Below are 55,198 nucleotides of genomic sequence, written 5' to 3' on the forward strand. Positions count from 1 at the left end.
TTCAGCGTCTACGTCGGTGCCTTGGCGGAGAACACGCGCGAAGACGCCTTCCGCCTGCACGACGAGCTGCCCGACCCAGCCAAGTCGGTCCTCATCGCCATCTCACCCGACCAGCAGAAGGTCGAAATCGTCACCGGCTCCGGCGCCGCCCTCCGTATTCCCGACCGGATCTGCGCACTGGCCGCCCTGTCGATGACCGCCGCCTTCGCCGGCGGAGACTTGACCGCCGGGATCGTGACCGGCTTGCGGATGTTGGCTGACCACACCAAAGGCAGCTAAGGGCCGAGGCTCTTTCCACGCGGCGCCGGGTTCCTGGCGCCGCGTTTTGGTGTGGGGTGGGGTTTCTGGTGGGGCGGTTGGGGTGGTTGGGTTTTCTGGTTGTTGCGTTGGGTGGGTGGTTGGGTTTTCTTGGTTGTTGCGTTTTGGGGGGTGGTTGGTTTTTCGCCTGCGCGGCGGGCGCTCCTGCGCGGAGGGCGACCTCAAGGGGAGGGGCGCGCGGGGTTTCGCTGTTGGTTGGGTTGGGTGCGGCGGGTGCGGTTGGTTTGTGGGTGGGTCCGGTTTGTCCGTTCTCCTCCGACGGGGGAGAACGGACAAACCGGACCAGGAGTGTGGCTGGGGCGCCGGAGCTGCGGTGGCGTCTCGGTGGGTGGCGTGAGGGTCCAGTATGTGGGACGCGACGGCGTGTGGAGCGCTAAATGTCCGGCTTGTAAGGGTCGTGGATGGCATGAGTGTCGAGTTACTTGCGCTGGACGCAAGAAACAAGGCTTTCACGCCGTCGCGATCCCCTGGAGGCTGTGGCGGGTGTGACTATTGAGGCTGATAATGCTGTTGTGGCTGCTGGGCTGCAACAGATGTCCGTTTTGATGTCTTGTTAAACAAGTATTACGCAGTCGAGCCGCCTCACCTGCATTATCAGCCACAGTAGCCACACCAGCACCACTCCGGACGCTGTGATGGCGTCCATGCCGACGGGTTGCTTCCCATACGTGACCGAGCAAGCCCAGAAAACCCAGCCAGCCCGCCCGCAAACGCGCAGCCGCACCCCTATGCACACCGATTGGCGTTCCCGCGCCCCCTCCCATGAGGTCGCCCTCCGCGCAGGAGCGCTCGCCGCGCAGGCGAAAACCCAACCACCCACCCAACGCAACAACAGAAAACGCACGATCTCACCACACAGCGAAAGTGCCGCACCCACAACAAAAATGGCGCCAGGGCAGGTACGCCCCGGCGCCATTCAAAAATCACCCCGCCTTGCCGTCCCGCTCCCGAGCCGCCAGCGCTCGCCTGACCCCATCCCGCTGCTCCGCTACCAACCGCCGCAACGCTGGCGGCAGTTCGGGATCAGCCAAAAACGCATCCGCGGCGTCCAATGTGGACTGTTCGACCAGTAGACGCGGGAACATGCCGATGACGACGTTCTGCGCGGTCTCGGACGTACGGCGCCGCCAGACGTCGGCGACTTCGGCGAAGTACCTGTCGGCGTAGGGGCGGAGGAGTTCGAGCTGGCCGGGGTGCCAGAATCCCATGATCGTCGCCTCGATGATGGCGTTGGGAGCGCCGTCCTCCTCGACGGCGAGCCGCCAGGCGGCGGCCTTGGCCTCGGCGGTGGGGATCGACGCGCGGGCGTTGGCGGCCTTGCGTTGGCCGGTGGCGGTGGCGTCGCGTTCCAGCTCGGCGGCGATCTCCGCCTCGCCGACCGCGCCGGCGCTGGCCAGGCCCTGCAGCAGGTGCCACCGCAGATCGGGGTCGACCTTGAGGCCTTCAACGGTGACCGTGCCGTCGAGCAGGCCGCGGATCTCGGCGATCGACTCCTCGCCGCCGGCCCATGACGTGTCGTCGGCGACCCGGGTCCACTGCAGCTGAGCGTCGCTGCCCGGCTCGACCGACCGCATGGTGGCCAGGGCCGTACGGTTGAGCGCCTTCCAGCCCTGCAGCGACCAGGCGGGCTCGCAGTATTGGCCGAGCACCAGGTTGATGTTGCGGATGCCGTCCAGGATCAGCGACGACACCGTCTCGGTCGGCATGCCGCGCAGCACCATCGTGGCATAGTCGCGTGCCGGCATCTCGGCGTCGCGGACCATGTCCCAGGCGGCCTGCCAGCACAGCGACCTGGCCAGCGGGTCGCTCATCTCGGCGATGTGCTCCACGACGGTACGCAGCGACCGCTCGTCGAGCCGGATCTTGGTGTAGGTGAGGCCGCCGTCGTTGACCAGCAACAGGTCCGGCTGCGTCTTGCCGGCCAGCTGCGGCACCGGCGTCAGCTCGCCGTCCACGTCCAGCTCCACCTGCTCGCGCAGCTGGAAGTCGCCGTCGGCGAAGTCGTAGAGGCCCAGCGCCAGCCGGTGCGGCCGCAGCGTCGGATGGTCGGCCGGCGCCTCCTGCCGCAGCGACACGGCGCGATACGTCCCGTCGGCCTCCAGCTCGATCTCCGGCCGGATGATGTTGACCTGGCTGGTCTGCAGCCACTTCTGCGACCAGGTGTCCAGCTCCCGGCCGGACACCTCGGACAACACGCCGAGCAGGTCGGCCAGCGTCGCGTTGCCGAAGGCGTGCCGCTCGAAGTACGTGCGCATGCCGCGCATGAACTCCTCACGTCCCACGTACGCCATCAGCTGCCGCAACACCGCGGCACCCTTCGCGTAGGTGATGCCGTCGAAGTTGACCTCGACGGCTTGCACGTCCGGGATGTCGCTGGCGATCGGATGCGTCGAGGGCAGCTGGTCCTGCCGGTAACCCCACGACTTCTCGATGTTCTCGAACGAGGTCCAGGCGACCTCGGCGAACGGCGAGTCGATCTCCGACTGGCACAGCGCCGAGGCCAGCTCCGCGAACGACTCGTTCAGCCACAGGTCGTCCCACCAGCGCATGGTGACCAGGTCGCCGAACCACATGTGCGCCATCTCGTGCAGCACGGTCGTGCAGCGGCGCTCGAGCGTGTACTCGACCGGTTTCGACCGGAAGACGTAGTCCTCCAGGATCGTCACGCAGCCGGCGTTTTCCATCGCGCCGGCGTTGTATTCCGGGCAGAAGATCTGGTCGTACTTTCCAAACGGATAACGGAAACCGAACTGCTCGTGATACCAGTCGAAGCCCTTGCGGGTGAGGTCGAGCAGGTTGTCGCCGTCCAGATACTGCACCAGCGATGCGCGGCAGAAGATGCCCAGGTCGATGCCGTCGTGCGTGTCGGTGACACCTTCGTACGGTCCGGCAACGATCGCCGTGATGTACGGCGAGATCCGTTTGGTGGTCGCGAAATGCACGGTCTGCGCGCCTTCGGCCGTCGGCTCGGAGCTTTCCGGCGCGGCGTTGGAGAAGACCCGCCAGTGCGCCGGCGCGGTGACGTGGAAGCTGAAGGTCGCCTTCAGGTCGGGCTGGTCGAAGCAGGTGTAGACCCGCTTGGCGTCCGCGGTCTCGAACTGGCTGTAGAGATAGACCTCGTCGTCGACCGGATCGACGAACCGGTGCAGGCCCTCGCCGGTGTTGGTGTAGAGGCCGTCGGCGTCCACCACGAGGACGTTGTCGGCCCGCAGACCGGTCAGCTGGATGCCGTCCTGCGGGTCGTACGCCGACACGTCCACCGGCTGGCCGTTGAGAGTGGCCGAGTGGATCTTGTCGGCGAGCAGGTCGACGAAGGTCGATGCACCTGAGGTCCGTGCGGTGAACCGAACCTCGGTGCGAGTCCGGAACGTCCGCTGGCCGGGATTGCCGGCGCCGTCGGTCAGATCCAGCCACACCTGATAGGAATCGACCGCAAGCAGATCGGCGCGCTCACGGGCCTCCACGCGGGTGAGGTTGCTTCCTGGCACGGCGTCGCACTCCTTCTACCTGGGGTAGTTGCTGCACGGGTACGCAGCGGTCGTAAGCCATGATGCCAGCCTGGCGGGAATATGCCGGTCGAGGAGGGTGCTGATAGCCAAAAACGCATGTGTCAGCGCCTGTTCGTACGAGGTCGCTGAGGCATCTTTTGCCGCAGAAAGGAACATCCGTGTCGACACCGACAACAGAGGCTCCGGTCATCGCAGACTTCTGGTTCGACCCGCTTTGTCCATGGGCCTGGATGACGTCCCGGTGGATGCTGGAGGTGGAGAAGGTCCGTCCGGTGACGACCAGGTTCCACGTGATGAGCCTGTCCGTGCTCAACGAGGGCCGCGATGACCTGCCGGAGCAGTACCGGGACGGCATCGCGAAGGGGTGGGGGCCGGTACGCGTCGGCATCGCGGTCGAGCAGCGGCTCGGGTCGGACGCGCTGCGCGACTATTACACCGCCATCGGCACGCGCATCCACCCGGGCGGCCAGAACCTGTTCGCCGAAGGCACCGATGTCTCCGTCAAGGACGTGATCGCCAGCGCGCTGGCCGATGCCGGACTTCCGGCGGATCTGGTCGACGCGGCCGACGACACGGGCCTGGACGAGGCCGTACGCAAGTCGCACCACGAAGGCATGGACCCGGTCGGCATGGACGTCGGCACGCCGGTCATCCACGTGCCGGGATCCGACGGCAAGACGATCGCCTTCTTCGGACCGGTGGTGACGCCGGCGCCCAAGGGCGAGCTGGCCGCGCAGCTGTGGGACGGCACGCTGATGGTCGCCGGAGTGCCTGGCTTCTACGAGATCAAGCGCACTCGTACGATCGGTCCTATCTTCGACTAACGTTCGGCGAGTGAGCACTCAGCGGCCGGTCGCGGCGATCAGTCAGGGGTGGGTGTCGGCGGGCGGCACAGGTGCGCCCAACTACGACGAGTTCGCCACCGATTCCGAGATCACCACGATCGTCCGCGACAATCCGCGCTCGGCGCTGGCCGTCGAGATGCCGCACCGCGCGCCGGAGGCGGTGCGGGACGGCCTGGACTTCGCCGCATCGCTGGAGGCCGCAGCGCAGCGGCTGGCGGCGCAGAAGGCGGACGGCACGTACGAGCGCGTCGAGGACTTCGTCGCGCCTTATCGGATCACCGACGGCGACGAGGTCTCCTATGGCGTCTTCGCCGCCGTCGCGACCGACCAGATCTCGACCCGCGCCGACGAGCCGGGTTTGGTGGTACGCAACGAGGACGTGTTTCCGGCGAAGGTCGTGGAGCGTACGCAGCTGACGCGGCGGCTCGGCACGCTGCTGTCGCCGGTGCTGCTGATCCAGACCGCGCAGGGTGACCAGCTCAAAGGCGCGCTGATCGAGGCGATGCAGAGCGATCCGGTGGTGTCCGACGTCGACGCGGCCGGCCGGCGGCACGAGATCTGGGTGACCGGTGACGAGCGACTGCTCGCCTTCGCCGGTGCCGGCGAGCTGGTCGTCGCCGACGGCAACCACCGGAGCCTGTCCGCGCAGCAGGCCGGCCTGGAGCGCTTCCTGGCCGTCATCACGACGCCCGACTCGGTGCGGATCGCGCCATACGACCGGCTGATTCGCGAGTGGGACACCGACCTGCCGTCCGTGCTGGAGAGGCTGGCCGACAACGGCGTCGGCGTACGCGAGTCGGCGAGCGGACCCGTCGTGCCGCCCGCCGGTGTCGCGATCCTTTACGCGGCGGGGAAAACGTACGAGCTGACGCTGCCGGCGAGCGGCGGCGGCGTCGCCGACCGGCTGGACCACGCCGTCATCGAGCGGGTGTTTTTCGGCCAGGTGCTTGGCATGTCCGCGGACGACAAGCGGATCAGCTATGTCGGTGGGGACTACGGCCCGTCGTGGCTGGCGGCCGAGGTGGACACCGGCTCCGGGGTCGCCGCGGTCCTGGTGTCGCCGGTCTCGGTCGACGACTTCGTGTCGGTCAACCTGGCCCGCGAGAAGATGCCGCGCAAGAGCACCTGGTTTGTCCCGAAGGCCCGGGCCGGGCTCGTGTTGGCGGACGTACGCTGACGGTTTTGCGGCTGCAGGTGCGCCGGCAGTGGCGAGGGTGCCAGCATCGACAGCGCGATGCCGATCAGCCAGCCGGCCACGATGTCGGTGACCCAGTGCTGGTTGAGGCCGACCAGTGAGCCGCCGAAGACCACCGCGAGCGTCGCCACCACGGCGAAGCGCCGCATCGGCGTACGCAGGAACGGCATCTTGTGACCCCACAGGCCGATCACGATGCGCAGCAGCAGCGTCCAGATGATGATCGTGTTGGCCGAGTGACCCGACGGATATGACAGCGCGCCGCCGCCGAAGAAGTCCTCACCGGTGTCCGGTGCGGTGCGGCCGAACGCGAACTTGGTCACCTCGATGACCACGAAGTTGGCCGCCATGGTGCCGACCACGGTCAGGCCGGGACGCAGGCTGCGGGTCGTCACCGTCGCGATGACCAGGATCGCCGCGATGAACGCGACCGCCGAGCGATCCTCGCCGATGAACGCGATCGGGATCAGGATCGTCCGCAGCGATACGCCGGTGCGTGTGTCGAAGATCTCAGCGATCGTGCCGTCGAACGCGCGCAGCGAGCCCTCGACCAGAATGTCGGCGGTCATCACCACGAAGACGAGGATCGCGCCGAGCGCCACCAGCAGCCGCCAGTGCCGGACGAGGTCGGCCTTCACCACCTCGATGGCCCTCTGCTGTGAGGGTTCCACGGCCGCCACTGTTGTTTCACCACCCTGGTTGCGCCTGATCACCGTATGAACAACGGCGCCCCCGCCGCACAACATCAATCAACGGACAGCCTACCGAATGCGTGCCGGCCGATTTCCGGCCGCTGCCGCCAAGCGGGTGAGCTTGACCACGTAGCCAATTATCCTAGTGCTAGGATAATCGACATGCCGTCAGATCTGACGCCGGCCGAGCTGACCCTCCTCGGTCTGCTTGTGGAGAAGCCGCGGCACGGTTACGAGCTGGAGGAGGTCATCGCCGAGCGCGGCATGCGCGAGTGGACCGAGATCGGCTTCAGCTCGATCTACTACCTGCTGGCGAAACTACGGTCCAAAGGGTTGATCGCCGACGTGCCGGGACACGGCCGCCGCCGGGTGTACGAGCCGACCGCTGACGGAGTCAGTGCCTGCGCCGCTGCCGCCGAGGCGGCGGTCGCCGAGCTTCGTCCGCTGTTTCCGCCGCTGCTGGTCGGCCTGGCCAGCCAGCCGGTCGTGCCGCCCGAGCGGTTCGCCGCGGCCCTCGACCAACGTGCCACGGCGTTGGCCGACCGCATCGCGGCGGTCAGCAAGGCCGCCAAAGGTGACGTGCCGCAGTTCGTACGCGCGATCTTCGACTACGCGCTCGGCCAGCTGCGCGCCGAGCAGAGGTGGCTTTCCGACTATCGTCAGGAGATCCGATGACCTACGACATCAAGCGTGAGCTGAAAGCCTTCTACGCGCCGAAAAACACCGACTGGCAGTTGGTGGACGTGCCGGACCAGCAGTTCATCGGCATTGACGGCAAAGGCAATCCGAACACCGCCGAGGCTTATGCGCGCGCTGTGCAGGCGCTTTACACCGTCGCGTACACGCTGAAATTCGCGAGCAAACGCGGCCTCGGCCGCGATTTCGTCGTAGGACCACTGGAAGGCCTCTGGTATTCCGACGATCCTTCGGTCTTCACCGTCGGCGCCAAGGACCTGTGGAGCTGGACGATGCTGATCAGCCAGCCGGCCTGGATCACCGCGGACCTCATCAAGGATGCGGTGGAAACGGCTCTGGCAAAGAAAAAGGCGCCGACGATCGGAGGCGTACGACGCGTGGAGCTGCGCGAGGGTCGGTGCGCGCAGCTCATGCACGTCGGTTCGTACGACGACGAGGCGCCGGCGCTGGCGCGGCTACATTCGGAGTTCATTCCGGCGAACGGCCTGCGCGAGGCGGGTGAGCATCACGAGATCTACCTGAGCGATCCACGTAAAATCGACGCCGCCAAGCTCAGGACCGTCCTGCGGCAACCGGTTTCTCAGACCGGCCGCAGATAGTCGGTCGGGATCCAGCCGTAGGCGACAATGCTTCCGCCGCGCCACAGGCTTCCATACGACCAGCTGTTGCCGTCGGTGGTCGCCGAACGCGTGATGACGAATGGATCGTCGCGATAGGCGGTCGCGACGTACTTGCCGTAGTCGAAGCTCGCCCCGTCACGCACCCACGCGGAGTCGACGACGACCTTGGTTGGCACCGGATAAGGCGGATCCTGGGCGAGTCTCGCCTGTGCCGGAGTCGCGACGGACAGTATGGCGGCGCAGAGCACCGCGGCCATCAGGAACAAAGAAATCTTCTTCATTCCTTCATTTTGTTTTTCCGGCCGCCCACATGCCGGCAAAGATCCGGATGCGGCCAGGTTTTGGTGACATCTAGCTATTTTCCGGCGGCGTCCAATGCCGGCGCACGATGACCAGGTCACGCTCCGCGGTGGCGATGTCGTCGTCGGTCGGCCGCGACGCGTCGCGCGCACGCATGGCGATCGCCGGCGGCAGCTGCGTCGGTCCGGCACCGACCAGGCCACGCAGGCCGCCGGTCGCCTCACGGATCGGCGCCGGCGCCGGTGCTCCACCCGAACGCGGCCGGCGGGCCGGCGGTCGGGCCGGCTGCGGCGGCGATGGCGATGGCGGTGGGGCGGGCACCGGCTCGGTCGGCTTCGGTGCCTCGGCGACTGGTGGCGGCGCCGTGACCACTTCTTCTGTGACCACGTCTTCTGGGACCGCTTCGGTGACCGCTTCCTCCGGCTGGCTGGCCTGCTGCGCGGCGCGCGCGTCCGGACCGCGGCCCGGCCGTAACCGCCGCCGGCGCCGCGCAGCATCATGTGAGTGCCGCTTCTGACCCACCGTCACCTCCTAGAAGGTCCATCTTGCCTGAAGGCCACACGATTCACCGGCTCGCCGCCGAACACCGCAAGCGCTATGCCGGCACCGCCGTACGGCTGTCCAGCCCGCAGGGCCGCTTCGCCGCCGGCGCCGCGCGCTGCGACGGCCGGGTGCTGGAGCGGACCGACGCGTACGGCAAGCACCTCTTCCACGCGTACGGCGACGACTGGATCCACGTCCACCTCGGTCTCTACGGCACGTTCGTGACCACCGAGCTGGCCAACGGCGACGGTCCGCCGGAGCCGGTCGGCCAGGTGCGGCTGCGGATGGTTGGCGCCGACGCGTACTCGGACCTGCGTGGACCGGCGGCCTGCACGCTGCTCACCGCCGCGGAGAAGACGGCGATCACCGCGCGGCTCGGTCCCGATCCGCTGCGCCGTGACGCCGATCCGGCGCGCGCGTACAAGCGGCTCACGCGCAGCCGCGCGCCGATCGCGCAGCTGCTGATGGACCAGAGCGTGCTGGCCGGCGTCGGCAACGTCTATCGCGCGGAGGTGCTCTATCGGGCCGGCATGGATCCGTACCGGCCAGGCCGCGACCTCTCCGAAGCCGAGTGGCTGGAGCTGTGGAGCGACCTGGTCGGGCTGATGAAGGCGGGCGTACGCACCGGCCGGATCACCACGCTGCGACCCGAGCACCGCAAGCGGCTGCCGACGAAACCGCAGCCGGGCGACGGCCGCTATGTCTATCGCCGCACCGGCGAGCCGTGCCGGATCTGCGGCACGCCGGTACGTACGGCGGAGCTGGCGGCACGCAACCTCTATTGGTGTCCGACCTGCCAGCCGGGTTAGTCCTCCGGCATCCGGGCCCTGAGCACGTCGAACTCGCATCCCGGCGCGTCCGGATCGAAGCCGTGCTCGATCAGCCAGCGCGACGCCACCAGGCTGCGCAGTGACCACCAGGCGCGGATCACCTCGCGGTCCGCGCCGTCGCCGTAGCCGGCGAGCAGGTCGTCCAGCCGTTCCTCGTGTCCGAGCGTCAGGATGGCCAGGTCGTACATGGCGTCGCCGGGGGCCGCCTCGGACCAGTCGATGACACCGGTGACCTCGTCACCGTCGACGAACACGTGAGTGATCTGCAGGTCGCCGTGGATGAACGCCGGTTTCCACGGCCGCAGCGCCGCCTCGGCGATCTCGCGGTTGTGCCGGACAACCTCGGCCGGCAGTACGCCGCTGCCGAGCAGCCACGCGCACTCACTGTCGAGCTCCGTCACGACCTCGTCGAGCCGAGGACCCGGCCACGGCGGCAACGGCGCGTCGTGCAGCCGCCGTACGGCCGCGCCGGCAGCGGCCCACGCCGCCGGCGACGCGTCCGACGGCTCGCCGAGCACACCGAGCGCCTTGCCGCGTACGGCGGCGATCGCGAGCACGGGTGGCTCGCGCCACAGGATCGCCGGGGTTGGTATCGGTGCCATGGCCATCGCTCGGACCTCGACGTCGGCGTGCGCCGGGTCGACGTCGACCTTCAGGAACACGTCGCCGACGCGCAGCGTCGCGCGCTGGCTGTGCGCGACGACGACTTCGACCGCTGCCATCCAGCCGGCCTAGAAGAAGTCGTTGCAGAAAGGCGGGTTTGGCTCCAGGAAGGCGATCGACGCCTCGCGAAGCGCACCTGGCCGCTGCTCGACGACCCGGCCGGCGGCGGCGAGCGTGGCCAGTGAGGTGCCGCCGAGGTAGGCGGCGCCGAGCTCGCCGACCGACAGGCTCAGGTCGGCGGCCGCGTCCGTACGCTCGCAGGTCGCCGGCTTGCCGGCTTCGGCCCGCAGCCGCCAGGAACCCACGTTCCACGGGCACACCGGATCGGTCACGTCCAGGACCACGTCCACCGGCGCCGAGTACGTACGTGCCGTCAGCGCGCGGTCGAGGTCGACGAGCCGCACCCAGATCGTGTCGCCGGTCCCGATCGACACGCGCCGCGCGTCGGTCACCGCGTGCATGACCGGAAAGTCCAGCGGCGCGTTGGTCATCTCGACGTGCCGGACCAGGTCGAGGCTGGTCATGAAGTCCCACATCGCCAGTTCGGCCGCGGCGGAGACGCCGATCAGCTCCTCGATCCGCAGGATTCCCTCCGGACCGACCCGCGTCTCGTCGTCCTTGACGCGATAGAGCGCGTACGCCTGAGGCCGCTTGCCGACGCTCCACACCGCGACCCGGAACGGCGAGGCGCCACCGCGTTCCCACTCCGGGTCCCAGATCTTGACCTTCCACCAGTTGCCCGGCCGGTCCAGAAACCCGACCCGCGTCCCGCGTGCCTGCTCGTACACCGCGGCCATGTCGGCGACCGCGTCGGCCGGGTCGAGCCGGCGAAACCGGCCGGCCGGCTCGGGCCGCAGGTCCGCGCGCAGCGGGATGTCGCGTACCGCCGCCTTGACCAGGCTGCGCCGGATCGCCATGCCATAACCAAACCGGCCATAGATCACCGACTCCGCGGCCCACAGCGCCGCGAGCGGCTCACGGCCGCGATCGTGCACGTCGTGCAGCTGATGGGTCATCATCCGGCGCAACAGTCCACGCCGGCGATGCGTCGGCGAGACGCCGACACCGGTCACCGCCGCGACCGGCACGCCGGCGCCGCCCGGCACGGTCACCTCGCGGCTGTACGCACCCGCCGTACCGACGATGTCGTCGCCGTCGGCCATCACGATGAACCGCTCGGACTCGAACACCAGCTGTTCGAGTCCGACGCTCTCGTCGTGCCAGGTCCCCAGGAACTGATCGGTCAGGAAGCGCAGGCCGGCCTCGATCTCGTCCTCACGCCACTGCCGGAGCACTATCTCGTCGTTATCGCTCACCAGCCTGGTGTATCCGACGGCAGGCGATTTGACCACTTCTTTAGGACACGTCCGAGAGCTCGAACCAGACCCGCTTGCCGGTCGAGGTCGGCTGCACACCCCACCGGTCGGCGACCGCGTCGACGATGGCGAGGCCACGGCCGGAGAGCGCGTCGGCCGGCACCACCTGCGCCGCAGGCACCCCGGCACCGTGGTCGACGACCTCGACCCGCAGCACCGCGTGATGCTGCGTGCGGTCGACGGACAGCTGGATCGGTCCGTCGCCGTGCACGATCGCGTTGGTGACCAGCTCGCTGACCAGCAGCGCGGCGGCCTCGACCCGCTGGTGGTCGTCCCAGCCGGACAGCACTTCGGCGACGAACGTACGCGCCGCTCGCGCGCTCTGAGGCGACGCGGCGAGATCCACTTCCGCTCGGATGCCGCACCTCCCCAGTACGCCGTTGTACCTGTCTACCTCGCTGGCGCGGCGACCGCTGGTATCGGAGGGACCGTACCGGTATGGCGCGCGTTGCACCAGCGCTATCGATTATGGGTGTCGCGAGGGGTTTCGCAGCCGGATGCCGGAAAATCGGCGAGCGGCTGGCGGCGGCGCGTCCGACAGCGGCCATCCGGCCGTCGGGGAAGCCCGGTCGGCACGGTCAGGCAGCCAGCCGTGCCTGGACGTCTGGCCGTACGACAGCGAGGCGACAGCGAACTGACAGCGATCGGCTCGCCGGCGCCGTTAGATTCAGTGCCTGTTCAGGCCAAATGTCACATCAGTTGGGGTGGGACCAGCTATGACCATGCCGTTTGAGACCCTGTTGGGCCGGTTCAACGGCTTGCGGCGGTGGCGCGGTTTCGCGCACCTGGAGTCGGCGCTGACTCCGCGCGGCCACATCAGCGTCGGCCGCCGCGGCACCGCGACACCGAAGGACATCGTCTTCTACATCGAGCTGCAGCGCGGCAAGCACGGCTGGGACGTGACCGCCGACCTGAGCAGGGGAGACGGCCACGTCATCGCCGAGACCGCGTGGCGCGTACCCGGCCTTCGCGGCGGCTCGGCCGACGGTGAGGAGCCGGTGCTGGCACTGTCCACCGGCGGCGGCTTCGGCGAACCAGCGGACTTCTACGACCGCGGTCTGTAGAGACCCGAAAGGCCAGGTCGCGATGACCTGGCCCTTCTGTTGGTCGGGGTGGCGGGATTTGAACCCACGGCCCCTCGCTCCCAAAGCGAGTGCGCTACCAAACTGCGCTACACCCCGGTGCGGTCAGTCTACGATGTGGCGCGATGGCGGTTGTGAGGCAGCCGGTCACTGCGGGCCGGTGGTGGCTTCGGTAGGCTGTCGAGGCAGTCGTGCGGGTGTAGCTCAATGGCAGAGCCCTAGCCTTCCAAGCTAGTCATGCGGGTTCGATTCCCGTCACCCGCTCCACGCCGAGGTCCGCGCCTCGGCCAACCCGGCCCTGACTGTCTGTCTTGCCGGGTTGTGTTGGTAGTAGGGACGCCTTACGTGCGTCTGGCGCAGGCAGCACCCACCTGGTCGACCAAACAGTCACAGCAGCATTACCAGCCTCAGCAGTCACAGGCATCACAACCTCCGACGAACCTGCGGTGCCAAGGCCTCGTTTCCTACATCCAGCGCTAGTAGCTCGACATTCACACCATCCGCGAATTTCACAAGACAGACATTTGGCGCTACATACACCTTCCGATCCCACGTACTGGACCTTTTCGCCACCCACCGGGACGCCATGACCTCCGGCGCCCCAGCCACAAACCGAACCCGGGCCGACTATTCCATCGGTTCGGGGCGTTGGCTCTGCGGTTGGTCGACCGATCTGGACCAAGGATGCCGGCGAGATCGGAACGCGTGCTCACGCCGAGTTTCGTGTACGTGGTGTAGGGGTGGTTTTCCACCGTACGGCGGGAAAGTCCAAGGCGTTCGGCGATCAGCTGGTTGCTGAGGCCACCGGCCGCGAGCTCGGCGATCTGGCGTTCTCGGGAGGTGAGCTCCGGGGTGACCAGTCCGGCTAGCGCCGGGGTACGAACGCCAGGACAGTGGCGCAGCCGCTCAGCGGCCTGAGCGCTCGCCACGCGCGATCTCACGGCGGCTCCGGCGGCCTTGAATGCCAACGCGCCCTGCGTTGCGGCTTCCGCCGAGTAGAGCCACATATGCAGCTCGGCGAAATCATCGGCGACCGCGGTGAGGGCCGTGCCGTCGGCGTCAGCCAACGCCTGTGCGTGCCGCGCGTACAACGACGCGCATTGTCCGCTCGTCGTGGATGCCAGTTCGGTGAGACGGCGGCGGGGCGTGTCCGGTCGGCCGAGGCGGACGATGTCGTGCAGGCCGATCAGCTCGAAGGCGACCGCACCAAGATCGCGGATTCTGTCGGCGTTTTCACGGCATTGCCGTACGGCCGCGTCGATGTCGCCAGCTGCGGCCGATATCCAAGGATGGGCGATGTCGAGCCAAAACCGTGCGCTACCCCAGGCGTCTGGGGCGTGCTGGCCGGCCTCGGCGGTGAAGCTCCGGGCGCTGTCCACGTCGCCGAGCAGCGCGGCGGAATGTGCGGCCTCGGCGAAGCAGAACAACGAGGACGTGAACGGCCCGCCCGCACGACAGATTCGCAGGGCTGGTCCAAGGATCTCCAACGCCTGCTCGGCGCGGCCGCACATTCTGTGGCCCATCGCCGATGTGGCGGTCATCGAGACGACGCCCATGTTCCAGCCGTCCAGCCGCGCGATCTCAGCGGCCGAGATCCGTACGACCTCCTCAGGTCGACCCAGACGCAGCAACGTGAAGCAACGAGCCAGGTTGATCGCCAACGACCACGGCATCGCCAATCCGCGTTCGGCAAGCACTTCTTCCACGGTGTGCAGCATCTGCAGCGCGCGCTCAGGATCACCGCCGAGCGACACCACGTCGGGGTAGACGACCTGCACCTGGGTGCGCATCGGATCACGGTCGATGGTCTCGACGGATCGCTGTCCCGATTCGACTGCCGCGGTGACTCGGCCAGATGCTCGCGAACAGTTCCTCGGCGGAGTCCGTACGCAGGTTGAAACCCAGGCTGTTGGCGACGACCGCGACCGCTGTCGCGCCACCTCCAGTGGTCAGCGCGTGCCGGCCGATCCGGTACGCCAGCGCCGGATCGAAGGCACGATAGGCGTGGTTCGCAGCCTCGGCCAGCAACTCCGCAGGCGCATCGGCATTGCCGTCCAACAGCCACACGGCGACTCGAAGCACGTCACCGGAGCGCCTCGCGCCAGCAGCCTGGACCGCGTCGGCAAGTGCGCGACGATGTCTGTCGACACGTATCCGGGACGCGCGCGTCCTGATTTGTTCGCCATAGAGCGGATGTCCGAGCCGCACTTCGATGCGTCGGCGATTTGCCGCTACGGCGATGAGGCCGCGCTCCTCCAAACTTTCCAGATCCCCGCCAGGCGCGATTTTCGACAGCATCGACATGCCGACCGGCTCTCCGTATGCCAGCACCTCCAGGACGTCACGGTCGGAGGATGAGAGCTCGCCAATCCTGGCAGCGACGATCTCCGCCAGCCCAGGTGTGACGGTCAGCGGACCGCACCAGCGCCATCTGCCGGAATCATGGCGCAGCGAACCAGCAGCCAGACCGGATCGCAGGACTTCGCGTACGAACAGCGGATTGCCCCCGGTGACCGACAGGACAAAGGCCGCGGCGGCCGGATCCACCGGCCCGTCGAGCCGCCGCCGCATCAACTCGAGCACGTCGGCCTCGGCCAGCGGCGCCAGGTCGATCCTGCTGAGCTCGTCGCGCCACAAGAGGTTTTCCAGGTGACCGGAGGGTTCGCTCTCGCGGACACCGAGCAGGACGCCGCCCTGGCCATGCAGGACGATGTTTTCCACCACTGCCGCGGAAGTCTCGTCCAGCAGCGGCGCGTCGTCGACCGCGACCACGAGCCGCCGTGGCCCGGCCACCCGCCGCAACGCCTCGGCGGCCAGTTGCAATGCCTGTCCGCTCTGGTCACCGAGTACGTCGTGCGGCAGCACCGAGGCGAACGCACCGAGCGGGACTTCCGCGGCCGCTCGTGTCCCGTACACCGCAACGGGCGCATAGCCGACGCGTCGGCAGTGGCGCACCGCCTCCGCGATCAGCCGGCTCTTGCCGATGCCGGCCGGACCGAAGACGACCGCACCACCGCCGCGGAGGCTGCCAATCGCGGCAGAGATCTCCCGATCCCTGCCGACAAAAGGAAAAGACTTCCCCGTCATGCGACGAGAATAGAGCAGCGGCTGCGGTTCGGGGTGTCAGACGCCGATCCGGCGGGTGGTGACGTGGGCGGCGAAGAGTGCGAAAGCGACCACCAACGGCGTTGTGGCCGGCAGGACGCTGCCGAGGAAGACCGCCATCACCACGAGAACGCAGAGGATCGCGGTGGCGGCGGCCGTACGTCGTTCCAACCGGACGGCGGTGCGAAGGCCGGCGATCCAGTGGCGGCCGTCGGTGCGGCCGACCTGGACGACCGTAAGTGCGGCGATTCCGATGACGTACGCGGTCGCCAGGACGGTCACGGCGAGCGCGACCATGCCGCCGGGGACGATGCCGGCGGCGACGGCGCGTACGTCCAGAAACAGTGCAGTGGCGACGACAAAAGCGGCGACGGTGGCGCCGAGGCCGGGCAGCAGGCCGCGGCCGAACCAGCCGGCGATGGCGCGCGCCGACGGGAGCGAACGATGGTCGCACCAGTGTCGTACGGCCGCCGATCCGGCGCCGAGTGCGGCGCCGGCGGTCAGGATCGGCAACGACAGCAGCAAAACGACGAAGCCGATGATCGCCAGGTCACTGCCGGCGCGTACGACCTCTCGCCAGTCGGTCCGCATGCAGGTCACCCCTTCAGGCCGCTGGTGTTGATGCCTTCCACCAACAATCGTTGGAAGGCCAGGAAAAACAGGAAGACCGGCAGCAGTGACAGCACGGCCATCGCGAACATCGGACCGATCTGGTTGGAGCCGGACGAGTCGAGGAACGTCCGCAATGCCACCGGGATCGTGTACGTCGTCGGATCGTTCAGATAGACGAGCTGTGTGAAGAAGTCGTTCCACGTCCAGATGAACGAGAAGATCGCCGTGGTGACCAGCGCTGGCCGGGACAGTGGCAGGATGACGTGCCGGAACACGCCGTAGGGACTGCAGCCGTCGATTTTCGCCGCGTCGTCGAGCTCACGCGGGATGCCGCGCATGAACTGCACCATCAGGAACACGAAAAACGCCTCGGTGGCGAGCAGTTTCGGGATGACCAACGGCAACGGCGTGTTGATCCAGCCGAACGTGCGGAACAGCACGTATTGCGGCACGATCAGCACGTGCTGCGGCAACAGCAGCGTGCCGATCATGATCGCGAACCACAGTCGCCGCAACGGAAACCGCAGCCGTGCCAGCGCGTACGCGGTGACCAGGCAGGACGCCATGTTGGCGACCACCACGAGTGCCGCGATGAGCGTGCTGTTCACGAAAAACCGGTCGAAGGTGATGCCGGGCAGGCCGTTCCAGCCGTCCGCGAAGTTCTGCCAGGTGACCTGCTGCGGAAAGATCGACAGGTTGCTGCCGATCTCCTGCGGGGATTTCAGTGTGGTGCCGACCATCCACAGCAGCGGATAGAGCACGATCGCCAGAATCACCAGCAGGACGACGACACCGGCGATCCGGCGGACGCGCACGGCGGGACTCGCGGTCACGGCGGCCATCACTGCTCACCCGCGTCGCTGTAGTGGACCCACATCCGGCCGGTGGAGAAGATGATCGCGGTGAGCAGGCCGATGGCGAGTACGAAGACCCAGGCCATCGCGGACGCGTATCCCATCTGGAAGTCACCGAATCCGCGCAGGTAAAGATAAAGCGTGTAGAGCATGGTCGAGTCGGTCGGTCCGCCGGTGCCGTTGCTGATCACGAACGCGGCGGTGAACCCCTGGAAACCGTGGATGAGTTCCAGCACCAGGTTGAAGAAAATCACCGGTGACAGGATCGGCAACGTGATGTTGACCAGCTGCCGCAGTCTGCCGGCGCCGTCCACGTCGGCGGCCTCGTAGAGGTCCTGCGGGATCTGTTTGAGACCTGCCAGGAAAATCACCATCGGCGCGCCGAACTGCCAGACCGCCAGCAGGACCAGCGTGCCGAGCGCGGTGTTCGGGTCGTTGACCCACGGCTCGCCGTGGATGCCGAAAATCCGCAGAAAAGCATTGAAAGCGCCACTGCCGCCAAACATCGCCTGCCAGACGATCGCCAGCGCGACGCTGCTGCCGAGCAGCGACGGCAGATAGAACAAGGCGCGGAAAATGCCGGTTCCGCGCCGTTTTCGGTTCAGCAACAACGCGACGCCGAGCGCGGCCGCGAGCTTGAGCGGCACCGAGATCACCGCGAAGAGTACGGTGACCACGACGGCGTGCCAGTATTGCGGGTCGCCGGTGAACATCCGTTTGTAGTTGGCGAAACCGACCCAGTCCGGGCTGCCGAGCAGGTCGAAGTCGGTGAAGCTGAGATAGAGCGAGTAGAGCATCGGGATCGCAGTGATAGCAAGCAAACCGAGCAGCCACGGCGACATGAAGACATAGCCGGCGATGGCCTCGCGGCGCGGCGGTTTCCGGCGCTTGGGCGGCGTACGCGGCGGCGCCGTCGGTGCGGGTGAGGTGGTGACAGCCATGGTCAGGTGCCGCCCAACGCCGCGGTCGCCTGTGGCACGAAGGCTTTCGCGGCCGCGGCCGGTGTCGCCTTGCCAAACTGGACGCTTTCGGCCGCCGTGGTGAGAAGCTTGCGCACCTGCACGTGACCTTTCGGCGGCGGTGGCGGAGTCGCGCTGAACTTCGAGGAAAGCGCTGTCTCGTATGCCACCGAGGTCTGCATCGCCTTGGTCAGCGACGGCGTGACGGCGGCGCGTACGCTCAGATTCGGCGCGAGGCCGCGCTCGGCGCCGAGGATCTTTCCGGCCTCCGGGTCGTTCACCAGGAAGTTGATGACGTCCAGCGCCTGCTCCTGGTATTTCGATCCACTGTAGACAGACCAGTACATCGACGACCTGGCCCACGCCGCGGTGAGCGGACCGGCCACCGGCACCAGTCCCAGCTCGTGGTCGGTCGACTTGCTGACCTCCTCCAGCTGGTTGGACCACAGATACATGACCGCGCCCTGTTTGGTGGAGATCAGCGACTTGCTGATGTCGCCCGCGTTGCCGACGTGCGTGATGTCGGCGGTCGGCGTGGCTTTCTTGGCGTTGACCCAAAACTGGAACCACTCGGTCAGATCGTCGGCGGTGTAGCCGAGTTTCGTGCCGTTGTAGGTGTCCTTTCCGCGCTGGCGCAGCCACATCTGCAGCGCCGGATACTGCGCGGCCATGTCCTGCAGGCCATAGACCTTGCCGCCGCTCTTGGCGGTGACCTGCGTCCCCCAGGCGACCAGGTCCTCCCAGCTCATGCCCTCCTTGAGATCGGGCATGCCGTATTGCTTGGCGACCGTCTTGTCCCAGCACAGCGCGGCGGTGTTCTCGGCCGCCGGCAACGCCGGCAGCTTGCCGTCGATCCGGCCGGCCTGCTTGAGACCCGGGGAGAAACCGTCCAGCTTGACGCGCTTGCCGACGTACGAGTCCAGGCCGAGCGTCACGTGCCGGGTCGCGTACTGCGCGAGGCCGTCGTCGTCGATCTGGAAGATGTCCGGCGCGGTGTTTCCGGCCGCCATGGTGGAAAGCTTGTCGTAATAGCCGCTGTATCCCTGCCACTGCCGCTTGAACGTGACGTTGGGATGTTTCTTCGTGTAGAGATCGAGTACGGCGTTGGTGATCTTGGCGCGGGCAGCGCCGCCCCACCAGTAGAAGGTCAGCGTGGCCTTTCCGTTTGACGAACCGGATCCGCAACCGGCGAGCACGGCCGGCAGTGCCGCGGCCGCGACGAGCAGTGATCTCCTGGCCACCCCGTGAGTCGTCGGCCGCGTGGTGCTTTCCGGTGACATGTGGGTCACTCCTTCGGTTCGGCGGACGTGAGTGTCCGCGGAATGCGGGTCGGCCGGACGACGCGGGGCGGGGCGGCCCGGCCGGTGGAATCACGGATCATCAACGTGGTCGGCAGCATCAGCTCGGCGGCGCCGAGCGCGCCGTCGGCCTCCTGCAACAAAAGATCGACCGCGGCCCGGCCGGCCGACGCGGTCGGGTTGGCGACGGTGGTGAGTTTCGGCCGGATCAAACGACTTGCCGGAATGTCGTCGAAGCCGACGACGCTCACGTCGGCCGGCACGCGTACGCCGAGATGGTCCAGGCCCTCGATCAGGCCGATCGCCATCACGTCGTTGTACGCGAGGACCGCGGTCGCGCCGTCCTCGCACACCTGCCGCGCTCGGGTCGCGCCGCTGTCCGCGATCGGCGCGTTGGGGCCGAAAACCACGAGCCGCGCGCCGTTGCGGTCGGCGGTGGCGGCCGCGGCGCGGCGGATCTGGCCGCTGGTCCACGAGCCGCGCGGCCCGGTGAGCAACGCGAGCCGCCGGTGGCCGAGGCCGACCAGGTGCTCGACCGCCGCCTTCGCGCCGGCCGCCTCGTCCATCACCACCGCACGCAGGCCCGGCACCCGCCGGTTGATCGTCACCATCGGCACGTCCGCGCGCAGCCGGTCGATCTGCGCGTTGCTCATCCGCGGACTGCACAGCAGGATGCCGTCGACCTGTTTTGCCAGTGCCTGCACCAGTTCCGCCTCGATCAGCGGGTCCTCGTCGGTGTCGGCGACGAAAAGATGGTGGTCGCGAGCCATCGCCTGCTGCTCGGCGGCCTTGACCAGCGGCGGGAAGAACGGGTTGGCGATGTCCGCGACGATCAGGCCGAGATTGTGCGTACGGCCGGTGACCAGGGCGCGCGCAGCGCGGTTGGGTCGATAGCCGAGTTGCTCGGCCATCGCCAGCACGCGCCGTCGAGTATCGGAATTGACCAGGTGTGGCGCGGAAAAAGTCCGCGAAACCGTGGACATGTGCAGACCGAGAGCGCGCGCGACATCACGGATCGTCGCGGACATCCAAGCCTTCCTACGTGGCGTGGTTCACAGTGCCTCCATTAGTGCAAGCGCTTTCTATGAAGTCAAACCGGCCGTCCGCATGCGGTCACAGGCCGCGAGTTTTGGCCGTTTTTCAACGCTTACGAAGGTAAGCCACGCGGCTGTCGACGGCGCCGCGGCGGCCGCGCAAACGTGGGATGACAGCAAACCTTTGCAATGGCCAGTCCGGCAGGAATGCCGGAATGGTCGTCGAAACGGTCGAAAAGCAGGGGCCGCGGCAATCCGGTTGCCGAGTCGGCCGGCCGTACGGCAGGTTGGGCGCCATGATGATCAGGGTGGCCACACCGCGGGACTGGCCGGCGATCTGGACGTTCATGCGCGAGATCGCGGCGGCCGGCGAGACGTTTTCCTGGGACCGGGACATTTCCGAGGAACGGGCGCGAGAGCGCTGGATGGGTGAGCTGCCACGCCGCACGGTCGTGGCCGTCGACGACGACGGCGCGGTCGTCGGGTCGGCAGTTTCCGGACCCAACCACGAAGGGCCGGCCGCGCACATCGCGACGGCCAGTTTCATGGTGGATCCTGGCAAATCCGGCCGCGGCGCCGGCCGTGCGCTCGGTGAGCACGTGCTCGCGCAGGCCAGGGCCGATGGTTTTCGTGGCATGCAGTTCAACGCGGTGGTCGACAGCAACACCAGGGCGGTGAACCTCTGGCATTCACTGGGTTTCACCACGATGACGGTGATCCCGGAGGCCTTCCACCATCCGGCCAAAGGTTATGTCGGCCTGCACATCATGTTTCAGGCTTTCTAGGTGATGTGTTCCAGGGATGGTTCAGCGGGCCGGGGGTAACGAGCAAGCCTAGGCCTACCTGAGTTACGACAGCATGCTTGCTCAGTCGCCCCGTTGCGGGGAATGGCGGTCATGTGGGTGCGTCGTCATGTTTGTTGCGTTGGGTGGTTGGTTTTTTCGCCTGCGCGGCGGGCGCTCCTGCGCGGAGGGCGACCTCAAGGGAGGGGCGCGTGGATGCCAATCGGTGTGCATGGGGGTGGGGGTTTGTGGGCGGGGCTGGGTTTTCCGGGCAAGCCAGGTCACGTATGGGAAGCAACCCGTCGGTCTGGACGCCATCACAGCGTCCGTGGTGGTGCTGGTGTGGCTACTGTGGCTGGCGATGCCCGTGAGGCGGCTCGGCTGCGTAATACTTGTTAAACAAGACATCAAAACGGGCATCTAGGCCGGGCCGGCAGCCACATCAGCATTACTGGCCTCAGCAGTCACAACCGTCACAGCGACTGGTGGTCGCGCAGGCGTGAAAGCCTTGTTTCTTGCATCTAACGCCAGTAGATCGACATTCATGCCATCCGAAAACCCTGCAAGGCAGACATTTAGCGATACACGGGCAGGTGGGTCTCGCGTAGTGGTACTTCCCGCCGCCTACCAGGGCGCCGTGGAACGCCAATAGATCATCTGGTCTGCAGCGGCATCAGCTCGGCGACGAAGGCGTCCAGGAATTCGCCGTACGATCCGCTGACGGAGGCCGGGCGTACGACGAATTTCGTCAGTCCGGCCTCGACGTATGCGTCGATCATCCGGCGCGCGTCCGACCAGCCGTCGGCGACCAGCTCGGCCGGGTCGACAGTGGGACGGCGTTCGCGTGCGAGCGCCACCAACTCCGGTGGCAGGCCGTCGGTCGCGACCGCCAGGCTGATGCCGTAATGATCGTCCTCGATCTTGCGGTCGGCCTCGGCCGCCGCGGCGGCGATCGTCTCGCGACCGTGCCGAGCCTCGGCCGGAGTGATGAAGCTGGCCAGCCAGCCGTCGGCGTAACGACCGGCGCGGCGCAGCCCGGCCGGCGCGAAGCCGGACAGCCAGATGTCGAGTGGTTTGGTGGGCTTTGGGCCGATTGTCAGGTTGGCGAACCGGAAGAACTCGCCGTCGAAACTGACGTCGTCCTCGCGGAGCAGCAGCCGCAACGCGCGCAGTGCCTCGTCGAAGACGGCGGCGCGCGGTCCCGGCACTGGAAACAGGTCACGCTCCTGCGGCCGGCCGGGCCGCAGTCCGAACGCCGGCAGTACGCGACCGGGTGCCAGGCCGGCGAGCGACACCAACTCCTTGGCGACCAGTGCCGGATGCCGGCCGGGCAGGATCGCCACGCCGGTGCCGACCTTCAGATGACTGGTGCGCGCGAGCGCGTACGTCATGCCGACGACCGGGTCGACCTGTGGCGCGGAAACGACCTCGGACAGCCACAGTGAGTCGACGCCGGCCTTCTCCAAGCTGTCGACGACATCGGCGTACTCGGCGGGACCGACCGCGGCGCCGAGTCCGACACCAATTCGAATCTTCATAGTGAGCACAAACACGGTCGCCGGCGCGGATATGCCGCACGCGGGGCACCGCGTGCTTTGTCCGGTTCATCGATGGAATCGCGGTCATGCATCGGACGATTTCTGCTACGGAAAGCACATTGACGCGGATAGGATCGGGCCATGACGGCGGCTGAGACGGTACGGGTCGTCTTTGTCGACGCCGATGGCGGCCAGGAGATCGCGCGCAGCGATATGGCGGTGGCCGCGCTTCCGGAAAGTTTCGAACCAGATACGACCGTGCAGCTGGGGGAGGAGACCTGGCTGGTCCGCCAGGCCGACCCGCCGACGGCGGCGCTGGCGACGGCGTTCGGCGAACTGGTTTTGACCTTGCGGCGCATCGAAATGGTGCCCGCGCGCGACGTTCTCTACAGCCTGCCGACGATCTGCGATCCGCTGCCGGCCTTTGACGAGACGCTGGTCAACGGCGGTCGAGTGGAGATTCACGAGGACGACTGGCGGCAGGTCGAGCTGGTGCACGACCAGCTGCTCGACGTGGTCGGCGCGGAGTTACGGGAAATTCGCCGTGTGCAGCTGGAACACGCGCACCGCGGCGAGGACGGCGCAGTATACGGTTTCGAATCGATTTACGTACGCACAAACCCAAATATTCCTCTCCCGCATGACGTTTCCTATCGCCGGCTGCTGGAGACGCTGCCGGCGATCGACAACCGTGGCGTGGTCGGAATTCGCGGCTGCACCGGCGCCGTCGTCGGTTCGTTTGCGATCACCACCGGTTCGCTTGCGTTGTACGGGACAGCGAGTGACGATCGCATTACCACTTTGTGCTTGTTGATGCGGCCGGCGGCCAGGCCGGCGCCGGAGGTTGTCGCCGGATTGCGAGCCTTCATGGAAAGTTTTGACCTCGTGCTGGTCGACTGGTGTCATTCGCAGACGTACGACCCGGCCGCCGTTGGGGACTTCTTCACTTCGTGACGACTATTTCCGCCACCTCGCGGCGAAAACGTTCACGGGGTGAGACAGGTGGCGCCTGGCGGTGGCAATGTGCCGTCCAGCAGATAGGCGTGGACGTACGCGCGCAGGCACGGGTCGCCGCGCAGATAGCCGGCGTGTCCGGAGTCCGACGGCACGAACCGCGATCCCGGCAGCTGAGCCGAAACGTGCTGCCCCATCGAGATCGGTGTCGCGTTGTCGCGGGTGCCGGCGCTCAACAGGATCGGCGGCACGTCCCGGACGCGCAGTGGATGCGGCCGCCACGTCTCGGTGCGCCGCAGGCCCGAGCACATGCCGAAGTTGGATTTCACCTGTGTCCAGCCGACCCGGGGCGCCTCTCGGCGGATCCGGTTTTCCGCGCTCGTCACGTAGTCGTAGTCGGTGTTCACCGGATAGTCCGCACAGACCATCTGCTTGTGGACCGAAGTCCCATCGGGCGGCTGGCTGTGGTCCGGCAGGAACGCGGCGGCGTTTCCTTTCACCGCCTGGTCGATGTCCTTGCCAAGCTCGACCCACAGGCTGGTCGCGCTCGGCGTGCCGGTGACGTAGAGAGCGCTCCTGAGCCGGACGTTGGTGGCCGTGACGGTCTTTCCGGGACCGGCCGGCAGCGGCGTTTTCTCCGCCTTGGCAACCAGATCGTCCCACGCCTTGACGACATCCTGGCCATGCAGCGCGCACTGTGCGTTCTTGCCGCACCAGTCCGCGAAAAGGTGAAAGTTTTGCTCGGTCACTCGCGCGTCCGGCGCGACCAGCCGATAGAGGTCGCCATAGCTGTGGTCCAAGACGCTGTCCAGGAACATCCGGTTGATACGGCCCGGAAACAGCTCCGCGTACGCCTGCGCGTAGACCGTGCCGTATGAGTTTCCGAAGTAGGTCAGCTTGTCCTCGCCGAGCGCGGCGCGTACGGCGTCCAGGTCGTGCGCGACCTGCCAGGTCGACAGGTGGTTCACCAGCGCTGCGCCGGCCTGGTGGCAGGTGGCGTCGAACGCGGCGTTCTGCCGGCGATACGCCAGCCAGCCGGCGCGGCTCGGATCCTCGCCGGAACCGACCTCGGTGGCGCGGCCGCAGGCGACGTGGTTGTCCCACCCCATGCCGCGCGGATCCATGCCGACGATGTCATACCACTGGCGCAGATCGTCGAATCCCTGCGGAAACGCGTCCATGACCGCGGCGGTGGTGGTCGGACCGCCGGTGGCGACGACCAGAGAGCCGCGCTTGTGTGCCGGGTCCTTCGCCGGCAACAGGCCGAGCTCGATCTGGGTTGTCGGTCCGTCCGGCCGGTTCCAGTCGACCGGTACGGTCAGGTAGGCGCACTTGATGTTGGTGTGGCAGGCAGTCCACTGTGGACCGGTCGTCGGTGCGGTCATTCCGGCGGCGAGTGCGACGGTCGCCATCGCGGACGCGATTATTCGCATGCTCTCCTCCTTGTCGGTGTCACCGGAGGAAGATATGTGGGCCGGAGGCGGGACACATCTGCCCGCGGACATATCTCTACGGCTGGCTGGCCCAGGTGACCAGGCCGTGCCGGTGCGCGTAGATGACCGCCTGCACGCGGGTTTCCACATTGAGCTTGGCGAGAATGCGAGCGACGTGGATCTTCACCGTGCCGTAGGTGATGGTCAGCTCCTCGGCGATCTCCGCGTTGCCGAGGCCGCGCGCGACCAGCCGCAGCACGTCTTTCTCGCGTGCTGTCAGCGTTTCGGCGGCCGGTGTCGGCGGTCGTGGTGAGGTGTCCGCGAACCGGTGGACGAGCCGCCTGGTGACCTGCGGATCGATCAGACCCTGCCCGCGCGCCGCCACCCGTACGGCGTTGACGAGCAGGTCGGGATCGCTGTCTTTCAACAGAAAACCGACCGCGCCGGCTTGAAGCGCGCCATAGAGGTATTCGTCGGTGTCGAAGGTCGTCAGCGCGACGATCGCCGGCACCGGATCGAGCGTGGTCAGCTCGCGGATCGCCGCGATGCCGTCCATCCGCGGCATTCGCAGATCGGTGAGTACGACGCACGGCCGGTGCCGGCGGGCGATCGCCAGCAGGTCGCGACCGTCTGTCGCCAAGCCGGTCACCGTGATGTCGGCCTCAGCACTCAGAAGTTGCCGCAGACCGTCACGCGTCGGCTGCTGGTCGTCGGCGATCACGACCTCGATCACGGCGTCACCGGAATCGTCGCGCGCACCCGCCAACCGGTCGGTTTCTTCGGACCCGCACGGAAAGTGCCGCCATATGCGCGTACGCGCGCAGCCATGCCGCTGAGGCCGTTGCCCGGCTCGCCGTCGCCAGCCTCACCATCGTCGTCGACGGTGATCGTCAACGTGGCCGGATCCTGGTCGATGCGTACGGACGCGTGCTTCGCGCCGGAGTGGCGGACCGTGTTTGTCAGCGATTCCTGCACGATGCGATACGCCGTGAGCTCGATGTCCGGTGGCAGCTCGTCGGTCACGATGCTGACCGCTATGTCGAGCGTGCCCGTCAGCCGCGCTGCCATCGCCGGAATGTCGCCGATTGTCGGGTCCTCGCGGAGATGGTCGAGCAATTGGCGGACTTCTTTCAGTGCGTGCTGCGAAATGTCGGCGATGGTGCCAAGAGCGCGTCTGCCGTCCGCACTGCCGCCGCGTTGGGCGCCGATGGCCTGGACGCGGATGGCGCTGAGATGATGGCCGAGAGTGTCGTGCATGTCGCGTGCGAGCTGTTCGCGTTCTTCGGCTTTTCGCTGGCGTTCCTGCGCGCGGTGCAGCCGTAGCACCTGCTCGGCACGGTCGCGGTGCAGCCGGAACGCATAGCCGATCGCGACCGGAAACAGGCCGACGCCGACCATCATCGCGATGTCCGCGGCGCGCACCGGATTTCCGTTGGGATGCAGGAGAAAGCTCGCGGTCGTCCAGGCGGCGGCGCCGGCCGCCAACAGGATCCGCCCGTTTTCCAGGTAATACGCGGCGGAGGCGATCGTCAGGCCGACGACCAGCACGAGCACGCCGCCCTGGAAGACCGGCCAGCGCAGCCAGTCGGCGACCGTCACCATCGCCGCGCATCCGACGGCCGCGACCAACGGCAGTCTTCGCCGTACGGCCAGCGGCGCGCAGACGGCCAGTACATACGCGTACGACAGCGGACCGGCCGGCACGCGGTCGTCGAGTGCGATGAGGAGCGCCACCGCGGCCGCCGCGGCGGCCGCGATCAGCAGGTCCTGCGCCGGCGCCGGCAGCCGCCGCCATGCCGCGGGGAAGGTGCGGCGCGGCGGGAGAGCGGTCAGATCGGCCACGGATCGAGGATGCCAGCCGCCGGTTCGCCGCGCGTCAGTCTCCGGTCGGCCGCCACGTCGTCCGGCGTGCGTACGGAACTCGGCCGGCGTATCGTTCGTTCGAACGAACGACTGCGGAGGTGACACCTATGCAACCGGTCGTGACAACGGGGATGCCGACGCTCGTGGAGCTGGTCCGGCAGCTGGCCGATGGACGTACGACGTCGAAAGCGCTGGTCACGGCCGCGCTGACGAAGATCGACGCGACGCAGTCCACGCTGAACGCCTTCCGGGTCGTACGCCATGCGGCCGCGCTGCGAGAGGCCGAGGCCGCGGACCGGCGGCTGGCCGGCGGCGAGCGGTTGCCGCTGCTCGGCGTGCCGATCGCGATCAAGGACGACGTCGACATGGCCGGAGAGCCGACCGCTTTTGGCTGTGCCGGTGAGTTTCCGCCGGCCGAGGCGGACTGCGAGGCCGTACGGCGACTGCGCGAGGCCGGTGCGGTGATCGTCGGCAAGACCAACTCGTCTGAGCTGGGACAGTGGCCGTTCACCGAGGGCCCGGCCTTCGGCGCCACCCGCAATCCGTGGCATCTGGACCACAGCGCCGGCGGCTCCAGCGGCGGCTCGGCGGCGGCTGTCGCAGCTGGTCTGGTGCCGGTGGCGGTGGGGTCCGACGGCGCCGGGTCGATCCGCATCCCGGCCGCCTGGAACCACCTGGTCGGGGTGAAACCGCAGACCGGACGGGTGCCGACCTGGCCGCAGAAGGAGCCGTTCAACGGCCTCACCGTGATCGGTCCGATCGCGCGTACGGTCGAGGACGCGGCGGTGCTGTTCGACGTGCTGGCCGGCACCGGCGACACCTACGCGGCGGCCGCGGCGACGACGCCGGACCGGCTGCGGATCGGCCTGTCCTTCCGCATCCCGTACAGCATCGCGCCGGCTCGCCTGCATCCGCAGATCCGGGCCGCGGTGAGTGGCCTCGCCGGTGCGCTGACCGCGCTCGGCCACCGCGTCGTGACGGCAGACCCGCGCTATGGCGTGATGGGATTGGCGTTTCTGCCTCGGTCGCTGACCGGTGTCTACGAGTGGAGCCAGCGCGTGCCGGAGCGGCGGCTGCTCGACAAGCGCACCAGGGAGAACGGCCGGACCGGGTGGCTGCTCAGCGGACCGGCGTTGAAGATGGCGCGTGCCGCCGACGCGCCGCTTCGCAAGCAGCTCGGCTCGGTTTTCCGGGACGTCGACGTGGTGCTGACGCCGACGACCGCGCTGCCGCCGACCCGGATCGGCCTGTTCGACGGCCTGAACAACTTCCACACCGACCGGCTGATGGTCGGCGCCTGCCCGTACACCTGGCCGTGGAACGTGCTCGGCTGGCCGGGTGTCAACGTGCCCGCGGGTCGTACGGACGGCGGCCTGCCAATCGGCGCGCAGCTGCTCGGCCCGGCCGACAGTGAGCCGCTGTTGCTGTCGGTCGCCGCCGAACTGCAGCGCGCACGCCGCTGGGATGCGGAGAAACCGCCAGAGTGACCGCACGAGAAGCCATCCTCCGCGCGACGCTGCGGATCATCGGCGAGCACGGCGTGCCGGCGCTGACCAACCGCCGGATCGCCGCCGAGGCCGGTGTCTCGCTCGGCTCGCTGACCTACCATTTTCCCAGCCAGACCGACGTTTTACGGGAGAGCATGCTGCTGTTCGCGCACGAGGAGACGGCGCGGCTGGCGGCGATCGCGGACCGCGCCGCCGGTGGCGCGCCGAGCCTGGCGGAGGCGGCGGCGACGGTCGAGCAGGTGCTGGAGTCGATGACCTTCGGACGCGAGGACATCGCGCCGCTGGAGCTTTTCCTGCAGGCCGGCCGAGATCACGACCTGCGCGGCGCCGCGGCGCGGTGTTTCGAGGCGTACGAACGGCTTGCCGTCACCGTGCTGACCGCCTTGGACATGCCGGATCCGGAAAGGCTGGCCGGTCCGGTCGTCGCGCTGATCGCCGGCCTGCAGCTGCGCCGGCTGGCAACAGGCGAGGTCGGGCGTACGTCTCCGGCGGTCGCCCTGACGATGCTGGCGGCCGGCGCCGGTCTATGACGCAAGTCACTTTTTAGCGCTGCAACCGAGCACCGCTCTCAGCCGTGATTGCCGCAGCGAGCCAATGGGGCCTCGCCTTTTCACGGGAGCGAACATGAACAAGACCATGCGCCGGCTGGCCACGACGATGATCGCCGCTGCCGCGGTCGGCACCGTTTTCGCATCTGCGCCGGCCGCTGCCGCCGAGCACTTCGACTGGCGAAACGCCGACATCGTGTTGCCGCAGCTGGGCAACTGCGCGGCCGGCACGTACACCTTCCACAACGGCGTCGCGGACGAAAACCGTGACCTGGGTGTCGTCGAGGACCTGGACGAGAAGACCGGCGATTTTCTCGGCGGTAACTACCAGAACGACCTCGTGCTGTTCCAGTGCGGCTATTACGGCAACGGCAGTGTCAGCGCGCATGCCGTCGTCTCGGTCGGCCAGCTCGGCTCCGGCAACGGCCGGCTGGCCGGCGCCGGCGTGCTGGTCGTCAACGGCGTCGGCCACGGCAGCACGGCGGTGCGGTCGTACGACGCCATCCAGAAGGCCGGCCAGGACGATGTCGCCGTGACGCTGTCCGACGGCACGGCCGAGGGACGCTCGGCGGTGTACCACTGGAACGGCCGCGCCTTCGTGAGTCGCTGATCTCCGGCGCCGCTGGCGCGGCGCGCTGACATCGCGGCTCCGACATGTCAATATTGGCATGTTAGGTTCGGTGGCCCTAGGAGGTGCGTATGTCGTTGCGGCACGCGCTGCTCGGCCTGCTGCACGGCGCGCCGGCCAGCGGTTACGACCTGACCAAGCAGTTCGGGGAGCGGCTGGAGCGCTTCGCCTGGCACGCCCGGCACAGCCAGATCTATCCCGAGCTCGGCAAGATGCTCGCCGACGACCTGATCGAGGTCGTCGAGGAGGGACCGCGCGGCCGGCGGACGTACGCGATCACCGACGCCGGCCGGGCGGAGCTGCGCGAGTGGATGATGCGTCCGCCGGCCAACCCGCAGGTGCGCCGCGAGAGCCTGCTGCGGATGTTCTTGCTGTCCACATTGGACAGCGAGGACGCGCGGCAGCTGTTGGCGCGGCACGCCGAGGCCGTACGCGCGGAGTCCGAGCGGCTGCGCGAGGTCATCGCCACGCGCTTCGACGGCGCCGACGATCCGGATGATCCGCGGTGGGCCGACCGGCTGATCGTCGAGGCCGGCCTGCGCCACGCCGAAGCGTCGTACGCCTGGACCAAGTGGGCAATGAGGCTGTTGGAAACCTGTGGCACGCGATAGCGCACTACCGGGACGCCACGACACCTTCCGAGCCGGTCCGCAGCCGAGCTCGACAGCCTGCCTACTTGAGCAGATAGCCGGCGTCGACCGGAAGCGTCACGCCGGTGACGTATCGCGCCTCGTCGGAGACCAGCCAGAGGATCGCGTTGCTGATGTCGACCGGCTCGGTCAGCTGCACCGGCAGCGCGTTGGGCTGCGCGTTGATGGCGTCGGGATGCTGCGACAGGATCTCGGCCATCGTGTCGTTGACGATCATCGGCGTGTTGACGCCGGTCGGATGCACGCTGTTGACCCGGATGCTGTGCGGCGCCAGGAACTTGGCATAGCTGCGCATCAGTCCGACGATGCCGTGCTTGGCCGCCGTGTAGCCGTCGCCTCCGGCGTTGCCGCCGCCGAGGCCGCTGAGTCCGGCGACCGAGCTGGTCAGCACGATCGAGCCGCCGCGGCCCTGCTCGACCAGCGTTGGATAGCTGACCTGGATGGTGTTCCAGACGCCGGTCAGGTTGACGTCGATGACGTCCCGCCAGGCGTCGGGGCCGCCGTCCTGGAGGCCGACCGGCGCGATGCCGGCGTTGGCGACCACGATGTCGACGCCGCCGAGCTTTCGTACGCCGTCGTCGAAGGCGGCCCGCAGGCCGTCGCGGTCGCGTACGTCCGCCTTCGCCGTGACGATCCGCCGGCCGAGGCCCTCCACCTCCTTCGCGGTCTGCGCCAGCTCGTCGGCGGTGGCCAGCGGATACGGCACGGTCGCGATCTGTTCGCAGATGTCGACCGCGATGATGTCGGCGCCTTCCTCGGCGAACCGGATGGCGTGGGCACGGCCCTGGCCGCGACCGGCGCCGGTGATGAATGCGATCTTTCCCTCAAGCCTGCTCATGACTGCAGACTATCCACGCTGGCGGCGACTTTCTTCGGTACGCACATCCGCCAGGCGTCGGTGACCAGCTCGGCCATCTCGTCCTGATCCAGCGCGGCCAGCCAGGACTCGACCCACCGCAACCTCAGCTCCGACGGCTTGGGCAGGAAGAACTTCGCCGGCTCGGCGGCCACCAACGCGGCACGCTCCTCTTTGGGGAAGCCGAAACCCATCGTCGTCTCGTCACGCGAGAACGCCACGTAGACGATCTGGCCGACCCGGAACTTGATCCGGTCGTGGATCACGTGCTCGGTGGTGCGGGGCAGCGCCAGCGCGACCCGGCGTACGTCCTCGACGGTCACCATCCTTCCACCGTACGGCGAGGGTCTGACAGTTTCTCAGCGCAACGGGATGCGCGACGGCGGCGTTTGGACGATGCCGCCGGACGGCTGCGCCTGCGGCGCGATTTCGTGGCCGCGCCACGGCATCGCGGTGCCGGCCGGCGCGTGCGCGGCGACGTACGCGGCATAGATGTCAAACCACTGCTGCGTGGTGTACGGCGACCAGCCGTGCGGTTTGGCGCGGCCGTAGACGAAGGTCGCGTCGGCCGGCGGTGAGGTTTCCGACTGCAGCTGCTGCTGCAGCAGCTCGACGGCGTCGTTCAGGTAATACGTGTCGGTGTCGCCGACGTACACGTAGATCTTGCCGCGCAGCTGTGGCCCCAGCGTCGACCAATGCGAGGCGAGATAGGCGCGGATGTCCTTCGACTGCCACTGCGCGGCGACGGTGTGGTCGATCTGGCCGGTCTTCTTGTCCCACACCTGCGCCGGATAGCCGTCGGCGCCGCGCGGGCCGAACACCGCCTCCCAGACCGCCCAGGCGCCTTCGGATCGGTCGCGGTTGCCGCGCGCCAGCTCGTAGTGGTTCTCGTCGGCGTTGGTGTACTGGATGTCGCCGGCCGGCGTACGCGAATCCGGCTTGGCCACCTGATCCCATTCGTGCTGCACGAAATAACCGTTGGCGTCGTTGTAGATGTCGACGATCTGATAGCGGTGGAAGTCGACCGGATCGGGATATCCGGTGAAGGCGCCGCCGTACACGTCGGGATAGGAAACCAGGCTGGCCAACGATTCCCAGCCACCGGTGGATCCGCCGGAGGTGACCCTGGCCCAGGGTTGGGCGATGGTGCGGAATTCCTTGTCGATCTCCGGCAACAGCTCACGGTTGGTGGCCGTGCCGTACGGTCCGACGTTGGGGGAGTCGACCATGTAGGACGAGTCGTAGAACGGGTTCTCCTCGCGGAAAGTCACCGAGATGAAGCGTGGCGCCGACGCCGACAGCCACCACTTCGAAAACGCGTTGCCGCCGTCCTCCCGGAATCCGTGCGGCGCGGCCGTGCTGAAATGGCCGAACGCGTATTCCACCGGATAGCGTACGCCCGGGTTTTCGTCGTAACCGGCCGGAAGCAGCACGTTGGCGCCGATGTAGATCGGCCGCCCCCAGAACGTCGACAACGAGCGGCTGAGGATCTTGACGTGCTTCACGTGCGCCGAGTCGGCTGGATTGCCTTGCTGGCAGGTGCCACCCGGCGGCACCGGGCTGGCCGGTGTGATGATGTGGTCGAGCCGCAGCGGCACCGGACCCGAGCGGCGCGGGTCCAGGTGGAGGAGTTTCGGTGTGCTGTAAAGGTTTCCCGGTGAGGAGAACATGTCCTGGCCGTCGCCGCACGGCATGTGCAGCTTGACCGCCGGGCCATCGGCGCGGTGGAAGGTGTCGTAGGTGTTCAGGAACGCCTGCACGTGATAGTCGCCGGCCGGCAGCTTGTCCAAAGTGGACAGCGGGTGGCCGTACACGTCGGCCTGCATGCCGATCGACACCGGCCGGCCGGGCCGCAGACCGTCGACGTCCCGTCCCCAGAACGGGACGCCGCCGACGATGTCGGTCTGGGTGATCGGATCGGTGGACCCGTCCTTCGTCACCACGACGAGGACGCGGCCGTCGACCGGCGCCGTACGCGCCTGCGGCGAGACCGACACGTCGAACTCCAGCGGCCGGTGTCCGTACGCGGAGCCGCTCAGGCCGGCCGTGGCGACGACCGCGGCGGCGGCCGCGATCGCCGTTCTTTTCCAGAGATTCATGGCCACAGTGTGTCCGCCGCCAGCGGGTCTGTCCTCGTACTGGCCGCAGCCGGTCGCCATCGTAAAAACTCGTTTGCGCTTCCTTCGTCGAAACCGACATCGTGAGGCGTTGTGACGTTCATTCCGGGTTTGCAGCTCTCGCGTCTGTTCTACGCCGAGGCCGTACGTCCGCTGCTGGACCGGCATTTCCCCGGCCTGCCACACGCGGCGGCGCGGATCGGCTCGGGTTCGGAGGTGCTCGGCTTCGACACCGCGCGCTCGGCCGACCACGAGTGGGGGCCGCGGCTGCAGGTGTTCGTCGCCGACCCCGCGCCGGAGATCGGCGAGCTGCTCTCGCGTGAGCTGCCGAAAGAGTTTCGCGGCTATCCAACGCATTTCGTACCAGCCGACAACGAGCACATCCGCAAGATGGCACCGACCGACGGGCCGGTGTTTCATCGTGTCGACATCGCTCGGTTGACGGACTGGATGACCGGCGCGCTCGGGTTCGACCCCACGGCCGGCATTGGCGCGCGCGACTGGCTTGCCACACCGACCCAGCGGCTCGCCGAGGTGACCGGTGGGGCGGTGTTTCACGACGATACCGGCGAGCTGACCGCCGTACGGTCGGCGCTTTCCTGGTATCCGGACGAAATCTGGCGCTACGTGCTGGCGTGCGGCTGGCAGCGGATCGGTCAGGAGGAGGCGTTCGTCGGCCGCGCCGGTGAGGTCGGCGACGAGCTGGGGTCGGCGGTCGTGGCGGCCAGGCTGGCGCGCGAGCTGATGCGGCTGTGCCTGCTGATGGCGCGGGTTTATCCGCCATACAGCAAATGGCTCGGCAGTGCCTTCGCGAGTTTGCCTGGCATCGAGCCGATTCGGCTGGCTCTGACCGGCGCGCTGGCGGCGACCGAGTGGCGCGTCCGTGAGCGGTTTCTCGGTGAGGCGTACGAAATGGTGGCCGCCAGGCACAACGAGCTGCGGCTGACCGAGCCGCTGGATCCGCGTACGCGGCCATACTTCAGCCGGCCGTTCCGGGTGATCGGCGCCGGGCGCTTTGTGGCCGCGTTGCACGCCACCGGCTCGCTGGCTGGCGCTGTCGACCAGTTCGTGGACAGCACGGACGTGCTCGGCCGGTCCGAAAACACCCGCGGAATCGTAGATGTCGTGCACGGTGCATGATGTCGTACGGAGGTGACGCGATGGTGAACGACGCGGCCCGCGGGGCGGCCATGCGCAACGGCATCCTGTTCAGCTGCCTCGCGGTGCTCTGGCTGGGGCTCGCGCTGCTGGTGCTCGACAAGGTGATCGGGATCGTCGTCACGCTGGTCGCGGCCGCGCTGTGTGCCGTCATGGCCGCGGTCTCCTGGATCCGGTTCCTCAACCGCTGAACTTCTACGGCTTGTAGTAGATTGCCGTCATGGACGTCCTTTACCAGGTCTTGGTCGCGTTGCATCTGGTCGGCATGGCCGGCATCGTCGGTGGCTGGCTGTTCCAGCTGCGTTCCACGCAGCCGCGGATCGCGGCACTGATGTCACACGGCTCGATCCTGCAGGTGATCACCGGCGTCGCGCTGGTCGGCATCGCGTCGGCGGGACTGGTCGACAAACACCCCAACAACACCAAGATCGCCGTGAAACTGGTCATCGCGGTGGTGGTGATGGTCGTGGCGTTGCTCAACTTCCGTAAGCAGAAGGCCTCGAAAGCCGTCTTCCACACCGTCGGCGGCCTGGCCCTGCTGAACGTACTCGTCGCCACCCTCTGGACCGCCTGACAGTTCGCATGGCCCCCATGCTTGCGTCCAGTGCACGCATGGGGGCCATGCGGTCACAGCACGACGGGGAATGACTCCAGGTCGTTCTGGGTCATCACCGGCAGGTTGCGGATCTCCTCGACCGGTACGGCCAGCCGCAGGCCGGGGAAGCGCCCGAACAGGGCCGGCAGGGCGACGCCGGCCTCCAGCCGGGACAGCGCCGCACCGGGACAGATGTGCGGCCCGTGGCCGAAAGTCATGTGCTTGATCGGCAGCTGGCGTCGTACGTCGAAGGAGTCGGCGTCCGGACCGTGCTGGTCGGTGTCACGGCCGATGGCACGGTAGGACATGACGACGCCTTCGCCTTCTTCTATGACGAAACCGTCGACGTCGATGTCCTCGGTCGCAAACCGCATCAACAGATGTGTCGTCGGCGGATCCCACCGCAGCGCCTCCTCGACGACCGCGGTCCACGGCACTTTTCCGTCCAGCACGAGGCGAAGCTGGTCCGGATGGGTCAGCAGGCCGCGTACGGCGTTGAGGATCAGGCCAATCGTGGTCTCGTGGCCGGCGGCCACCATCGACTTGAGGTTGCCGACGACCTCCTCCTCGGTCAGTGGCGCTCCGCCGTCATCGGCCAGAATCAGCGCGCTGGTCAGGTCGTCCTGTGGATCGGCGGTCTTTTTCCTTACCATCTCGGTGAAAATCTCGTCCAGCTCGGCGATCACCGCGAGCCGTTGGTCCTGTGGCGTGAGCATGGAGAAGAATGCCTTCCACAGCCGCATCTGCCGGGGAATCTCCCGCTCGTCCACCCCCATGAGCGCGCACACGACCGCCATCGGCAGCGGTTGCGCGTACGCCGTCTTCAGGTCGACACGGTCAGTGCCGGCCATGTCGTCCAGCAGCGAGGCGACCAAACCCTCGATCGTCGGGCGCAACGCCTCCAGCCGCCGAGGCGTCACCGCCTGCGCGATCTTGAGCCGCAGCCGGCGGTGCTCGGCGCCGTCGACGGTGAACATCGACCGGCCGGGGTCCACCATGCCGATCAGCGGCCACTGGCGGGTGATCTGTCCTGACTGGAAAAGTCCCCACCGGTTGATGTCCTTGACCAGCCGCGGGTCGGTGAGCAGTCGGCGCGCGACCGCGTGCCTGGTGACCGACCAGGCCGGCGCGCCGAGCAGGTCGACGCGTACGAAAGGGCCGGCGTCCCGCAGCTTCGCGGTCTCGCCGGCCAGGTCCCGTACCAGTGGATCGATGACTAACGGCTGGCGCGCCTTGCGGCGCGTCGCCAAGCGGTGCTTGGAAAATCTGCTGGTGGCTAAGTCGGGGTCGTTCATCGGAACTGGTCTCCAACCGTACGTACGGCGGTGAACCGCACCGGCAGCGCGGTCATGCCGCGCAGGAACGCACCGGGCCGTCGCACCAGCGTCTGCGCTGGCACCGACAGGTCGAGGTCGGGCAACCGGTCCAGCAGGACCTCGATGCCGGTACGCGCGATGATCTCGGCGATCTCCTGAGCCGGGAACGGACAGCGGTATTCGCCGTAGCTGAAAGAAAAGTGCGCACTGTTGCCGCCGTGCGCCGGGGTGAGCAGCCGCTGGATCTCCGGGTCGGCGTTGGCGCCGGCGAGCCCGAGCAGCAGCATGTCGCCGGCGCGTACGGAGCGGCCGGCGAGCGTGGTGTCCCTGGCGGCCCACCGGCCGGCCAGGATCTGGGTCGGGGTGTCCTCCCAGAGGACCTCGTTCATCGCCTGCGCGACACTGTGCCGGCCACCGCCGAGCGCGGCGGCGAACCGGTCGTCGGTCAGCATCAGCCGGATCGAGTTGCCGATCCAGTCGGCCGTGGTCAGGTAACCGGCGGCCGTGGTGTCCTTCAGGTCCAGCATCACCTCCTCGTCGCTGTGCCTGGCCGGATCGGCCAGCAGCCGGGAGGCGACATCGGCTCCAGGTCGTGCGCGTTTGTTCTCGACCAGCTGCCGGATCTGGTCGGCATAGCTGGCGTACGCGGCCTGCGCGCCAGGCCCGCCGTCGGCCAGCTCGGTCAGCGCGGCGGCCAGCCGGCGGCCGTCGTCGTCGGAGAAACCGATGATCCGCGCCAGTACGAGCACCGGCAGCTGCGCCGCGTACTCGGCGATCAGCTCCGCCTCGCCACGGCCGCAGAAGCCGTCGATCAGCAGGTCGGCCAGCTGCTCGGCGTGCCGGCGCAGCTCGAAGGCGTCGACCGCGGCCAGCGCCTCGGTCACCATCCGCGCGTGCCGGCGGTGCTCACCGCCGACCGTGTAATAGATCGAGGGCATCCGCTGGCCGACCATCGGCAGCAGCGGCCAGTCCGGCGGGATGTGCGGCCACTGGTTCCACAGGCCGACGTCGCGCGGAAACAGCTCCGGGTCGCTGAGCACCTGGTGCAGCTCGCGATAGCCGATCACCAGCCAGGCCGGGAAACCGCCGGGCAGCTCCACCGGTACGACCTGGCCATGGTCGCGGCGCATGTCCTGGTAGAGGCCGATCGGGTCGGTGTGGAAGCGCGGTCCGCTGAGCGGCACGGCCGACTCCGGATGCACGGGGCAGCCAGCGGTGTCCGGCGTGGTCATAGAGCTGTCTCCGAGGTCAGTGCCTGCAGGTGCTCGATCAGCGTGATCAGCACCTGTTTGCTGGAGGAGCGGGAGCGTACGTCGCAGTCGAGCAGCGGCACGTGCGGGTCGAGGTCGAGCGCGTCGCGTACGTCGGCCAGGCTGTGCGGTGGTCCGCCGAAGTCGTTGCGTGCCACGATAAACGGCGTCTGGTGGTGCTCAAGGCGGTCGATGGCATACCAGGAGTCGGCCAGCCGCCGGTCGTCGACCAGCACGATCGCGCCGAGCGTGCCAGTGAACAGCCGGTCCCACAGAAACCAGAACCGCTCCTGGCCGGGCGCGCCGAACAGATAGAGGACCGTACGCGCGTCGAGGCTGATCCGACCGAAGTCGAAGGCGACCGTGGTGGACGACTTGTGCGGCACCGCGCGCAGGTCGTCGACGCGCAGGCTCGCCTGGGTCATCGTCTCCTCGGTGTTCAGCGGCCGGATGTCGCTCACCGATCGCACCATCGTGGTCTTGCCGACGCCGAAACCACCGACGATGACGATCTTGAGACCGTTCTCGGCGGTGGTGGCAAGGGGCGTACGCGCCCCTTTGTCAACAGCAGCGTCAGAGATCACGGAGTCCAACGAGCACCTTCTCCAGGGTCGACGGGTCGGCCAGTCGGGTGGTGCCGCGCTGCGTACGCGGATGCCGGACACTGATCCACTCGGCGTCGAGCATGTCCGACAGCAGGATCTTGGTGATGGACACCGGCAACCGCAGGTCGGCGGCGATCTCCACGACGGCCACCGGCTGCTGGCACATCCGCAGGATCGCGACGTGCTCGGACTGCATCCCCTGGGCCGGCGCCGCCTCGCTCACCACCAGGGTGACCAGGTCGAAGCAGTCGCGTCCGGGCCGGCTGCGGCCGCCGGTGAGGGTGTACAGCCGCTCCGGATCGTCGTCTCGGCCCGCGAGGCTCATGGCGCGTCACTCATGTCGCTGCCTCGCCGGCGCTGTGCCGAGGTGCCGCGCTCAGATGCTCGCCGAGCTGCTCGACCAGCTCCAGCATGTTGTGGCCGACCAGGCCGGCGTCGGACTCCTCACCGGCGATCACCGCGACGTGGCTGCCTTCGCCGGCCTCGACGATGAACAGCACGCCGCCGTAGAACTCGGTCATCGACTGGCGTACGCCACCGCTGCCGTCGCCGAACTCCACCGACGCGCCGTGCGACAGGCTCTGGATGCCGGCGGCGATCGCGGCCAGCTGGTCGGCCTGGTCCTCGGTGAGGCCGGCGCTGTGGCACATTTTCAAGCCGTCGCGGGAGAGTACGAGCGCGTGGCGAGCGCCGGGCGTACGGCCGACCAACCCCTCCAGCAGCCAGGCCAGCTCGGCCGACACCCCCGTGGACGTGGTCATCTGTTGTCCTCCGCATCCGTGTCCTGGCCGGTGACCGCACGGCGGAAGGCGCCGAACCGGGCCGCGGCGGTGCCGGCCGGTTCGGGTCGGCGCGCCGGCTCGGGCCCGCGCGCTTCGGGGTGAGTGGCGGCGAGCGTACGGCCACGCCGGCGCTTCGGCAGGCCGGCGACGCTCTCGACGGACGGCTCCGCGGCGACCGGACCGCTCGGCAGCGCCGGCCGGTTGACCGCCGGCAGGCTCGGCTGCTCCTCGCGGATCCTGGTGATCAGGTCCTGCGGCACCATCACGACCACGCCGGTGCCGCCGATCGCCGACGGCCGGAAGGACACCGTCAGGCCGTGTTTGCGAGCCAGCCGGCCGACAACGGCCAGACCGAGCCGCGTACCGCTGAGGCTCGACAGGTCGGCGCCGTCACCGGACACCGCCTGCTCCGCGCGGCGCAGGGCGGTCTCGCTCATCACCAGGCCGCTGTCCTCGATGGTGATCACCGCGCCGGCGGTCACCTCGGCGACGTAACCGTGCACCTCGGTGGTCGGCGGCGAAAAGTTGCACGCGTTGTCAAGCAACTCGGCCAGTACGTGCATCACGCCCTCGGCCGCGTGGCCGGCCACCGCGATGTCGGCCACCGAGCGGACGCGTACGCGCTGATAGCCGGCGATCCGTCCCATCGCGCCGCGCAGGATCGACTCCATCGGGATCGGCTTGGCCCAGCGCCGGCCGGACCGAGCGCCGGACAGCACCGCGATGCTGTCGGCCAGCCGGCCGGCCTGCGCCGTGCGGTGGTCGAGGTGCAGCAGGTCGGCCAGCACGTCCTCGTCGGCGTGCCGGTGCTCCATTTCCCGCAGGTCGGCGAGCATCGCGGTGGTCATCGCCTGCATCCGGCCGGCCGCGTTGGCACATGCCGCCATCGCCGCCGCGCGCCGGTTCTCGCTCTGACCGGCCTCGGCCGCGACATGCTGCAGGACGCGTTGATATGCCGGCACTTCCGGCAACTGGACGCTGGCCAGGGCGGTGTTCGTCGACGCTCCGGCACGCAGCATCGCCAACACCGTCGGCACCGTCTCGTCGGCGAACCGGTCGGCCACCGTCGCCAGCTCGGTCGCGTACGCCCTGGCCTGGCCGGCGATCTCGGCCTGGACGCGACCGGCGTCCGCCATCGCGCGCGACGCCTCGGACTGCGCTTTGGCCACGTCTTCCTGCGCTTTCGCGAGTTCGTCTCGCGACCGCAGGACCTCCTCGCGCGCGTGCTTGGCCTCCTGCCGCGCGTCCTCCGCGTCCCGCCGCGCCTTGCGCGCCTGCAGGCCGAACAGCAGGATCGCCGTCACCGCGGCGCAGAGCAGAACGACGACGGCGACGCCGTACAGGGTCATCAAAGGGAAACTCCTCGCCGGCGGCGTGTGCGCAGACTTTGTTCAACCTCGGGACCCTATTGGGTGATCACCGTTCGACGCCAGGGTGGTCGGTTGCATCTTTAGGCCATTTTTCCCCGCTGGCTGACCGTACGGACAGATCGCGACGAACCGTACGCACGACACTGCTTGCAGTCACGGCTGGAGCGGCGTGATTTCCGGTGTCTGGCATGATGTCGAGTCGGGCAGGGTGATTCGGAAGGTTTTCCGTGCTGAAACGACACATTGGGGTCGTCATCGGACTGGCGATCGCCATGCTCCTCGCGACAACGACGGCGGCGACCGCGTCGCCAACCAGGTTTTCACTCAACGTGGCGCACGGCGGCGGCGCCGGCGCACTGGCGGCCGCGACGACCGGGAACCTCGGTTGGGCCAACCGGTCCGTGACGCTGTCGGACGTGCGGGTCTATCTGGCGCCGGGCGAGTGCGGCCACATCGGCGTATGGGGAAGTCAAGGTGACGAGACCATCGACTTTCTGATCCAGATGGAGGAAAAGTACTGCGGCGGCTACGACGGCCGCTGGTTCATCGTCGGCACGATCACGATGGACGGCAGCCAGGTCTCCGGCGGCATCACCCGGATCACCATCAAGGTGTTCGACGACACCCACCGGATCTCCAACAGCACGTACTGCTATCGCTCCAGCTCCGCGACCACCTGCTGATCAACTCGGACACGCCGTGGCGTCCCGGGACGCGGCGAGACGGACCACTGTGTGGGACCGGCAGGTACGTGCAACGTTAAATGTCTGGCTTGCGATGTTTACCGAATGCGTGAAAGCCGATTTACTGGCGCTAGACGCAAGAAAACGGCATTCACGCCCGGATGACCGAGTCCCGCTCCGACGTCGCGACCGGCGCGATGCGCCGAGCAGGCGTACGGTGGATGAGGTGCGTCGACACAGCCTTGGCAGCTACGCGCAGACCGCTGACCGCGGTCACGCCCGGTTCCGGCTCGATGTCGTCTCCGACGATGTTCTCGCCGTCTCCGGCGAGCTGGACGTGTCCAACCGCGAGTTGTTCGAGCGGGCGGTGGAGGACACCGGCCCGCGCGGCCGCGCCGGCCGGTTGGTCGTGGACGCGACCGGTGTCACCTTCATGGATCATCGGTGCCTGATCTCGCTGGCCGACCATGCCGTCATGCAGGGCGCGACGCTGGTCCTGCGTACGCGCTGGCCGGGAGTTGAGCGGATGCTGGAGGCGCTGCGGCTGCCGAACGTACGGGTGGAGGGGCCGGCGTGATCGGTCCCGCCGCCGGGTTCGCCGCGGAAGCCGGTAAGTTCCGCCATCCCGCGTTGTTCTACCGCACGGACCAGGACTATCTGGATGGTCTCCTGCCGTTCGTGACTGACGGCGTCGCCGGTGGTGAACCGGTCGCGGTCGCGGTGCCCGGTCCGCGGCTGCAGTTGTTGGCCGATGCCATGGACAGCGCTGGTCGCGAGGCGGTGACCTTCATCGACATGACAGAGGCCGGCCGTAACCCCGGCCGGATCATCGCCACGGTGTTGCTCCGGTTCGCCGACGCGCATCGCGGCCGCCCCGTACGCATCGTCGGCGAGCCGGTGTGGCCGGGGCGTACGGCGGTGGAACATCCGGCCTGCGCGCAGCACGAGGCGTTGATCAACGCGGCCTTCGCCGGTCGCGACGCCACCATCGTGTGTCCGTACGACGCCGCCAGGCTGGAAAAGCACGCGCTGCGGGACGCGTACGCCACGCATCCGCTCATCTGGGATGGTCAGCGCCGCTACGCGAGCGACCGGTATGCACCCGAGGCTGTCGTGGATCGGTACAACCAGCCGCTGCCCTCACAGGGCGCCACCTATCAGGTCGACTCCGCCGACGACATTCCAGACGCGCGACAGCGGGCCACGGCGTACGCGCGGCAGCTGGGGCTGCCGGTGGCCCGCCTGCCGGAGCTGGGGCTGATCGCCACCGAGCTGGCCACCAACAGCGTCCTGCACGCCAACGGCCGTTGCCGGCTGCGCGTCTGGCGGGAGGAGGACCACCTGGTGTGCGAGGTCGCCGACGCCGGGCAGTTGACCGACCCACTTGCGGGCCGGCGTACGCCGCCGCGCTGGCAACCGCACGGCCGCGGCCTGCTGCTGGTGCACCAGCTCGCCGACCTGGTCCGTACGCACACCTCGCCGGGCGGCACGACCCAACAAGCGCTGCTACGCATAGAAACAACCACATCGCCGCCGGAGGACGTGGGGCACTGAGCAGCTGTGAGCACTAAAGGCCACGAGAACAGCGAAGGCAACGGCGACATCCGGGCCGCTGGCTCGACGACCGGTGGCCGCAACACCGCCGCCGTGACCATCGACGAGGCGGACAGCGGCACACCGGTGCTGCGCGTCAGCGGCGACATCGACATGTTCGCCAACGACAAGCTGCAGACCGCGATCAACGACGCACTCACCGGCGGCCCCGCCGCGGTCATCCTGGATCTCACCGGCGTCACGTTCCTGGACTCGGCCGGTCTGTCCGCGCTGATCACCGCCCAGATCCGCCATCCGGACACCCACGTCCGCGTCGTCGCGGCCAGCGCGTACACGCTGCGACCCATCCAGCTCACCGGGCTGGACCAGGTGCTGGACATTTATCCCACCCTGCAGGCCGCCCGCCAGGCCTAACGCGCCGCCAACGTTGATCCAGCGGTCGCCGTCAGTGCGGAGCGGCGCGGTCGAGCTCGCGGCGCCAGTGTTTGTTGAAGACAGCGTTGATCCGTTCGCTCATCTGGCCGAGCTCACGGCCCGGCAGCTTCACCACGGTGAACTTGTAGGTGAGCGACGGCCCCTCCAACACCAGCCACGGCTCGACGTCGCTGGCCCACCGGCCATCGAAGTAACTGTCGAGTTCGGCGATGGCCGGCTTCATGACGCGTCGGCTCAGCTCCTCGACGTAGGCCGGCGAGCACCGGGTTTTGCTCTGCTCGTTGGAAAGTACGACGAAGACCACCGCCTCCTGCGCGCCGGCCAGCGGTCCGTAGCTCCTGACGCGCAACCGGTTCAGCAGTCGTCTCAGCACCATCGAGCCAGTGTGCACCGACTCGTCCGGGACAGGTCCCCGCGGGTAAAAGCCCCTATTCGTTGCGCTGGTCGAAGACCTCCGCGCGGCGACTACGCATTGACCGGAAGGCCATGCACTTGTCCTGGTCGATGATGACCTTCATGGTGATTTCTCCTTACCAGCTAACCGGAAGCTCGTACACGCCGTAGACGCTGCCGTCATGTTTGAACGGGATGTCGGCCAGACCGGCGGCGAGTTTCAACGGGGACGCAGTGCTGTGGACGACCTCCAGCTCCAGCCGCGGACCAGCGATCGATCGGCGAGCAGCATCGCGACCATTTTGCCGATCACGTTCGTGGTGGTTTCGTGGCCGGCGACCAAAAGTCCCTGTCCGGTGTGGTCATGCATCGATCCGTGGGAGAGGATGACCGCATGTCCGAAGCTGCCGAGCCACGGCCGAACGTCGTCGTGGCGGTGCTGGCACTCGGCGGGATCGTCGTCTCCCTGATGCAGACGCTGGTGATTCCGCTGATCCCGGCGCTGCCGACGTTGCTGCACGCGTCGGCCAATGACGCCGCCTGGGCCATTACGGCCACCTTGCTGGCCGGCGCGATCGCCACCCCGGTGGTAGGTCGTTTGGGTGATATGTATGGAAAACGGCGAATGTTGCTGGTCAGCCTTGTCGTACTCGTCGTCGGATCGACCGTTGCGGCGCTGAGCGATTCGTTGGTGCCGATGGTCATCGGTCGTGCGCTGCAAGGCATGGCCGCCGGCGTGATCGCGCTCGGCATCAGCATCATGCGCGACGAGCTGCCGGCGGAGCGGCTCGGCTCGGCGACCTCGCTGATGAGTGCGTCACTCGGCGTCGGTGGCGCGCTCGGCCTGCCGGCCGCCGCTTTTCTCGCCGAACGCGCCGATTGGCACGTGCTGTTCTGGAGCGCCGCCGTGCTCGGCGTCGTGGTGACCGTGTTGGTTTTCCTGTTGGTGCCGGAATCCCGCGTACGTACGCCGGCGCGCTTCGATCTCGTCGGAGCTTTTGGCCTGTCCGTTGGACTGTTGTGCCTGCTGCTCGGCATTTCCAAAGGTGCGGACTGGGGTTGGGGGAGTGCGACCACGCTGGTTTTGTTTGCCGTGGCCGTCATCGTGCTGGCGCTGTGGGGATGGTGGGAGCTGCGCCGTCCGCAACCGCTGGTCGACCTGCGTACGACCGCGCGCCGGCAGGTGCTGCTGACCAACATCGCCTCGATCGTCTTCGGGTTCGCGATGTTCGCGATATCGCTGGTGATTCCGCAGCTGCTGCAGTTGCCGGTCGCCACCGGCTATGGGATGGGACAGTCGCTGCTCACGGTCGGCCTGGTGATGGCGCCGAGCGGCCTGGTGATGATGTCGATGGCGCCGCTGTCGGCGCAAATAACCCGTTCTCGCGGACCGAAAATCACCCTGATGGTCGGCGCGGTGGTGGTCGCGATCGCGTACGGCCTGGGGATCGTGCTGATGTCGCAGGTCTGGCAGCTGGTGTTGGTGTCCAGCCTGATGGGCGCCGGCGTCGGTCTCGCGTACGGCGCCATGCCGTCGCTGATCATGGCGGCCGTGCCGGTGTCCGAGACCGCCGCCGCCAACAGCCTCAACACGCTGATGCGGTCGATCGGCACGTCCATGTCGAGCGCGGTTTCCGGTGTGGTGCTGGCACATCTGACCGTGTCGTTCGGATCGACCGCGGTGCCGTCGCCGGACGGTTTTCGCCTCATCCTGGCGATCGCGGCCGGCGCTTCGCTGATTGCCTTGGTGGTCGCGGCGTTCCTGCCACCGCGCCGCGCGGTGCCGCCGGCCGGCACGACCTCAACCGTGCCGGCCACCGCCACCGCTCGTTGACCTACGGCGTCACCGGATTGCTTTGCACCGAAGGCGTGCCGGTGCCGACCATGTTCACCGCTGCCACTGTGAAGCGATATGACTGGCCACGGACCAAACCGTCGAGCACAGCGCGCGTCTGGTCCGGCCGTACGGTCACCGGATCCTGCGCCACACCGTCGCGATAAGGCGTGACAACGTACGCGGTCAGCGGCGCGCCGCCGTCGAATGCCGGTGGTTTCCAGGAAACCGTTGCCTTGCCGGCATCCGCACTCGCCGTGATGCCAGCCGGCGCGAGCGGAATGCTCGGCACGGCATGCACTTCCAGCTCGGACAGTCCTTCGTTGGGCCCGGTGCCGCCAGCGACCTGGAAGCGTACCGATTTTATCGTCTTCATGCCGAAAGTGACGACCTTGGGTCCACCATCGGTTGGTACGCCCGTCACCGCCACGGTCGAGCCGTCGCTGAAGGTCAGCGTGCCGCCGTGCACGTCGTCGATGCCCGGGCGGTCATAGAGCACGATCCTGTCGGTCCGGATCGGCCCCGGCCAGCTCAGCTCGATCCACGGGTTCTGCTCGCCCTTGGAGGCCCAGTCACCGGAATCCTGCTCGCCGATGATGCCGTCGTGCACCTTGGCCGCGGCGTACTGCGGGCTGTACTCCGACGACGCGGTCGCGGTGACGCCAGGCCACCTGGCCGCGTTTCCGCGCAACAGCTTGACATCCAGGTCGAGCGACACCTTGCGGCTCGCACTGACCCGGTGGCCGTCCGCCGCGGTCGCGGTGACCAGGACGTTTCCGCTGCGGTGGTTGACGGTGAGCACGCCGTCGCCGTCGATCGTCGCCTTGTCCGTCGGCTTTCCGTCCGGCTCGGTCACCGACCAGAAGGCCTGTTTGAGGGTCGTGTTCGCCGGCGTGTACGTGGCCTGGAACTGCGTTTTTCCGTACGGTTCGCGGACAACGTCGGGCCCGGAGACGGTGACCGCGTTGGCGTAGACCGGTTGCCGGCCTTCGGACCTGGATGCCGACGGCGGAAGGTCGCGCGTCCCCCACTTCTGGTTGGGCCGGTTTCCGAGCCACAGCTCCAAAGTGCCGCCGCGGGCCAGCTGGTCCTGGCCGAACCACGACCGGTCGAGCTGGTGGCCGTTCAGCCGGGCACGCTGGATGTAGAGGTTGGCGGCCGAATTGTCGTGCGTGACAATGCGAAACTCGCGACCGGAGCCGAGCCGGATGGTGGTCTGGTCGAAGACCGGCGAGGTGATGTCATAGACCGGATCGGCCAGGCTGCCGCCGGTCACCTCGAACAGGCCCATGGCCATCAACGCGCTCATCGCACCCATCTGACCCTGGTCCTCGTCGTGGTGGCCATAGCCGTCGACCGTCGACACCGCGCCGTACGTCTTCGCCTGCACCTGGCGGACCCAGTACTGCGTCAACCACGGCTTGCCGACGTAGTTGAACAGGTGCGCCACCTCCAGGCCCGGCTGGTTTCCGTAGCTGACATAGCCTTTGCCGTACGCGCCGATGAAGTTGTCCTTTTCCGCGCGTACGAAGGCATAGTTGAGCTTGTCGGCATAGCCGGCCTCGCCGCCGACCAGGTTGGCCAGACCCATCACGTCGTGCGAGGTGAACCAGGTCGCCTGCCAGGCGTTGGCCTCGACGAAATCGTTGCCACTGAGCGGATCGAAGGGAGTCAGCCAGCTGCCGTCGGCGGCTTTCGGCCGGATGAAACCGGTCGACGGATCGAGCAGGTTGCGCCAGTTGCGCGACCGGTCGATCAGATAGGCGCCGGTGTCGGAGTCGTCCCACGCCTCGAACTCGTTGAGGCCGACATTGGCGCCGGTGCCACCGGTGGCCTCGAATCGCGCCCAGCTCACCGATCGTTTGCCGAACTGTACGGTTTTTTCGGTGCCGTCAGCGGGGATGCCGGACACGTTGACCGACGAGCCGTCGCTGAACCGCAGGACGCCGGAGTTGACGTTGTCGGTCAGGTTGGCGCGGTCGGACAGCACGACCTTCTGGATCGTCCGCGGCTTGTCCCAGCTCAGCGTGATAGCCGGCGTCTTTTCGCCGTTGGAGGCCCATTCCACGTTTTCCTTCGGTGAGACACTCGACCGGATCGGCCGCCCGTCCACCGCGCGTACACCGGCGAAGTTGCTGTCGTTGAGCTGTGACGACACCGAAACCTTCGCGAACTGCGCGACGTTCAGGCCGCGCTTGTGCAGTTGCCTGGCCAGCTGACCCAATGCCCAGTCCTGGTTGGCGTATTCCAGCGTTTCGCCGGCGCCGCCGTCGAGGAAGCCGGCGCTTTGGTCGTGTGGCACATAACCGCGCTCCAGGTACGGCCGGATGCCGCCGGCGCCGGTCCAGGAGCCGTACTCGATGGCGCCTTTGTCGAACAGGCCGCCGACCGACTGCGCGTCCAGCATCGCCTTGAACGCGAGGTCGATGTCGAAGCCGCGGATTCCCTTGTTCCACGCGCCGACGATGAAGGAGGTGATCGGTGAACCGGTCATGATCATGGTGTCGTCACCGGCCGCCGGACCGCGCGGCAGCAGGCCGCCGTCGCGATACATCTGCAGGAACGAGTTGACCATGCTGGCATAGATCTCCGGATAAGCCAGGCCGAGGATCGAATTGACGTTCCACTGCGTGAGCCACAGTGCGTCCGAGTTGTACATGGCAAACTTCGGCCGGCCGTCGCGGCCGAGTGGGATCTGCTTGACCTGGTTGTGATTCCAGGTGTCGTCGATGTATTTTCCGTCCGCGTCACTGTAAACGCCGCGTCCGCACAGCACATGGAACAGGTCGGTGTAGAACTTGACCTGTTGCTGGTGCGTGCCGCCGCGCACGTCGATGCGGCCGAGCAGGTCGTTCCACTGCCGCTGCGCGGCGGCTTTGGTCGCACCGAAACTCCAGCCGGGAAGCTCCGCGGCGAGGTTGCGGCGCGCGCCTTCGGTGCTGGTGTAGGAAAGTGCGACCTTGAGCTGCACAGCGCTGCCGGCGGCCAGCTGGCCGTATCGTACGTAGACGCCCATGTTGTCGCCGGCCAACCGGTCGATTGGAGCGCCGCCGTCGGCGAGCTTGCCGTTTGTCCAGCCATGTAGCGAATCGAACGGCCGGTCGAAGGCGATGTCGAAGAACAGCTTGGTGTTGCCGTCGTGCATGGTGACGAAACCTTCGAGCTCCTGGTTGGAAACCTTCGTCACCTGCGCGCCGTTCATGGTCGCCTCGCCGAGCACTCCGCCGAGGTTGACGATGATCTCGCTCGGGCCGCCGCGGTCGTACGTGTAGCGGTGCATGCCGACCCGCTCGGTGGAGGTCAGCTCCGCGGTCACCCCATAACGATCGAGGTGGAGTTTGTGATAGCCAGGCTCGGCGATCTCGCCGTTGTCATGGTCCACATGAGACTGCCAGCCGGTGTCGCCCTGGGTTTTCGGCACCGGCGCGCCGGTTGTCGGCATCACCTGCACGCCGGACAGCGTCCACTCGTGGACGTGGCTGAATCCCTTGACCTCGTTTTCGTCGTGCTGGTAGCCGGAGTCCCAGGTGGTGCTGGTGCTGGTGTCCGGCCGCAGCTTGACCATGCCGAACGGCTGGCTCGCGGACTGGAAGAAGAAAAACCGGCCGATGTCGGACTCGACCCACGGATTGACCAGCCGTACGTAGTCGCGCGTGCTCGGCGCGGCGGCGACCGGTGGCGCGGCGGTGGCGACGAGTGTCGCCGCCAGGAGGATCACGAACAACGTACGTCTCATCGCTGGCGCCTCCATCGATTGTTAACGTTAACATCGATAAAGTACACGAAGCGGTTGGATTTTCCAAGACTTTCGTTACCGTTGGCCGCTTGAAGTCACGCGCTGCGGGTGTTAACGATACCTAGATCGTCCGCGGTAGAGCGGTCAGGCGCTGGCCGGTGACCAGCTCGACCAGGCCGACGAGATCATCTCGTGGAGGTCGAATTTGGCGCGCCACCCCAACTCCGCGTGGATTCGCGTGACGTCCGCGACGACCTCGGCCGGGTCGCCGGCACGCCGCGCGACGATGTCGTGGTCGAAGGCCATGCCGGTGATCGTCCTGATGGTGTCGAGCACCTCGAGCACGGTGCTGCCTTTGCCGCGACCGACGTTGTACGTGCGACGGGTGAGCCGCTGCTCCAGCAGATCGACAGCCTGCACGTGGGCTGTCGCGAGGTCGGCGACGTGAACGTAGTCGCGGACGCAGGTGCCGTCGTGCGTCGGCCAGTCGTCACCGAACACCTTCGGCCGCACGTTTTGTCCTAGCGCGAGGAAAACCTTCGGGATGAGGTTGTCGGCACCACGATCGGCGAGCCGCGGTGAAGCGGCACCGGCGGCGTTGAAATATCGCAGCGAGACATAGCCGATGTCATGCGCGCTCGACGCGTCGGCGAGAATTTTCTCGCACTGCAGCTTGGACTCGCCATACGGATTCTCCGGCCGGCATTCGGCGTCTTCGGGAACAGGAGAGACATCCGTGGTGCCATAGACGGCCGCGCTGGAGGACAGGACGATCCGGCGTACGTCGGTGCGGTTTGCCGCATCCAGCAACGAGATCATGCCACCGACATTCTCGTTGTAGTAATAGATCGGCTGTCGTACGGAGTCTGGTGCCGACTTCCGCCCAGCCAAATGGACGATTCCGCGGATGTCGTGTTCGCGGATGGTGGATTCGAGCAACGCGGTGTCCAGCACCGATCCGATCACCAGCGCGGTGCCGTCGGTGACGCGCTCGGCGACTCCGGTCGACAGGTCGTCCAGGACCACGCAGTTGTAGCCGGACTGGTGCATCGCGTGCAGCACGTGCGATCCGATATAGCCGGCCCCGCCGGTCAGCAGCCAGGTCATCGATGGCCTTTCCACTGCCGGCCGGAAAGGAGCCGGTCGCACTCTGACATCATTGTCATCGTTAGTCCCCATGTCGAAAGCTCGTGATCGTCAATTGCGAAGTGACATCACGAAGGTGATGGCGGCGAGCTCCTTGATTTCGGCGGCATCGGCGCGAAGCAGGAAACCGGCCGCGACGGCGGCCTCGGTCGCGTCGTCGAACGCCTTCTGATAGGCCTCGACACTCGGATAAAGCGCGGTCAACATCGCCGGTGGAAACGGTGCGGCCAGGCCGGCCGACTCCGGATCGACACCGGTCAGCAACGCGGTCGGCACGTCCATCCACGGCGTGCGTACGCCTCCGACGGCATTGCCGTGTGCGTCGCGTTTCAGGATATGCGGCGCGCTCGGCACGGTGGCGAGCCGCTCTCCGCGTGGCAGCGCGACACCGTCGCGTACGCACCGATTCAGCTGGTGAAGCGCGGCGTTGGCGAGATAGTGGTGCTGTGGCGCGGAAATCACGAACTGGTCGAGACCGGCGTGTTTCGCACCACTGGCAAGCGCGGCGATCACCTCCGACGGTTTGCGTTCGACCGGGTGAAGACCGGCCATTGCCTGCGCGTACGCGTCGATCCGCGCTGCTCCGGCGATCTCCCAAAGCCGAAAACATTCCGCGTCTGGTCGCGCCGTCGATCCGTATCCGGAGCTGGCGATCTCCGTCTCGGTCTGCAGCACGAGGGTCGGGACCCGCGTGTTGTTTCCGAAGCGTGCGGATGCCGGCGGACAGTGGACCAGAAATCCGTCGAAAATCCCGGCGGACCGGTCGATGTCGTCGACATACGCGGAAATCCGTTGCGCGGCGGCCGACATCCCGGCGGCGATCAGCCGGACATCTGGTCCCATCTCGCCGGCGATCTCACGTACGGCCGCGCCGGCCTGCGAAAACATGTCGTAGGCGTGGTCGTCGCCAGGGTGTCGCAGATCGGTGTAACGCTCCGGATCCCACGCTTTGAGACCGTCAGATGCGGCCTGCCGCACCGAAACACCGGCCCACCCGAAACCGCCACGTATCAGCTCCGTCTGCGTGGCGGCCCATTCCGCCGCGGTTTCCGCCGAACCGGCGGCATCCAGCCACTCCACCAGCACGGTCCCGTTGAACTGCTCGGATCGAGCCGGCCGGCGAACCAGGATCCGTGTGCCGTAGGCGGCATCAGGACCCGCGACGAGCCGACCGTCCGCGTCTTCCCGAAATGACGTTGCCGCACCTCGCAGCAGGTATTCCTGCTCGACGCAGGCTGTCGACGCTAGTCGTTCGGCCGGCATCGGCGATGGACCAGGCGAATACGCCTTTCCCCGTCCTCCTTGGCATTCCTCCAGGTCCGGTGGTGCGGTCAGGGCAGATGCATGTGGTGCGCGCGCCACGCGTGATCAGCCTTCCCATGAGGCTCACCCCGTGAGCGCCGATGGTTACACCGACAATGACGCACGGGACCGCGCGGCAGGTTGCAGTGAATCTCAGATGTGTCCGATATGCGGAGAAACTTTCCCAGATTCCTCAGGAAACCGGGAATCAGCTATCGGATGACCGGAGAAGCGACCGGTAGAGCGCTACAAGTCGGCGGGTGACCTCCGCGGTGTCCAGCCAGGCCATCGCCTCGCGACCGGTGGAACGCATCGGTTTTGTCAGCAATGGTGCGACCGCGTCGGCCAGCCGGGTGATCAGCTCGGCGCGGGCGGCCGGCGTCCCCCATGGCTCCGGAAAGTCCACGACGGCGCCCGGGGTTGCCTTGGCCAGGGTTTCCGCGGTGTCGCCGACATTCACCGTGACGACCGGCAGGTTCATCGTCGCGGCCTCTTTCACGACGGTCGGCGAGGCCTCGGTGCCTTTGCGGGACGTGAACAGCAGGACATCGGCGGCGGCGAACTTTGGCACCACGTCGGCGCGATTCTGCCCTGGTGCGGCGAGCACCAGCTCCTCCGCGGCCACACCACGTTTGCGCAGTTCGGCAAGGACATCGCTGAACACGTCATAGCCTTTGACCTGGTTGTCCGGGTGACCGCCGAACAGGACCACCCGCGCGTCCGAATCGATGCCGAGGGTGGCGCGGGCCTCGGCGCGGTCGGTGGGCTTGAACAGCTCGAAATCCACGCCGTTGGCGATTACCGTGGCATCCGGCTCGCGCGCGGTGACCGCCAGCCGGCGGGAGACGTACACGCGCGACATGGAACCGGCGCCGAGCCGGGTGATGCGCCGCTGTTTCGGCGAGTTGATGTCCGAACCGTGCAGCGTCAACACCTTCGGAATGCCGGTGACCAGCCGTGCGGCCAGCGCGGTCAGGCCATAGTGAACGTGCACGATGTCATATCCGCCGGTGCGGGCGCGGCGGCGTACGCGTGGCGCGGCGAGCAGGTAGTCGGCCTTGCCGCGTGCCTGCGCGACGATTTCCACGTCGACCTGGTGGCCCTGCCGGCGCAGGGCCTCGACCTGCTCGCGCACGAAAATGCCGCGGAAGCTGCCGTTTTCCGGCCACAGGTTGGTGACCGTGAGAATGCGCAGTGCCGGTTCGTGAGGTGTCGACGCCGTTGTCATGCCAACTCCGAATCTTCGCCGTACGGACAGTGGCTTGCGGCCAGCATAGAGAATGGTCGCCGCCGGAGAAATCGCCACCTCGTCCTCGATCGAGCGGTATGAACGCATAGTGCCGCGATCGCGCGGTTCGCCGCGTACGGTGTTTCAGACCACGATGAAACTCGCGGCGCGCCGGCGGTGCCGCTTCCTACACTTCCGGTCGGGGCAGAGCGCCGAGGAGAAAGGCACACCTGACATGTCGTGGAAACCTGCCGCGGCAGCGATCGCGCTCGTCGCTGTCGTCGGATTCCTGGTGTCACCGGTAAGTGCGATGGCCGCATCGTCGGTCGGTGGACCCATTTCCCGCTCGGAGGTGCGTGATCGAGCACAGTTCTGGGTCGACCGGCACGTTCCGTACAGCCAGAGTGCGCAGTACGGCGACCCACAGGGCCGGCTTTATCGCACCGACTGCTCCGGATACGTGTCGATGGCGTGGCATTTGACGGCCAGCGAAAACACCGCGACACTGATGAACTTCGCCAACAGGCTGGCAAGTTACGACGACCTGCAACGCGGCGACGCCGTCGACCGTACCGGCTCGGACGTGCCGTGGGACCTGCAACACGTGGCACTCTTCGACCACTGGACGGACGGCTCGCACACCTCGCTGGTGGTGTATTCCGAGCCGTATCCGGGAAAGACCGCCGAGATCGAGAGCTGGAGCCGGTCGTATCTGAGCGACAACGGCTATATTCCGATCCGCTACAAGAACATCGTCTCCGACGCGCCGCAGCCGCTGCCGGTGCAGGTGGTGGCGACAACCGCGAATGGTGGCCTGTTCCACACGATCCGCCAGGTCAACGGTGTCTGGAGTGGCGCTTTCGGTGATGTGGAAGGCCAGGCGGGCTCGGTCGACGCCGTCGCGGCGGATGTCGCGCGTACCGGCAATGACCTGCAACTGGTGGCGGCGACTCGCGACGGCCACCTTTTTCACACGGCCCGCCTGGCCGACGGCAGCTGGTTGTCGTGGGGAAATGTCCTGTCGACCACCGGCGCGACCTTCCAGGTGGCCGACGTCGCGGCGGCGAGTGTCAATAACGAGCTGAATGTCGTTGTCGCGACAACCGCTGGAAACGTGTTTCATGCGATCCGGCACGTCGACGGCACGTGGACGACGTTTGGCAATGTCGACGGCGTGGCCGGAAATCCTGGCAAGGTGGTGAAGGTGTCGGCGGCGGCCGTACGGTCACCATCCGGATCCGCCACCGACCTGCATGTCGTTGTCGCGACCTCGGATGGGAGGTTGTGGCACACGGCGCGGCGCACTGATGGGTCGTGGTTGGCTTTTGGTGACGTGAAAGGCCAGGCGGGCGATCCAGGATCGATCGCGGATGTCACGGCCGCTGGAGTTGGCGTTGACTTGCATGTCGTTGTGGCCAGTGGTGATGGTCGGATCTGGCACGCGGCTCGTAAGAGCGATGGCAGTTGGTTGCCGTTTGGGGATGTTGTCGCGGCCGCGCATAGCACGCTGAGTGGCGCGGCGGCGGTGGATGCGGTGGGGGAGCCTAATGGTGATTTGCACTTGGTGATCGGCACGGGGAGCGGTGGGGTTTTTCATACGGCTCGGAAGGTGGATGGGACGTGGTTGGCGATTGGGGATGTGAAGGCGCAGACCAGCAATCCGGGGGTGGTGGTGAATGTGACGGCCGCGTGAGGGGGTTTTGGTGATGGCGATGGGATAGTCGTGTTGGGGTGTGCGGGTCGAGGAAGTGGTGCGGCGCCAGGTGTTGTCGACTGGAGGGACACCTGGCGTTGCGTTGGGAGCTGGTGAGTGTCGCATTGTGCGTTGAGGAAATGGTTGCGATGCCCGCTTGGTGCGTTGGGGAGGGGAGAGAGAAAAAGTACGGTCGAAGTGCGGGGGGAACAAACGAAGCCGTCATGGTGAAAAGCGAAAACAATCCGTCTTTCCTTGTGTTTTGGGGGAAGTTGCGGCTCATAATGTGCGGGCTGTGGGGCATGATGGTGGCATGGACCGGTAGCATGGGGGTTATTGGAGATCCGCTGTTCGCGTTGGATTTTGTGGATGCGGCGCCGGATGCGGATACGGTTCGGGTTTTGCAGGAGTTGGATCTGTCGGCGGCGGATCGGAATGAGTGCCTGGCGGTGATGGAGGTGACGAATCGGTTGATCGCGGCGATGCAGGGGTTGCGGCTTGCGGCGATGGGTCGGTTCATCAATCAGTATGATCCGTTGGCCCGTCGGTATGCGGCCGCTGAGGTTGCGGCGGCGTTGAAGTGGACGACCAGGGCGGCGGCCAGTCGGCTGGAGTGGGGTGAGCATCTGACCACGACGTTGCCGCGTACGTTGGCGGCCCGCGTCGAGAAAGAGGACGCTGACGACGGCCGGCGTGGCTGAGCGCTCTGC

The 55,198-nt window shown here is 67.4% G+C and carries 55 protein-coding genes, 2 tRNA genes and 1 pseudogene (1 of these 58 cut by a window edge); 24 read left to right on the forward strand and 34 right to left on the reverse strand.

Annotation, left to right across the window (positions count from 1 at the left end; translation table 11 throughout):
• On the forward strand, window positions 1-279 hold the 3' portion of the coding sequence (locus GNX95_RS25185; protein WP_222853873.1) for a DUF5130 family protein. It extends 180 nt beyond the left edge of the window; 279 of the gene's 459 nt are visible here — the last part of the coding sequence; its start codon lies beyond the left edge, outside the window; it ends in the stop codon at window positions 277-279.
• Window positions 280-1,241: 962 nt separating this feature from the next.
• Here the strand turns inward: GNX95_RS25185 and pepN are convergent.
• Complete coding sequence (gene pepN, locus GNX95_RS25190; RefSeq protein ID WP_163509836.1) at window positions 1,242-3,806, reverse strand: aminopeptidase N; 2,565 nt, start codon at window positions 3,804-3,806, stop codon at window positions 1,242-1,244.
• A gap of 179 nt (window positions 3,807-3,985) precedes the next feature.
• Between pepN and GNX95_RS25195 the strand changes: the two genes are divergently transcribed.
• Both GNX95_RS25195 and GNX95_RS25200 read left to right on the forward strand, forming a co-directional pair.
• Window positions 3,986-4,651, forward strand: coding sequence for a mycothiol-dependent nitroreductase Rv2466c family protein (locus GNX95_RS25195; RefSeq protein WP_163509837.1), 666 nt, complete (start codon window positions 3,986-3,988; stop codon window positions 4,649-4,651).
• A gap of 10 nt (window positions 4,652-4,661) precedes the next feature.
• Window positions 4,662-5,849, forward strand: coding sequence for a DUF1015 family protein (locus GNX95_RS25200; RefSeq protein WP_163509838.1), 1,188 nt, complete (start codon window positions 4,662-4,664; stop codon window positions 5,847-5,849).
• A gap of 53 nt (window positions 5,850-5,902) precedes the next feature.
• On the opposite strand, the pseudogene GNX95_RS43870 reads toward GNX95_RS25200, so the two are convergent.
• Window positions 5,903-6,613 (reverse strand): annotated as a pseudogene (locus tag GNX95_RS43870) (phosphatase PAP2 family protein); the annotation flags it as partial.
• 108 nt (window positions 6,614-6,721) lie between these two features.
• Between GNX95_RS43870 and GNX95_RS25210 the strand changes: the two are divergent.
• Both GNX95_RS25210 and GNX95_RS25215 read left to right on the forward strand, forming a co-directional pair.
• Window positions 6,722-7,234: a PadR family transcriptional regulator gene (locus GNX95_RS25210; protein ID WP_163509840.1), complete on the forward strand. Its 513-nt coding sequence runs from the start codon at window positions 6,722-6,724 to the stop codon at window positions 7,232-7,234.
• Window positions 7,231-7,854 (forward strand): GyrI-like domain-containing protein, encoded by a 624-nt coding sequence (locus GNX95_RS25215; protein ID WP_163509841.1) that lies wholly within the window; start codon window positions 7,231-7,233, stop codon window positions 7,852-7,854. Before GNX95_RS25210 ends, GNX95_RS25215 begins: the two co-directional genes overlap by 4 nt.
• On the opposite strand, the gene GNX95_RS25220 is transcribed toward GNX95_RS25215, so the two are convergent.
• Both GNX95_RS25220 and GNX95_RS43875 read right to left on the reverse strand, forming a co-directional pair.
• Window positions 7,836-8,156, reverse strand: a complete 321-nt coding sequence (locus tag GNX95_RS25220) for a hypothetical protein (RefSeq protein WP_163509842.1) — start codon at window positions 8,154-8,156, stop codon at window positions 7,836-7,838. The genes GNX95_RS25215 and GNX95_RS25220 overlap by 19 nt on opposite strands.
• Window positions 8,157-8,226: 70 nt before the next feature.
• Window positions 8,227-8,697, reverse strand: coding sequence for a hypothetical protein (locus tag GNX95_RS43875; protein ID WP_222853874.1), 471 nt, complete (start codon window positions 8,695-8,697; stop codon window positions 8,227-8,229).
• A gap of 23 nt (window positions 8,698-8,720) precedes the next feature.
• On the opposite strand from GNX95_RS43875, the gene GNX95_RS25230 reads away from it, so the two are divergent.
• Window positions 8,721-9,527, forward strand: a complete 807-nt coding sequence (locus tag GNX95_RS25230; RefSeq protein WP_163509843.1) for an Fpg/Nei family DNA glycosylase — start codon at window positions 8,721-8,723, stop codon at window positions 9,525-9,527.
• On the opposite strand, the gene GNX95_RS25235 is transcribed toward GNX95_RS25230, so the two are convergent.
• From GNX95_RS25235 to GNX95_RS25245, 3 genes are read right to left on the reverse strand one after another with little or no spacing between them, the layout of a single operon-like run.
• Window positions 9,524-10,270, reverse strand: a complete 747-nt coding sequence (locus GNX95_RS25235; RefSeq protein ID WP_163509844.1) for a phosphotransferase family protein — start codon at window positions 10,268-10,270, stop codon at window positions 9,524-9,526. The two genes, GNX95_RS25230 and GNX95_RS25235, sit on opposite strands and share 4 nt — an antisense overlap.
• Before the next feature lie 9 nt (window positions 10,271-10,279).
• Entirely contained in the window at window positions 10,280-11,527 is a 1,248-nt protein-coding gene (locus GNX95_RS25240) for a GNAT family N-acetyltransferase (protein ID WP_163509845.1), read from the reverse strand.
• A gap of 40 nt (window positions 11,528-11,567) precedes the next feature.
• Window positions 11,568-11,933 carry an ATP-binding protein gene (locus GNX95_RS25245; protein WP_163509846.1) on the reverse strand — a complete coding sequence of 122 codons (366 nt, stop codon included), beginning with the start codon at window positions 11,931-11,933 and terminating at the stop codon, window positions 11,568-11,570.
• A 370-nt stretch (window positions 11,934-12,303) separates the two neighbouring features.
• Between GNX95_RS25245 and GNX95_RS25250 the strand changes: the two genes are divergently transcribed.
• Complete coding sequence (locus GNX95_RS25250; protein WP_163509847.1) at window positions 12,304-12,651, forward strand: hypothetical protein; 348 nt, start codon at window positions 12,304-12,306, stop codon at window positions 12,649-12,651.
• Window positions 12,652-12,691: 40 nt separating this feature from the next.
• On the opposite strand, the gene GNX95_RS25255 is transcribed toward GNX95_RS25250, so the two are convergent.
• Window positions 12,692-12,768: transfer RNA gene (locus tag GNX95_RS25255), tRNA-Pro, on the reverse strand.
• Between the two features lie 94 nt (window positions 12,769-12,862).
• On the opposite strand from GNX95_RS25255, the gene GNX95_RS25260 reads away from it, so the two are divergent.
• A tRNA-Gly gene (locus tag GNX95_RS25260) sits at window positions 12,863-12,936 on the forward strand.
• Between the two features lie 263 nt (window positions 12,937-13,199).
• Here GNX95_RS25260 and GNX95_RS25265 read toward each other — a convergent pair.
• Genes GNX95_RS25265 through GNX95_RS25295 form a run of 7 tightly spaced genes read right to left on the reverse strand, consistent with a single transcriptional unit; the run spans window position 13,200 to window position 20,525 of the window.
• On the reverse strand, window positions 13,200-14,459 hold the full coding sequence (locus tag GNX95_RS25265) for a helix-turn-helix transcriptional regulator (RefSeq protein ID WP_163509848.1): 1,260 nt from the start codon (window positions 14,457-14,459) through the stop codon (window positions 13,200-13,202).
• A 4-nt stretch (window positions 14,460-14,463) separates the two neighbouring features.
• Window positions 14,464-15,756: an AAA family ATPase gene (locus tag GNX95_RS25270; protein ID WP_163509849.1), complete on the reverse strand. Its 1,293-nt coding sequence runs from the start codon at window positions 15,754-15,756 to the stop codon at window positions 14,464-14,466.
• A gap of 36 nt (window positions 15,757-15,792) precedes the next feature.
• Window positions 15,793-16,365, reverse strand: coding sequence for a hypothetical protein (locus GNX95_RS25275; protein ID WP_163509850.1), 573 nt, complete (start codon window positions 16,363-16,365; stop codon window positions 15,793-15,795).
• Window positions 16,366-16,370: 5 nt separating this feature from the next.
• Window positions 16,371-17,228, reverse strand: coding sequence for a carbohydrate ABC transporter permease (locus tag GNX95_RS25280; protein WP_163509851.1), 858 nt, complete (start codon window positions 17,226-17,228; stop codon window positions 16,371-16,373).
• The gene (locus tag GNX95_RS25285; RefSeq protein ID WP_163509852.1) at window positions 17,228-18,181 is read right to left on the reverse strand and encodes a carbohydrate ABC transporter permease; all 954 of its coding nucleotides are present in this window, start codon (window positions 18,179-18,181) and stop codon (window positions 17,228-17,230) included. The genes GNX95_RS25280 and GNX95_RS25285 overlap by 1 nt, the downstream gene beginning before the upstream one ends.
• A gap of 2 nt (window positions 18,182-18,183) precedes the next feature.
• A complete protein-coding gene (locus GNX95_RS25290; RefSeq protein ID WP_163509853.1) occupies window positions 18,184-19,479 on the reverse strand; it encodes an ABC transporter substrate-binding protein in 1,296 nt (431 codons plus the stop codon).
• Window positions 19,480-19,484: 5 nt separating this feature from the next.
• Window positions 19,485-20,525, reverse strand: a complete 1,041-nt coding sequence (locus GNX95_RS25295; RefSeq protein WP_163509854.1) for a LacI family DNA-binding transcriptional regulator — start codon at window positions 20,523-20,525, stop codon at window positions 19,485-19,487.
• Window positions 20,526-20,839: 314 nt separating this feature from the next.
• On the opposite strand from GNX95_RS25295, the gene GNX95_RS25300 reads away from it, so the two are divergent.
• Complete coding sequence (locus GNX95_RS25300; protein ID WP_222853875.1) at window positions 20,840-21,316, forward strand: GNAT family N-acetyltransferase; 477 nt, start codon at window positions 20,840-20,842, stop codon at window positions 21,314-21,316.
• 650 nt (window positions 21,317-21,966) lie between these two features.
• Here GNX95_RS25300 and GNX95_RS25305 read toward each other — a convergent pair.
• Window positions 21,967-22,851: a TIGR03854 family LLM class F420-dependent oxidoreductase gene (locus tag GNX95_RS25305; RefSeq protein ID WP_163509856.1), complete on the reverse strand. Its 885-nt coding sequence runs from the start codon at window positions 22,849-22,851 to the stop codon at window positions 21,967-21,969.
• Window positions 22,852-23,064: 213 nt separating this feature from the next.
• On the opposite strand from GNX95_RS25305, the gene GNX95_RS25310 reads away from it, so the two are divergent.
• Window positions 23,065-23,805, forward strand: a complete 741-nt coding sequence (locus GNX95_RS25310) for a hypothetical protein (protein ID WP_222853876.1) — start codon at window positions 23,065-23,067, stop codon at window positions 23,803-23,805.
• Between the two features lie 32 nt (window positions 23,806-23,837).
• On the opposite strand, the gene GNX95_RS25315 is transcribed toward GNX95_RS25310, so the two are convergent.
• The 3 genes from GNX95_RS25315 to GNX95_RS25325 form a co-directional block, all read right to left on the reverse strand.
• Entirely contained in the window at window positions 23,838-25,238 is a 1,401-nt protein-coding gene (locus GNX95_RS25315) for an alpha/beta fold hydrolase (protein WP_163509858.1), read from the reverse strand.
• Between the two features lie 76 nt (window positions 25,239-25,314).
• Entirely contained in the window at window positions 25,315-25,971 is a 657-nt protein-coding gene (locus tag GNX95_RS25320; RefSeq protein ID WP_163509859.1) for a response regulator, read from the reverse strand.
• Window positions 25,968-27,080 (reverse strand): sensor histidine kinase, encoded by a 1,113-nt coding sequence (locus tag GNX95_RS25325; protein WP_163509860.1) that lies wholly within the window; start codon window positions 27,078-27,080, stop codon window positions 25,968-25,970. Before GNX95_RS25325 ends, GNX95_RS25320 begins: the two co-directional genes overlap by 4 nt.
• A 128-nt stretch (window positions 27,081-27,208) precedes the next feature.
• Here GNX95_RS25325 and GNX95_RS25330 point away from each other — a divergent pair, with 128 nt between their 5' ends.
• From GNX95_RS25330 to GNX95_RS25345, 4 genes are all read left to right on the forward strand, one after another.
• Window positions 27,209-28,588: an amidase gene (locus tag GNX95_RS25330; RefSeq protein WP_163509861.1), complete on the forward strand. Its 1,380-nt coding sequence runs from the start codon at window positions 27,209-27,211 to the stop codon at window positions 28,586-28,588.
• Window positions 28,585-29,139: a TetR/AcrR family transcriptional regulator gene (locus GNX95_RS25335; protein WP_163509862.1), complete on the forward strand. Its 555-nt coding sequence runs from the start codon at window positions 28,585-28,587 to the stop codon at window positions 29,137-29,139. Before GNX95_RS25330 ends, GNX95_RS25335 begins: the two co-directional genes overlap by 4 nt.
• Before the next feature lie 94 nt (window positions 29,140-29,233).
• Complete coding sequence (locus tag GNX95_RS25340; RefSeq protein ID WP_163509863.1) at window positions 29,234-29,767, forward strand: hypothetical protein; 534 nt, start codon at window positions 29,234-29,236, stop codon at window positions 29,765-29,767.
• Window positions 29,768-29,856: 89 nt separating this feature from the next.
• Window positions 29,857-30,396: a PadR family transcriptional regulator gene (locus GNX95_RS25345; protein WP_163509864.1), complete on the forward strand. Its 540-nt coding sequence runs from the start codon at window positions 29,857-29,859 to the stop codon at window positions 30,394-30,396.
• Window positions 30,397-30,457: 61 nt separating this feature from the next.
• Here GNX95_RS25345 and GNX95_RS25350 read toward each other — a convergent pair whose 3' ends face one another.
• From GNX95_RS25350 to GNX95_RS25360, 3 genes are read right to left on the reverse strand one after another with little or no spacing between them, the layout of a single operon-like run.
• A complete protein-coding gene (locus tag GNX95_RS25350) occupies window positions 30,458-31,273 on the reverse strand; it encodes a mycofactocin-coupled SDR family oxidoreductase (protein WP_163509865.1) in 816 nt (271 codons plus the stop codon).
• Complete coding sequence (locus GNX95_RS25355; protein WP_163509866.1) at window positions 31,270-31,617, reverse strand: MmcQ/YjbR family DNA-binding protein; 348 nt, start codon at window positions 31,615-31,617, stop codon at window positions 31,270-31,272. Before GNX95_RS25355 ends, GNX95_RS25350 begins: the two co-directional genes overlap by 4 nt.
• A gap of 33 nt (window positions 31,618-31,650) precedes the next feature.
• Window positions 31,651-33,390: an alpha/beta hydrolase-fold protein gene (locus tag GNX95_RS25360; protein ID WP_163509867.1), complete on the reverse strand. Its 1,740-nt coding sequence runs from the start codon at window positions 33,388-33,390 to the stop codon at window positions 31,651-31,653.
• Window positions 33,391-33,501: 111 nt separating this feature from the next.
• Between GNX95_RS25360 and GNX95_RS25365 the strand changes: the two genes are divergently transcribed.
• From GNX95_RS25365 to GNX95_RS25375, 3 genes are read left to right on the forward strand one after another with little or no spacing between them, the layout of a single operon-like run.
• A complete protein-coding gene (locus GNX95_RS25365; protein WP_163509868.1) occupies window positions 33,502-34,548 on the forward strand; it encodes a DUF4037 domain-containing protein in 1,047 nt (348 codons plus the stop codon).
• A 20-nt stretch (window positions 34,549-34,568) separates the two neighbouring features.
• Window positions 34,569-34,757, forward strand: a complete 189-nt coding sequence (locus tag GNX95_RS25370; protein ID WP_163509869.1) for a hypothetical protein — start codon at window positions 34,569-34,571, stop codon at window positions 34,755-34,757.
• A 29-nt stretch (window positions 34,758-34,786) separates the two neighbouring features.
• On the forward strand, window positions 34,787-35,140 hold the full coding sequence (locus GNX95_RS25375; protein WP_163509870.1) for a hypothetical protein: 354 nt from the start codon (window positions 34,787-34,789) through the stop codon (window positions 35,138-35,140).
• 53 nt (window positions 35,141-35,193) lie between these two features.
• Here the strand turns inward: GNX95_RS25375 and GNX95_RS25380 are convergent, their stop codons facing one another.
• The 6 genes from GNX95_RS25380 to GNX95_RS25405 are packed head-to-tail and all read right to left on the reverse strand — an operon-like array spanning window position 35,194 to window position 40,463.
• Window positions 35,194-36,456: a cytochrome P450 family protein gene (locus GNX95_RS25380; RefSeq protein WP_163509871.1), complete on the reverse strand. Its 1,263-nt coding sequence runs from the start codon at window positions 36,454-36,456 to the stop codon at window positions 35,194-35,196.
• The gene (locus GNX95_RS25385; protein ID WP_163509872.1) at window positions 36,453-37,709 is read right to left on the reverse strand and encodes a cytochrome P450; all 1,257 of its coding nucleotides are present in this window, start codon (window positions 37,707-37,709) and stop codon (window positions 36,453-36,455) included. The genes GNX95_RS25380 and GNX95_RS25385 overlap by 4 nt, the downstream gene beginning before the upstream one ends.
• Complete coding sequence (locus GNX95_RS25390) at window positions 37,706-38,320, reverse strand: GTP-binding protein (RefSeq protein ID WP_163509873.1); 615 nt, start codon at window positions 38,318-38,320, stop codon at window positions 37,706-37,708. Before GNX95_RS25390 ends, GNX95_RS25385 begins: the two co-directional genes overlap by 4 nt.
• The gene (locus GNX95_RS25395) at window positions 38,301-38,657 is read right to left on the reverse strand and encodes a DUF742 domain-containing protein (RefSeq protein ID WP_163509874.1); all 357 of its coding nucleotides are present in this window, start codon (window positions 38,655-38,657) and stop codon (window positions 38,301-38,303) included. Before GNX95_RS25395 ends, GNX95_RS25390 begins: the two co-directional genes overlap by 20 nt.
• A 10-nt stretch (window positions 38,658-38,667) precedes the next feature.
• A complete protein-coding gene (locus GNX95_RS25400; RefSeq protein WP_163509875.1) occupies window positions 38,668-39,093 on the reverse strand; it encodes a roadblock/LC7 domain-containing protein in 426 nt (141 codons plus the stop codon).
• Window positions 39,090-40,463 carry an ATP-binding protein gene (locus GNX95_RS25405; protein WP_163509876.1) on the reverse strand — a complete coding sequence of 458 codons (1,374 nt, stop codon included), beginning with the start codon at window positions 40,461-40,463 and terminating at the stop codon, window positions 39,090-39,092. Before GNX95_RS25405 ends, GNX95_RS25400 begins: the two co-directional genes overlap by 4 nt.
• 248 nt (window positions 40,464-40,711) lie before the next feature.
• Between GNX95_RS25405 and GNX95_RS25410 the strand changes: the two genes are divergently transcribed.
• From GNX95_RS25410 to GNX95_RS25425, 4 genes are all read left to right on the forward strand, one after another.
• Entirely contained in the window at window positions 40,712-41,167 is a 456-nt protein-coding gene (locus GNX95_RS25410) for a hypothetical protein (protein WP_163509877.1), read from the forward strand.
• 226 nt (window positions 41,168-41,393) lie between these two features.
• Window positions 41,394-41,744: an STAS domain-containing protein gene (locus tag GNX95_RS25415; RefSeq protein WP_163509878.1), complete on the forward strand. Its 351-nt coding sequence runs from the start codon at window positions 41,394-41,396 to the stop codon at window positions 41,742-41,744.
• Window positions 41,741-42,721 (forward strand): sensor histidine kinase, encoded by a 981-nt coding sequence (locus tag GNX95_RS25420; RefSeq protein WP_246281728.1) that lies wholly within the window; start codon window positions 41,741-41,743, stop codon window positions 42,719-42,721. The genes GNX95_RS25415 and GNX95_RS25420 overlap by 4 nt, the downstream gene beginning before the upstream one ends.
• 6 nt (window positions 42,722-42,727) lie before the next feature.
• On the forward strand, window positions 42,728-43,135 hold the full coding sequence (locus GNX95_RS25425) for an STAS domain-containing protein (protein WP_163509879.1): 408 nt from the start codon (window positions 42,728-42,730) through the stop codon (window positions 43,133-43,135).
• Between the two features lie 31 nt (window positions 43,136-43,166).
• On the opposite strand, the gene GNX95_RS25430 is transcribed toward GNX95_RS25425, so the two are convergent.
• A complete protein-coding gene (locus GNX95_RS25430) occupies window positions 43,167-43,532 on the reverse strand; it encodes a hypothetical protein (protein WP_163509880.1) in 366 nt (121 codons plus the stop codon).
• Window positions 43,533-43,769: 237 nt separating this feature from the next.
• Window positions 43,770-43,919, reverse strand: a complete 150-nt coding sequence (locus tag GNX95_RS25435) for a hypothetical protein (RefSeq protein ID WP_163508082.1) — start codon at window positions 43,917-43,919, stop codon at window positions 43,770-43,772.
• 24 nt (window positions 43,920-43,943) lie between these two features.
• On the opposite strand from GNX95_RS25435, the gene GNX95_RS25440 reads away from it, so the two are divergent.
• Window positions 43,944-45,383 (forward strand): MFS transporter, encoded by a 1,440-nt coding sequence (locus GNX95_RS25440; RefSeq protein ID WP_163509881.1) that lies wholly within the window; start codon window positions 43,944-43,946, stop codon window positions 45,381-45,383.
• A 1-nt stretch (window position 45,384) separates the two neighbouring features.
• Here the strand turns inward: GNX95_RS25440 and GNX95_RS25445 are convergent, their stop codons facing one another.
• The 4 genes from GNX95_RS25445 to GNX95_RS25460 all read right to left on the reverse strand — a co-directional run bounded on the left by GNX95_RS25445 (window position 45,385) and on the right by GNX95_RS25460 (window position 52,903).
• Window positions 45,385-49,119 carry a glycoside hydrolase domain-containing protein gene (locus GNX95_RS25445; RefSeq protein WP_163509882.1) on the reverse strand — a complete coding sequence of 1,245 codons (3,735 nt, stop codon included), beginning with the start codon at window positions 49,117-49,119 and terminating at the stop codon, window positions 45,385-45,387.
• A 144-nt stretch (window positions 49,120-49,263) separates the two neighbouring features.
• Window positions 49,264-50,226, reverse strand: coding sequence for a UDP-glucose 4-epimerase GalE (gene galE, locus GNX95_RS25450; RefSeq protein ID WP_163509883.1), 963 nt, complete (start codon window positions 50,224-50,226; stop codon window positions 49,264-49,266).
• A 90-nt stretch (window positions 50,227-50,316) separates the two neighbouring features.
• Window positions 50,317-51,528: an alpha/beta hydrolase domain-containing protein gene (locus tag GNX95_RS25455; RefSeq protein ID WP_163509884.1), complete on the reverse strand. Its 1,212-nt coding sequence runs from the start codon at window positions 51,526-51,528 to the stop codon at window positions 50,317-50,319.
• Window positions 51,529-51,775: 247 nt separating this feature from the next.
• A complete protein-coding gene (locus tag GNX95_RS25460) occupies window positions 51,776-52,903 on the reverse strand; it encodes a glycosyltransferase family 4 protein (protein WP_163509885.1) in 1,128 nt (375 codons plus the stop codon).
• Between the two features lies 1 nt (window position 52,904).
• Here GNX95_RS25460 and GNX95_RS25465 point away from each other — a divergent pair, with 1 nt between their 5' ends.
• Together GNX95_RS25465 and GNX95_RS25470 are read left to right on the forward strand one after the other, a co-directional pair.
• Window positions 52,905-54,488: a PLL family lectin gene (locus GNX95_RS25465; RefSeq protein ID WP_163509886.1), complete on the forward strand. Its 1,584-nt coding sequence runs from the start codon at window positions 52,905-52,907 to the stop codon at window positions 54,486-54,488.
• A 224-nt stretch (window positions 54,489-54,712) separates the two neighbouring features.
• Window positions 54,713-55,189: a hypothetical protein gene (locus tag GNX95_RS25470; protein ID WP_163509887.1), complete on the forward strand. Its 477-nt coding sequence runs from the start codon at window positions 54,713-54,715 to the stop codon at window positions 55,187-55,189.
• The last annotated feature ends 9 nt before the right edge of the window (window positions 55,190-55,198 follow it).

Origin of the sequence: Fodinicola acaciae (assembly GCF_010993745.1) — a bacterium.
Lineage (GTDB): Bacteria > Actinomycetota > Actinomycetes > Mycobacteriales > HKI-0501 > Fodinicola > Fodinicola acaciae.

What these genes read in the sequence shown, in the direction of transcription:
- GNX95_RS25210 (WP_163509840.1), top strand. Translation starts at nt 6,722, where the DNA reads ATGCCGTCAGATCTGACGCCGGCCGAGCTGACCCTCCTCGGTCTGCTT.
- GNX95_RS25215 (WP_163509841.1), top strand. Translation starts at nt 7,231, where the DNA reads ATGACCTACGACATCAAGCGTGAGCTGAAAGCCTTCTACGCGCCGAAA.
- GNX95_RS25220 (WP_163509842.1), bottom strand. Translation starts at nt 8,156, where the DNA reads ATGAAGAAGATTTCTTTGTTCCTGATGGCCGCGGTGCTCTGCGCCGCC.
- GNX95_RS25235 (WP_163509844.1), bottom strand. Translation starts at nt 10,270, where the DNA reads ATGGCAGCGGTCGAAGTCGTCGTCGCGCACAGCCAGCGCGCGACGCTG.
- GNX95_RS25250 (WP_163509847.1), top strand. Translation starts at nt 12,304, where the DNA reads ATGACCATGCCGTTTGAGACCCTGTTGGGCCGGTTCAACGGCTTGCGG.
- GNX95_RS25265 (WP_163509848.1), bottom strand. Translation starts at nt 14,459, where the DNA reads ATGCGCACCCAGGTGCAGGTCGTCTACCCCGACGTGGTGTCGCTCGGC.
- GNX95_RS25270 (WP_163509849.1), bottom strand. Translation starts at nt 15,756, where the DNA reads ATGACGGGGAAGTCTTTTCCTTTTGTCGGCAGGGATCGGGAGATCTCT.
- GNX95_RS25275 (WP_163509850.1), bottom strand. Translation starts at nt 16,365, where the DNA reads ATGCGGACCGACTGGCGAGAGGTCGTACGCGCCGGCAGTGACCTGGCG.
- GNX95_RS25280 (WP_163509851.1), bottom strand. Translation starts at nt 17,228, where the DNA reads ATGGCCGCCGTGACCGCGAGTCCCGCCGTGCGCGTCCGCCGGATCGCC.
- GNX95_RS25285 (WP_163509852.1), bottom strand. Translation starts at nt 18,181, where the DNA reads ATGGCTGTCACCACCTCACCCGCACCGACGGCGCCGCCGCGTACGCCG.
- GNX95_RS25290 (WP_163509853.1), bottom strand. Translation starts at nt 19,479, where the DNA reads ATGTCACCGGAAAGCACCACGCGGCCGACGACTCACGGGGTGGCCAGG.
- GNX95_RS25295 (WP_163509854.1), bottom strand. Translation starts at nt 20,525, where the DNA reads ATGTCCGCGACGATCCGTGATGTCGCGCGCGCTCTCGGTCTGCACATG.
- GNX95_RS25305 (WP_163509856.1), bottom strand. Translation starts at nt 22,851, where the DNA reads ATGAAGATTCGAATTGGTGTCGGACTCGGCGCCGCGGTCGGTCCCGCC.
- GNX95_RS25310 (WP_222853876.1), top strand. Translation starts at nt 23,065, where the DNA reads ATGGCGGTGGCCGCGCTTCCGGAAAGTTTCGAACCAGATACGACCGTG.
- GNX95_RS25315 (WP_163509858.1), bottom strand. Translation starts at nt 25,238, where the DNA reads ATGCGAATAATCGCGTCCGCGATGGCGACCGTCGCACTCGCCGCCGGA.
- GNX95_RS25330 (WP_163509861.1), top strand. Translation starts at nt 27,209, where the DNA reads ATGCAACCGGTCGTGACAACGGGGATGCCGACGCTCGTGGAGCTGGTC.
- GNX95_RS25340 (WP_163509863.1), top strand. Translation starts at nt 29,234, where the DNA reads ATGAACAAGACCATGCGCCGGCTGGCCACGACGATGATCGCCGCTGCC.
- GNX95_RS25345 (WP_163509864.1), top strand. Translation starts at nt 29,857, where the DNA reads ATGTCGTTGCGGCACGCGCTGCTCGGCCTGCTGCACGGCGCGCCGGCC.
- GNX95_RS25350 (WP_163509865.1), bottom strand. Translation starts at nt 31,273, where the DNA reads ATGAGCAGGCTTGAGGGAAAGATCGCATTCATCACCGGCGCCGGTCGC.
- GNX95_RS25355 (WP_163509866.1), bottom strand. Translation starts at nt 31,617, where the DNA reads ATGGTGACCGTCGAGGACGTACGCCGGGTCGCGCTGGCGCTGCCCCGC.
- GNX95_RS25360 (WP_163509867.1), bottom strand. Translation starts at nt 33,390, where the DNA reads ATGAATCTCTGGAAAAGAACGGCGATCGCGGCCGCCGCCGCGGTCGTC.
- GNX95_RS25370 (WP_163509869.1), top strand. Translation starts at nt 34,569, where the DNA reads ATGGTGAACGACGCGGCCCGCGGGGCGGCCATGCGCAACGGCATCCTG.
- GNX95_RS25375 (WP_163509870.1), top strand. Translation starts at nt 34,787, where the DNA reads ATGGACGTCCTTTACCAGGTCTTGGTCGCGTTGCATCTGGTCGGCATG.
- GNX95_RS25380 (WP_163509871.1), bottom strand. Translation starts at nt 36,456, where the DNA reads ATGAACGACCCCGACTTAGCCACCAGCAGATTTTCCAAGCACCGCTTG.
- GNX95_RS25385 (WP_163509872.1), bottom strand. Translation starts at nt 37,709, where the DNA reads ATGACCACGCCGGACACCGCTGGCTGCCCCGTGCATCCGGAGTCGGCC.
- GNX95_RS25395 (WP_163509874.1), bottom strand. Translation starts at nt 38,657, where the DNA reads ATGAGCCTCGCGGGCCGAGACGACGATCCGGAGCGGCTGTACACCCTC.
- GNX95_RS25400 (WP_163509875.1), bottom strand. Translation starts at nt 39,093, where the DNA reads ATGACCACGTCCACGGGGGTGTCGGCCGAGCTGGCCTGGCTGCTGGAG.
- GNX95_RS25405 (WP_163509876.1), bottom strand. Translation starts at nt 40,463, where the DNA reads ATGACCCTGTACGGCGTCGCCGTCGTCGTTCTGCTCTGCGCCGCGGTG.
- GNX95_RS25430 (WP_163509880.1), bottom strand. Translation starts at nt 43,532, where the DNA reads ATGGTGCTGAGACGACTGCTGAACCGGTTGCGCGTCAGGAGCTACGGA.
- GNX95_RS25435 (WP_163508082.1), bottom strand. Translation starts at nt 43,919, where the DNA reads ATGCATGACCACACCGGACAGGGACTTTTGGTCGCCGGCCACGAAACC.
- GNX95_RS25440 (WP_163509881.1), top strand. Translation starts at nt 43,944, where the DNA reads ATGTCCGAAGCTGCCGAGCCACGGCCGAACGTCGTCGTGGCGGTGCTG.
- GNX95_RS25445 (WP_163509882.1), bottom strand. Translation starts at nt 49,119, where the DNA reads ATGAGACGTACGTTGTTCGTGATCCTCCTGGCGGCGACACTCGTCGCC.
- galE (WP_163509883.1), bottom strand. Translation starts at nt 50,226, where the DNA reads ATGACCTGGCTGCTGACCGGCGGGGCCGGCTATATCGGATCGCACGTG.
- GNX95_RS25455 (WP_163509884.1), bottom strand. Translation starts at nt 51,528, where the DNA reads ATGCCGGCCGAACGACTAGCGTCGACAGCCTGCGTCGAGCAGGAATAC.
- GNX95_RS25460 (WP_163509885.1), bottom strand. Translation starts at nt 52,903, where the DNA reads ATGCGTTCATACCGCTCGATCGAGGACGAGGTGGCGATTTCTCCGGCG.
- GNX95_RS25470 (WP_163509887.1), top strand. Translation starts at nt 54,713, where the DNA reads ATGGTGAAAAGCGAAAACAATCCGTCTTTCCTTGTGTTTTGGGGGAAG.